Annotated in this window: 35 protein-coding genes (1 of these 35 cut by a window edge); 9 read left to right on the top strand and 26 right to left on the bottom strand. The window is 34.7% G+C overall.

The features are described 5' to 3' along the window. Positions 1 to 1420 precede the first annotated feature (1420 nt). From AC23MC_RS09665 to AC23MC_RS09650, 4 genes are all read right to left on the bottom strand, one after another. Positions 1421 to 2086, bottom strand: a complete 666-nt coding sequence (locus AC23MC_RS09665; RefSeq protein WP_487568075.1) for a response regulator — start codon at positions 2084 to 2086, stop codon at positions 1421 to 1423. Between the two features lie 96 nt (positions 2087 to 2182). Then, positions 2183 to 4213, bottom strand: coding sequence for a tetratricopeptide repeat-containing sensor histidine kinase (locus tag AC23MC_RS09660; RefSeq protein WP_487568076.1), 2031 nt, complete (start codon positions 4211 to 4213; stop codon positions 2183 to 2185). Positions 4214 to 4287: 74 nt separating this feature from the next. Continuing rightward, positions 4288 to 4485: a hypothetical protein gene (locus AC23MC_RS09655; RefSeq protein WP_487568077.1), complete on the bottom strand. Its 198-nt coding sequence runs from the start codon at positions 4483 to 4485 to the stop codon at positions 4288 to 4290. Between the two features lie 226 nt (positions 4486 to 4711). After that, entirely contained in the window at positions 4712 to 5734 is a 1023-nt protein-coding gene (locus AC23MC_RS09650; protein ID WP_487568078.1) for a response regulator transcription factor, read from the bottom strand. Between the two features lie 374 nt (positions 5735 to 6108). On the opposite strand from AC23MC_RS09650, the gene AC23MC_RS09645 reads away from it, so the two are divergent. From AC23MC_RS09645 to AC23MC_RS09630, 4 genes are read left to right on the top strand one after another with little or no spacing between them, the layout of a single operon-like run. Further along, complete coding sequence (locus tag AC23MC_RS09645; protein ID WP_248436093.1) at positions 6109 to 6438, top strand: ArsR/SmtB family transcription factor; 330 nt, start codon at positions 6109 to 6111, stop codon at positions 6436 to 6438. A gap of 14 nt (positions 6439 to 6452) precedes the next feature. Continuing rightward, positions 6453 to 6956: a DUF6428 family protein gene (locus tag AC23MC_RS09640; protein WP_487568079.1), complete on the top strand. Its 504-nt coding sequence runs from the start codon at positions 6453 to 6455 to the stop codon at positions 6954 to 6956. A gap of 10 nt (positions 6957 to 6966) precedes the next feature. Continuing rightward, positions 6967 to 7995, top strand: a complete 1029-nt coding sequence (gene arsB, locus AC23MC_RS09635) for an ACR3 family arsenite efflux transporter (RefSeq protein WP_487568080.1) — start codon at positions 6967 to 6969, stop codon at positions 7993 to 7995. Between the two features lies 1 nt (position 7996). Then, positions 7997 to 8410, top strand: a complete 414-nt coding sequence (locus AC23MC_RS09630) for an arsenate reductase ArsC (RefSeq protein ID WP_248436097.1) — start codon at positions 7997 to 7999, stop codon at positions 8408 to 8410. A gap of 62 nt (positions 8411 to 8472) precedes the next feature. On the opposite strand, the gene AC23MC_RS09625 is transcribed toward AC23MC_RS09630, so the two are convergent. The 4 genes from AC23MC_RS09625 to AC23MC_RS09610 all read right to left on the bottom strand — a co-directional run bounded on the left by AC23MC_RS09625 (position 8473) and on the right by AC23MC_RS09610 (position 13922). Beyond that, entirely contained in the window at positions 8473 to 10746 is a 2274-nt protein-coding gene (locus tag AC23MC_RS09625) for a cation:proton antiporter (RefSeq protein WP_487568081.1), read from the bottom strand. A gap of 109 nt (positions 10747 to 10855) precedes the next feature. Beyond that, positions 10856 to 11572, bottom strand: coding sequence for a LytR/AlgR family response regulator transcription factor (locus tag AC23MC_RS09620; protein ID WP_487568082.1), 717 nt, complete (start codon positions 11570 to 11572; stop codon positions 10856 to 10858). Then, positions 11535 to 12302 carry a sensor histidine kinase gene (locus tag AC23MC_RS09615; protein WP_188361382.1) on the bottom strand — a complete coding sequence of 256 codons (768 nt, stop codon included), beginning with the start codon at positions 12300 to 12302 and terminating at the stop codon, positions 11535 to 11537. The genes AC23MC_RS09620 and AC23MC_RS09615 overlap by 38 nt, the downstream gene beginning before the upstream one ends. Before the next feature lie 78 nt (positions 12303 to 12380). Continuing rightward, positions 12381 to 13922 (bottom strand): glycine--tRNA ligase, encoded by a 1542-nt coding sequence (locus tag AC23MC_RS09610; protein WP_487568083.1) that lies wholly within the window; start codon positions 13920 to 13922, stop codon positions 12381 to 12383. 115 nt (positions 13923 to 14037) lie between these two features. Between AC23MC_RS09610 and AC23MC_RS09605 the strand changes: the two genes are divergently transcribed. Further along, positions 14038 to 14718, top strand: a complete 681-nt coding sequence (locus AC23MC_RS09605; RefSeq protein ID WP_487568084.1) for a ComF family protein — start codon at positions 14038 to 14040, stop codon at positions 14716 to 14718. A gap of 85 nt (positions 14719 to 14803) precedes the next feature. Next, complete coding sequence (locus AC23MC_RS09600) at positions 14804 to 16393, top strand: Ig-like domain-containing domain (protein ID WP_487568085.1); 1590 nt, start codon at positions 14804 to 14806, stop codon at positions 16391 to 16393. Between the two features lie 266 nt (positions 16394 to 16659). Here the strand turns inward: AC23MC_RS09600 and AC23MC_RS09595 are convergent, their stop codons facing one another. Next, entirely contained in the window at positions 16660 to 17433 is a 774-nt protein-coding gene (locus AC23MC_RS09595) for an amidohydrolase (protein WP_487568086.1), read from the bottom strand. A 71-nt stretch (positions 17434 to 17504) separates the two neighbouring features. On the opposite strand from AC23MC_RS09595, the gene AC23MC_RS09590 reads away from it, so the two are divergent. Beyond that, entirely contained in the window at positions 17505 to 18068 is a 564-nt protein-coding gene (locus tag AC23MC_RS09590) for a hypothetical protein (RefSeq protein ID WP_487568087.1), read from the top strand. Positions 18069 to 18147: 79 nt separating this feature from the next. Here the strand turns inward: AC23MC_RS09590 and AC23MC_RS09585 are convergent, their stop codons facing one another. From AC23MC_RS09585 to AC23MC_RS09540, 10 genes are all read right to left on the bottom strand, one after another. After that, the gene (locus AC23MC_RS09585; protein WP_487570643.1) at positions 18148 to 20985 is read right to left on the bottom strand and encodes a GH92 family glycosyl hydrolase; all 2838 of its coding nucleotides are present in this window, start codon (positions 20983 to 20985) and stop codon (positions 18148 to 18150) included. 258 nt (positions 20986 to 21243) lie between these two features. Next, on the bottom strand, positions 21244 to 23181 hold the full coding sequence (locus AC23MC_RS09580; protein WP_487568089.1) for a sialate O-acetylesterase: 1938 nt from the start codon (positions 23179 to 23181) through the stop codon (positions 21244 to 21246). Positions 23182 to 23185: 4 nt separating this feature from the next. Then, the gene (gene bglX, locus AC23MC_RS09575; RefSeq protein WP_487568090.1) at positions 23186 to 25414 is read right to left on the bottom strand and encodes a beta-glucosidase BglX; all 2229 of its coding nucleotides are present in this window, start codon (positions 25412 to 25414) and stop codon (positions 23186 to 23188) included. Positions 25415 to 25520: 106 nt separating this feature from the next. Further along, complete coding sequence (locus tag AC23MC_RS09570) at positions 25521 to 26963, bottom strand: glycoside hydrolase family 30 protein (protein ID WP_487568091.1); 1443 nt, start codon at positions 26961 to 26963, stop codon at positions 25521 to 25523. A gap of 26 nt (positions 26964 to 26989) precedes the next feature. Beyond that, positions 26990 to 28444 carry a glycoside hydrolase family 30 protein gene (locus AC23MC_RS09565; RefSeq protein WP_487568092.1) on the bottom strand — a complete coding sequence of 485 codons (1455 nt, stop codon included), beginning with the start codon at positions 28442 to 28444 and terminating at the stop codon, positions 26990 to 26992. A gap of 141 nt (positions 28445 to 28585) precedes the next feature. Further along, entirely contained in the window at positions 28586 to 29647 is a 1062-nt protein-coding gene (locus AC23MC_RS09560; RefSeq protein ID WP_487568093.1) for a glycoside hydrolase family 16 protein, read from the bottom strand. A 56-nt stretch (positions 29648 to 29703) separates the two neighbouring features. Then, on the bottom strand, positions 29704 to 30624 hold the full coding sequence (locus tag AC23MC_RS09555) for a hypothetical protein (protein ID WP_487568094.1): 921 nt from the start codon (positions 30622 to 30624) through the stop codon (positions 29704 to 29706). An 8-nt stretch (positions 30625 to 30632) separates the two neighbouring features. Next, positions 30633 to 31727, bottom strand: coding sequence for a PKD domain-containing protein (locus tag AC23MC_RS09550; RefSeq protein ID WP_487568095.1), 1095 nt, complete (start codon positions 31725 to 31727; stop codon positions 30633 to 30635). Positions 31728 to 31739: 12 nt separating this feature from the next. Continuing rightward, positions 31740 to 33254, bottom strand: a complete 1515-nt coding sequence (locus AC23MC_RS09545; RefSeq protein ID WP_487568096.1) for a RagB/SusD family nutrient uptake outer membrane protein — start codon at positions 33252 to 33254, stop codon at positions 31740 to 31742. A gap of 11 nt (positions 33255 to 33265) precedes the next feature. Beyond that, positions 33266 to 36388, bottom strand: coding sequence for a SusC/RagA family TonB-linked outer membrane protein (locus AC23MC_RS09540; RefSeq protein ID WP_487568097.1), 3123 nt, complete (start codon positions 36386 to 36388; stop codon positions 33266 to 33268). Positions 36389 to 36735: 347 nt separating this feature from the next. Here AC23MC_RS09540 and AC23MC_RS09535 point away from each other — a divergent pair, with 347 nt between their 5' ends. Further along, a complete protein-coding gene (locus AC23MC_RS09535) occupies positions 36736 to 39675 on the top strand; it encodes a helix-turn-helix and ligand-binding sensor domain-containing protein (protein WP_487568098.1) in 2940 nt (979 codons plus the stop codon). A gap of 40 nt (positions 39676 to 39715) precedes the next feature. Here the strand turns inward: AC23MC_RS09535 and AC23MC_RS09530 are convergent, their stop codons facing one another. The 6 genes from AC23MC_RS09530 to AC23MC_RS09505 all read right to left on the bottom strand — a co-directional run bounded on the left by AC23MC_RS09530 (position 39716) and on the right by AC23MC_RS09505 (position 48142). Beyond that, positions 39716 to 40474, bottom strand: a complete 759-nt coding sequence (locus tag AC23MC_RS09530; RefSeq protein WP_248436140.1) for a succinate dehydrogenase/fumarate reductase iron-sulfur subunit — start codon at positions 40472 to 40474, stop codon at positions 39716 to 39718. A gap of 6 nt (positions 40475 to 40480) precedes the next feature. Beyond that, a complete protein-coding gene (locus tag AC23MC_RS09525) occupies positions 40481 to 42490 on the bottom strand; it encodes a fumarate reductase/succinate dehydrogenase flavoprotein subunit (RefSeq protein WP_487568099.1) in 2010 nt (669 codons plus the stop codon). 19 nt (positions 42491 to 42509) lie between these two features. Further along, positions 42510 to 43406, bottom strand: a complete 897-nt coding sequence (locus AC23MC_RS09520; RefSeq protein ID WP_487568100.1) for a succinate dehydrogenase cytochrome b subunit — start codon at positions 43404 to 43406, stop codon at positions 42510 to 42512. Between the two features lie 165 nt (positions 43407 to 43571). Then, positions 43572 to 44453 carry a hypothetical protein gene (locus tag AC23MC_RS09515; RefSeq protein WP_487568101.1) on the bottom strand — a complete coding sequence of 294 codons (882 nt, stop codon included), beginning with the start codon at positions 44451 to 44453 and terminating at the stop codon, positions 43572 to 43574. Position 44454: 1 nt separating this feature from the next. Further along, positions 44455 to 45339: a ChaN family lipoprotein gene (locus AC23MC_RS09510; RefSeq protein ID WP_487568102.1), complete on the bottom strand. Its 885-nt coding sequence runs from the start codon at positions 45337 to 45339 to the stop codon at positions 44455 to 44457. After that, the gene (locus AC23MC_RS09505) at positions 45317 to 48142 is read right to left on the bottom strand and encodes a WD40/YVTN/BNR-like repeat-containing protein (RefSeq protein WP_487568103.1); all 2826 of its coding nucleotides are present in this window, start codon (positions 48140 to 48142) and stop codon (positions 45317 to 45319) included. The genes AC23MC_RS09510 and AC23MC_RS09505 overlap by 23 nt, the downstream gene beginning before the upstream one ends. 125 nt (positions 48143 to 48267) lie before the next feature. Between AC23MC_RS09505 and AC23MC_RS09500 the strand changes: the two genes are divergently transcribed. Next, positions 48268 to 49560: an aminopeptidase P family protein gene (locus tag AC23MC_RS09500; protein WP_487568104.1), complete on the top strand. Its 1293-nt coding sequence runs from the start codon at positions 48268 to 48270 to the stop codon at positions 49558 to 49560. 290 nt (positions 49561 to 49850) lie between these two features. Here AC23MC_RS09500 and AC23MC_RS09495 read toward each other — a convergent pair whose 3' ends face one another. After that, positions 49851 to 52299, bottom strand: the 3' portion of a protein-coding gene (locus AC23MC_RS09495) for a T9SS type B sorting domain-containing protein (RefSeq protein WP_487568105.1). The gene runs 254 nt beyond the window's last position; 2449 of the gene's 2703 nt are visible here — the last part of the coding sequence; the start codon falls outside the window, past its right edge — the gene reads right to left on this strand; it ends in the stop codon at positions 49851 to 49853.

Raw genomic sequence — 52299 nt, 5'->3', positions numbered from 1 at the left:
AAACACCTTATATCGACATCTATAAATTTGCAAGTTAAATAATTAAACTTTTTGTTGTAATTCATCATAGAATACGCGATTCAGTGCAGGGAAGAGATCTGTTTTCATGAGAAAGTAAATCAAAACAAAATTCATCCAAAACAAACCATAAAATGAGTCAAAAACGTCAACGTTCACGTTATTTACGTCAACGTTGGCATCAACAACGCCAAATTTGACGTCCGTGACGTCAAATTTGTCATCCACTATGTCAACGTTGACGTTCAAGACGCCAACGTTGACGTTTTTTAGTGCTTTTTTTGGGTTTAACAACAAATTCGTAAATTAAATTTTAGGTTTTATTTAATTCATTTCTAGAAAACAAAAAAAGCGATACAATTGGTGTATCGCTTTTTTTGGTTTTAACTTTTTTAAGTAGCTGTTTTTTGGTTGAATCAGATCTTTCGTTGGGGCAAAAGGGTGGTATTTCTTTTTCGATGTTGGCTACTTAGAACGTTCTTGGGTCAATATTTTTAATTATGAATAATTATGTCGTTATTGATGATGTAAAGATATACCGCCCTACTTGATATCTAAATACGGTTTTACTCAGAATGTGTTACGGGTTTCTTCTTTTTTTGATGTGGTTTCCCGTAATTTTTTTTCGCTGATTCACTTCTTTATAGTCAGCTTTGTCAAAGTTTGAAACTTTAACAAAGCTTTACACTCTAAACCCTACAACTCCTATTACATTGGCAACTTACTTAAAACAAAAAAAGCGTTGCATTGGGGTGCATCGCTTTTTCTAGTGTTTAACTTTTTTAAGTAGCTGTTTTTGGTTGAATCAGATCTTTCGTTGGGGCAAAAGGGTGGTATTTCTTTTTCGATGTTGGCTACTTAGAACGTTCTTTGGGCAATATTTTTAATTATGAATAATTATGTCGTTATTGATGATGTAAAGATATATCGGTAACTTTAAAATCTAAATACGGGTTCACTCACAATGTGTTACGGGTTTCTGCTTTTTTTGTTGCGGTTTCCCGTAATTAATTTAGCCGCTGATTCACTGATTAAATTTTTGCTTTTTTTCGATTTCTTTAAATCCTCACATCCGTTGTAAAAATTCGCGAGATTCGTGCAATTCGTGGCAAAAAAACAAACGTGGCAAAAGAGCAAACAAAAAAGCGATAGTTTGGGGCCTATCGCTTTTAAAATTTTTTTTGAGTTCCCGATTAGTAGGTCAAGTCTTGGGGACTTACAAAAGGGTGGTATTTTTCGGTTTACTCTTCTTTCGTTCTTAGGTTGCTCGGAAACTTCAGTATGCTAACTAACTCGATGTAAAAGTAAATTGATTTTCAGATAATTAGTTACGGTTTACCGCAAATCTTGTTGCGGTTTTATGCCAATTTTACTACGGTTTAGTATAATAAAAAAGAGTTGACTAAATCAACCCTTTGCTTTTTGCTTCCGTAATCAGTTCGATATCACTACTTCCTTTGACGTGAAGAATCTCTTTTAAATTGAGCTTTCGCTTCTCAATTGCACTCAAGGAAAGTGGCACATAACTTGGAATATCTTTGGTTTTAATTCCTTTAGACAAATGATATAAAATTTGTTTGTCAAACTCATCTACTTGTAAATTTTCATATTGTGATTGACTTACAAACTTCACAACTGTCTGACTGTAATAATTATCATCATTCAAAATTTTATCAAACGCATGTAATAATTCATCAAAAGTTAAATCGTTTTTGATGATTAATCCGTTTGGATTTATTTCTTTAATGATGGTATTTATTTTAATTAGTTCCGTATGCATCGTGAGTAAAATAATTTTGCAGTCCGGCATGTGTTTTCTGAGTAATTTGGCCAAATCTTCGCCCGACATGATGTTTTTTTCTTCATAAGGCGGCATACTGATGTCTAAAAATGCAATATCAAACGCCTGTGTTGCATTGGTGATGGTTTCATAAGCCATCTTGCAATTGTTTGCTTGTGTGGTAGTATATTCAAATGAATTTGCACTGTAACTCTTTAACGCATTTTTATAGGCCTCGATGATAAAGGGATGATCATCAACAATAACGATTTGGTAATTTTTTGACATGATTTAGTTGTTGGTTGTATTTTTGGTTGAAATTAACATTCAAATATAAAAAAGAAAAAACACTTTTGATAAATTCAAAAGTGTTTGTTTTAAAAATTATTTTTTAAACGGCAAATCAATCGTAATTGTTGTCCCCTTACCGGGTTTTGATTTAATCTCAAAAGTTCCCTTGCACGTTGCTACTCTCGAAGAAATATTTTGCAAGCCAATTCCTTTACTCTTTTTAGAAACTTCAAAACCAATTCCGTCATCAATTATTGATACATGAAGGTTATCCGCATCTTTTAGTAAGTTAACTGAAACATTCTTAGCCTTTGCATATTTATTAATGTTTTGCAATGACTCCTGAATTATTCGATAGATATTAATTTTTAAATCGTTATCCACCTTATCCCATTTTATTGCTTGGTCAATAATGTATTTGAAATCGGTGTTTTCTGACAGATTTTTTTGTTCTTCAAACAGATTGGTTAAAATTGCCACAAAATTATTAATTAGTGCAAATTTTTCACGACTCAATTCGTGCGAGATTTCACGAATATCTTGTTCAATAAACTTGAGTTCAGAGATGTAGTGATCTCTTCCGGCGATTGCCAATTCATCACCTTTTTTGTTTAAACTGTCCAGATTAAGTCGTGCTCCAAACAAACGACCTAGAACACCATCGTGTAATTCTTGGCCGATGCGTTGTTTTTCTTTGATAACAACCTCATCTAACTTTTTCTGCTGACTTAACATCAGGCTATAGATTTCCTCATTGGCTTTTTGCTGTTCTTCTCGCAATCTAAAGTATTTATTTCTGCTTCTCTGGTCACGAATGATATACAACAGCACCACAATAAAAACAGCCAATAATGCAAAAAGAATGATATTGCGGTTTTGAATGGCTAATTGTTCTTTTTGCCTTTTGAACTCATCGGTTTCATATTCTATACGGGCAAATTTCTCGGAAACGTTACGTTCGGCTTGTAATAAACTATCTGTCAAATAGATTTGCTCTCTTGAAAGTTTACTTTCATTACTCGTATCTACTTTACTTAATTGTTGAACCGAAATTAGTTTCAAGTTTAAAATATTTGTTTTTTTTGCTAAATTATAGGCTTCATGAGCATAATATATAGCACTATCTGCAATACCCTTTACTTGATAATATTCAGACAAATTGATATTGCTATTTACAATTTCAGGAGAAAGATTAAAATTTCGTCTAATTTTCAAAGGTTCTAAAAATTCACCGGGTAAATTTGTAAAGTCTCCTAACTTCAATTTAGCTTTTGCTTTATTATCTAGTATAGTAGCATAAAGTTCTGGAAATTCAATACTTAAATTAGGATCTTGATTAGCTTGATTAAAATAGCTTAGAGCCTCTTTATAATTACCTGATTTCAAATTTAAAAACCCCAAATTATTTAATGAAATAGCTTTTGACTGGTATTGACCGAGATTTTCTAAATTTTCCTCTTTCGCAATTGTATATGCTTTTAGGAAATATTCATTTGCTTTTTCATAATCTTTGGTTTCAACACAAGCTAATCCTAAAGTACTATTAGCTTCATATTCCAATAATTTATTATTTGCAAGTCTTATATAAGTCAAAGCCATAATAGCTGACTTTTCACTTCCCAAGTAATCTCTAGCACGAAATTTAGCAGTAGCCATCTTTACATGCATTCTACCGATACCAATGTTGTCTTTAATACCAAAATAAATTTTTTCAGCATTTTGATAATTGATTACAGCACTATCCATTACAACTTTATCAGTATAATAATCTCCAATATAACTATAGGCTCGTGCAAGATAAAAAGAATCCTTAGATTCTATAGCATCATCTACTAATTCAAAGGATATAGTTTTATACTTTTCTTTAATTCCCAAATTATAATAAATAAAGCCAACATAAACCTTATTTTTAAAATACACTGAGTCCTTTGGCAGAGAATTAACAAGACTTTCTGCCTTAACTAAATAATTTAGTGCTTGGGATTTCGATAATTCGTAGTTGTTAGCTTTATCAATTAAAAGGTTTATACTATCTTGTAGACTTTCATTCTTCTCGTTTGTAAAAGAATGATTTTCACAAGAAAATAGCACAATGATAAATAAAAACAACAAAAATCTTTTCAATACTATTGATTTAAACATCAAAAGTATTAAAAAGATTTAAAATATTGTAAAATTTAATATATAGTTTCTAAAAGCTATTGTATAACCAATACTTTTCTTCCTCCACCCAAAGATCCTCCATCTCCATTTTCAGACACTTGGATAACGAGAACTTTTCTTCCGCCCCCTAATGAACCTCCATCTCCATTTTCAGATGATGAATTTACTGATAAGTCAGATGAAGAAACAGAAGCAAACATAAAAAGTCCTAATAATGCGAATAAAGTTTTCATAATGTTGTGATATTAAGTTATAAGTTGAATTTCGTATTTAGTTGAGTGAATGCTTGGCACATATATTTATTAGTTTTTAAATAATCAAATGCATCACGTGGACACAATCATTCACGGTGTAAAAGTATAGTGCATATCGTCTACAACCAACAAAATCAAGGGGTTAATGGTGGATTGTATTCGTTTGGTTGTGGAATAACCTAAAATCTTGGTAGAATAACTTGTTTTAAATGTCTTTGAATTCTAACCCCGCTAATTGGGCTATAATTTGCTCTACATTGTCTTTGTAGCTCTTGGAAAACGGGAGTTGTGTTTTCGAGTTTTTAATGTAGCAAACCGTGTTTCCGGTATGAATTCGTGAAACATAGTTTTTATTCACAATATAACTATTATGTATTCTGAAGAAATAGGAAGGAAGATTTTCTTCAAAATATTTTAAGGTTTTAAAAGCCGTAATTACTTCACCGTTGTTTAAGGTAATATCGGTAGAATTGTTATCGGCTTTCAAAAAAGCAATTTCGTCCAATTCTAAAAATCGATAATCGCCATACGATTTTATGCAAATTAAATTGCGGTGCACTTCATCATTTGCCACAATCGTTTTTGGAGAATCAAATGTGATGTTTTTAATTTCGGTAAGAATAGGTTCTAAATCTATTGTTGTATTTTCCTTTGGAAGAGATTCTTCTATTGTTGCAATTATTTGTGAAGTAATCGATTCAGAATCAAACGCAGGTTTCTGATGATTGGCCATTTCCAAAATAGCCTCTTTCAAACCGGACAGCTCTGTTTTTAAAAGCGTAATCAATTCTTCATTCACCGCATTAACTTGAATAGGTTCCGGCTGTATTGGAATTAACTCTCTCGCTAAATTGTCGTTTTCTTGAACTTCAGGATTTGGTTCAATAATTTTGAATTCCACAATTTTTCGTGGCTCAGGATTTAAACGAATAACAGGAATATCATTATTTTTTTCAAAACGTAACAATGCTTTACGAACATCTGCTTCGGCAAATGGTTTTACCAAAAAATCCAATACATCATACTTAACCGCTTCAAACGCTTTGCTTGTATCGTGCGAAATAGCAATAATTTTGGGAGTCTTCTTTAAAAAACGATGCAATTCATTTATAATCAACAAAGAAAGATTAGAAGAAGAGGAAAGCGGATTGATCTCTAAAAAAACAAAATCAGGTTGATACTCTAAAATGGCATTTAATCCGTCCTCATAATTTGTCGCAGTAGCCATAAGCTGAAAATTTGAAAACCCTTCCATTACGGACTGGATTTTCAAAATGCTTTTGCTATCATCGTCAAGAATGAGGTAAGAGTGCATCATAAACCTACGAAATCTTTTGAATACAAAAATCAGGAAACTACTCCTGGTCTTGCTTTTTTAAAATAAATTTGATTTGTAGGTTCTCTGTGCAAAAAGATTGGGGCGTTTTACACGGTTATATTTCTAAATTACAGGCTTTCAGCATTTCAACCTAAACCCATAACTATCAACAAACTTAAGTTAAAAAACACGGCTAAAAAAGCATATTACAAGGCTTTCGATAACACGCAAAAATTTCCGTTAAAAAACTTGTATTATTTAAAAGCTTATCGTAATATTGCGATATGGGAATAACAAAAACAACAGGCTTCTCTCAAGAGACCAACGAAATGGCCGAAATCCTTAAAGCAATAGGGCATCCGGCTCGCATTGCTATCATAAAATTATTGAGTAACATGCCTTCTTGTGTGTGCGGAGAAATTGTAGAAGTGCTTCCTTTGGCACAATCTACAGTTTCAAGACATCTGGCTGAACTTAAAAAAGTGAATCTAATCAAAGGGAATATTAGCGGAAACAATATCTGTTACTGCTTAGATTTAGAAACTTGGAAAAAAGTGAAAGCATTTATCAAAACAATTAGTAAACCCGATGGTAGCCCATTTGACTGCTGTTAAAAAAACAAATAATTATGAACTGGTCAGAATTTAAAAATCAATTAGTGCAACACCCGAATTTGCATTTGCAATTTCAATTTGGTGAAAATCAATTTGTGCACCCTTCTTTTCATATTACAGAAATCAAACAAAATGCAATCACTTCAGTCGATTGTGGCGGAAAAATGAATGCGTGGACAGAAATTATACTGCAACTTTGGGAACCTTCGCAAAAAGAAAGTCCGCGTTCAATGACAGCTGCTAAAGCTTTACAAATTATTGATGTGGTTGAAAAATCACTGCCTTTAAATCCAAATGTAACCGTTAAAATTGAATTTGGAAACGATACTTTTGACACAAGACAAATGCATCCGCAAGATTTTCAATTTTCTGAAGATGAAATCATTGTCAATTTAATTGCAGATAAAACACAATGCAAAGCAATAGATCGTGGCGAAACCTGTGGCACTCCGAAACAAAAAGTAAAATTAGCCGAAGTTACAGCAGGTTGTTGCACACCGGAATCAGGTTGTTGCTAATTAGTTGACTATGAAAAAACTATCATTTTTAGATTCGTATTTAACGTTGTGGATTTTTATTGCAATGTTTATTGGTGTTGGTTTAGGTTATTATATTCCATCTGTAGCAGAAAACATCAACGGAATGAGTTCCGGCACAACCAACATTCCAATTGCTATTGGGTTAATTTTAATGATGTATCCGCCATTAGCCAAGGTAGATTACAGATTATTACCAAAAGTATTTAAAAACACAAAAATTCTATCTATTTCATTGCTATTAAATTGGATAATTGGTCCGTTTTTGATGTTCTTTCTTTCGATAATTTTCCTAAAAGATCATCCGGACTATATGATTGGACTAATTCTTATAGGATTAGCTCGTTGCATTGCGATGGTTTTGGTTTGGAATGATTTAGCCGAAGGAAGCAAAGAATACGGAGCAGGATTAGTCGCCTTAAACAGTGTTTTTCAAGTGTTTTTCTACAGTTTTTATGCTTGGATATTCATAACGATTCTTCCACCCTATTTTGGTTTTGAAGGAGCGATTGTTGATATTTCAATTGCAACCATTGCCGAAAGTGTAGCGATTTATCTCGGATTACCCTTTTTGTTGGGTTTTTTAAGCCGAATCATTTTAGTAAAACTAAAAGGCGAAGAATGGTATAACACGAAATTCATCCCAACCATATCACCCATCACATTAATCGCTTTGTTAGCCACCATTGTGGTCATGTTTAGTTTAAAAGGCGAATTAATTGTCACAATTCCGCTTGATATTGTATTGATTGCCATTCCGATGCTCATTTATTTTGCAATTATGTTCATCATTGGCTTTTTTGTAACAAAAGCAGTTGGAGCTCCTTATGATCAAAACGCAGCGGTTTCATTTACAGCTGCCGGAAACAATTTTGAATTAGCGATTGCAGTTGCCATTGCCGTTTTCGGATTGAATAGCGGACAAGCCTTTACGGGTGTCATTGGCCCTCTTGTGGAAGTACCTGCATTGATTTTGCTGGTAAGAGTATCTTTTTGGTTAAAACACAAATACTACAAATAAAATGAAAAAAATTCTCGTTCTATGCACCGGAAATTCGTGCAGAAGCCAAATGGCTCATGGTTATTTAAAGCATTTTGCTAACGATAAAGCACAGGTTTACAGTGCCGGTGTGGAAGTACACGGTTTGAATCCGTTTGCAATTGGAATTATGGCCGAAGACGGTATTGATATTTCGAAACATACTTCTAATCACGTGGATGAATATGCCGATATTGAATTTGATTTTGTTATTACCGTTTGTGATAATGCTAAAGAAGCTTGTCCGTTTTTCCCAACCAAAACAAAAACAATTCACCATAGTTTTGAAGATCCGTCAAAAGCATCAGGAACCGCAAAAGAACTAATTGCAGAATTCAGAAGGGTTCGCGATCAAATCAAAGCTTTTTCTGAGGAATTTATTAAAGAAAATGTTTAAAAAGAAAAATCCCAAATTCGAGTGAGTTTGGGATTTTTTACTTTAATAATTTTTGCAATGTTTTATTTCTGAATTATTAACGTTGAAGGTGTGTTGCTCAACCAAATTCCTCTAGTTTCAACCAATTTTTTCCAGCTGTTGAGACTAATCAACATCAAATCCTGTTTAAGCAAGAATTCTTTTTCTATTTTTTGTTCGTTTAGCAGCGTAATGTGATTAGGTGCTTTTTGTTCAATGGAACGAATCATTTCTTTGATTTCAGGATTGTTTTTGATTAATCCTTTAGAATCTAAAATCGTAATCTGAGATTCGTTGTTGTGAATGAGTTTTTGAGCATAATTTATCAAATAAGCATCACTTTTATCAAAAATAGGAACAAAAACAATGTCTGCTTTGGTGAATTTTTTATCCACTAAAATCCCAACCGGAACTTCAGTTTTCATCAAAATCTGACGTGTTCTATCGTCAAAAATTGATTCTTCAAAAATGTTTTCTTTCCCTGAAATTGTATTAAAAATACGATCCGGAGTAATGATTCTGGTAGTAAATCCTAAAATTTTACCTAAAAAACTTCCTTCAAACATTGATTGTCCCAAACCTATTAAAAGCAAATCAAAATCACCTTGATTGGCCGTTTTGGCTATGTCAGAATCAATATCATTCGATGCTTTAAAAAAAGTGGAGACCTTTTGATCTATATTTTGGGCTTCGTTTAAAATGGGTTCAAAACTTTCCTTTTCATAATTTTCAATGTTAATATGATTGATTTCGTTGGTAGGTGTCAAGTGCATGGCGGTAATCAACGCATTTTCACCTTGCTTTTTAGTAAAAAAATGACTTAAACGTAAAAGAGCTTTACCATTTTTAGCATCTCCAAACGAAATCAGCATTTTATATTTTCCTGAATCAATAATTTCTACAGGAATAGTTTCATCTGTGGGTTTTTTGAAGATTCGGTCTATTAAATTCAGTGCCGGACCGGTCATAAAGGTGGTTACCAATGCCATAATTACCATCATTGCAAAAACTTCTGGTGTGAGCACTCCTAAATCAAATCCAATGTTCAAAACGACCAATTCCATTAAACCTCTGGTGTTCATTAACGCACCAATGGTTAAACTGTCACGCCAATTCTGACCCACAAATTTGGCGGCTAAAGCACTTCCGAGAAATTTTCCGATAACTGCAACTAAAATGATTAAACCTGTCACTTTCCATAAATAAGAATCATTTAAAAGTCCGATTTGGGTTCGCAAACCAGTAAAAACAAAAAATAACGGTAAAAGTAAAACGATGGAAACATCTTCTACTTTCTCTATAAAAAGTGTTCTGAAACGCATGTTATCCGGCATAATTGCACCTGCCATAAACGCACCAAACAAGGCGTGAATTCCAATAATTTCCGTAGCATACGAAGAAACAATCAGTGTCACAAAAAAGATGGCTACAACTGGTTTACTCAATTTTTCTTTCGTTGCATATAAATCTCCTACTCTTTTTAAGAAGGGTCGAACCAATTTTAGCATCAACAACACATAAATAGCAGCAAGTGCAATGATATAGAGCGAACTCACAAATGAACCTGCTTTGACAATGGCAATAACCGCTGCAAGCAAACACCATGCAGTAATATCATCTGCTGCGGCACAGGTGATGACCATTGTTCCTAGACGTGTTTTATGTATGCCACGTTCTTGGACGATACGAGCTAAAACCGGAAAAGCTGTAATACTCATCGCAATTCCCAAAAACAATCCAAATGAGGCAAATTGAACTCCTTCGGGAGCAAACGATTCATAAATGTAATACGCCAATCCCATTCCTAAAGCAAACGGAATAATGATACTGGCATGACTTACTACAACTGCGTCATGAGCTTTGTTTTGAAGCACTTTGAGGTCTAACTCCATTCCAATAACAAACATGAATAAAATAAGTCCTATTTGGCTAAGAAATTGTAAATTTCCCAATGACTCAGCAGGAAAAAGATTGGCTGAAAATTCAGGGAAATACATTCCGAATAACGAAGGTCCTAGTACAATTCCGGCAATAATTTCACCAATAACCGAAGGTTGACCGATTTTTTTGCAAATCCAACCAAACATTCTGGCGACTAAAATTATCGTAACAATTTGAGCTAAAAGTATCGCTAACGGATGATGAATGTTGTGCGTAATTGATTCTAAAAACGAATCCCATTGTGATAAATTGGTAGAAACGACTTCAATATTTCTATTGTATTCCAGTCTTTCGCCTTGAACGGAAATCCAATACATCAAAGCAGAAAATCCACCAATAATTAGAATGTAGAAGAATGAGTTTTTAAAGTTTTTCATCGGAAATTCATTTAATTTCCTCAAAATTCTATCATTTCAAAATAGCAAAATCCGCTACTGAAATAGAACATTTCATTTTTGTAATGAAAAGGCAAAAAAATGTAACGACTTATAACGTGAGTTTTGATAAAAAATCCTTTTTGAATGAATTTCCTAACGTAAGCACAAGGTTTTTCTCTTTTAAAGTACAATTTGTAGTAATCAAATCAGCTGAAAAAAACTGAACAATACTAAGTTTGATGATTTCATGTTTATTTATTCGGCAAAAATCTGAAGTTGGCAATAATTCCAGTAATTTTTCGAAAGAAATATTTTTTAAAATAACGGTTGAGCCATCATCCAGCAAAACTTCTTTGTCTCTACTGTCAATGGAAGCAGTTTTGATATAATTGATTTTGTCGAAATATAGTAGTATTTTGCCTTTATCTGCTTGTAGTTGAGTAAATTTTTTGGTTGGAATTTCCTGCTGAATTCTTTTCAATGCCTTTTGAACAGCCATTTGCAGACGCTCTTTTTTGATAGGTTTTTGCAAATAATCCACTGCATCCAATTCAAAAGCATCCAAAGCAAATTCTTTGTAAGCTGTAGCAAAAATGATAAGTTTTCCTTGTAATAGATTTGCCAATTCAATGCCCGAAATCATTGGCATTTCGATGTCTAAAATGCATAAATCAAAATCTAATTCGAGAATTTCACTTAAAAACACATCGGGGTTGTTAAATGCTTTGACTACTTCCAATTCAGGAATTTGTTCGCAAAGCATTTTCAAATAAGTTAATCCGGGCAGCTCATCGTCTAGCAGCAAGCATTTCAGCTTTGTGTTCAAGTAAATTAATTTTTAAGTGAGCAATATAAACGTCTTTTTCAACAAATCGATCCAGTTTAAAATGATCTTTGTAGATGATTTTTAATCTTTGTTCAAGAGTTTGAGTTCCAAAACCTCCTTTTTCTTTCTCTAATTTTGATTTTCGAGAAATTTTGTTGGAAACGGTTAAGCTGAAAACACTTTCTTTAAATTCAAATACAATGGAAATAAAAGCATCTGCACTTTGTAAATCAGCATGTTTGAAGGCATTTTCTATTAAATCAATGGAAATCATCGGAGCAATTAACTTTTGATTATAAAGCAATTCTTCTTCCTTCACCTTCATTTTGACTTTTAATTCAAAAAGCGGACTGACTTTTATTTTATTGATTTCTATTAAGTTACAAGCAAATTCAATTTCATCTTTTGGCGTGACGAATTTTTTTCGACTTTCGTATAAAATATAATCCAACACATTCGCTAGTTTATCTAATGCAAAATAGGTTTGATAAGCATGTGATTGAATAGAATTCAATATGTTTTTAAACAAATGTGGATTCAGTTTTGCCTCCAACGTTTCTAGTTGTAAATTGCTTACTTTATCCTCTAATTGTTGAAATTGCGATTCGATAGCTTCTTTTCTTTTTAAAGATTTAAATAATTTATATCCCAAAAAAAGAGCTATTCCCACCACTAAAACAAGTGCAGCAACTAAAAAATAAAAGTAATTTTGAAAATCATTCGATTCCATACTCTAAAAATGTCTTGCAAATTTAAACAAATAAGGCTTCCCGAATGGAAAGCCTTATTACATATTATTGAATGGTTATTACATTTTCATCAACCAATTTCGCATCGAAACATCATTCGCGATAATATCTCTTAATTCAGAAATTTTCACACGGTCTTGTTGCATTGAATCTCTATGACGGATGGTAACCGTTTCATCTTCTATGGTTTGATGATCAACAGTGATACAAAACGGAGTTCCTAATGCATCTTGTCTTCTGTAACGACGACCTACGGCATCTTTTTCATCATAAGCCACATTGAAATCCCATTTCAATTCTTCTACAATTTTACGGGAAATTTCAGGTAAACCGTCTTTCTTAACCAAAGGTAAAATGGCTGCTTTTGTTGGTGCTAAAACCGATGGCAAACGCAAAACTGTTCGGGTTGAACCGTCTTCTAAGGCTTCTTCTGTTAATGAATTAGCGAAAACAGCCAAGAACATTCTGTCTAAACCAACTGAAGTTTCTACTACATACGGAACATAGTTTTTATTTTCCTCAGTATCAAAATATTGTAATTTCTTTCCTGAATATTGTTCGTGAGCTTTTAAATCAAAGTCAGTTCTGGAGTGAATTCCTTCCAATTCTTTAAATCCGAATGGGAAATTAAATTCAATATCTGCCGCAGCATTGGCATAATGAGCTAATTTTTCATGGTCGTGAAAACGGTAATTTTCTCTACCTAAGCCTAATGATAAATGCCATTTTAAACGGGTTTCTTTCCAATATTCATACCATTTCATCTCTTCGCCCGGTTTCACGAAAAATTGCATTTCCATTTGTTCAAATTCACGCATACGGAAGATGAACTGACGAGCTACAATCTCGTTTCTAAACGCTTTTCCGGTTTGAGCAATTCCGAATGGAATTTTCATACGTCCCGATTTTTGCACGTTTAAGAAATTCACAAAAATTCCTTGAGCAGTTTCCGGACGCAAATATAAATCCATCGCAGAGTCGGCAGAAGCTCCTAATTTGGTTCCGAACATCAAGTTAAATTGACGTACTTCGGTCCAATTTCGTGAACCTGACTCCGGACAAGCGATTTCTAATTCTTCAATTAAAGCCTTTACATCGGCCAAATCTTCATTGCCCAAAGAACGAGCCATTCTTTCCAAAATCTCGCGTTGTTTGGCTTTGTATTCCATCACACGAGGATTGGTTGCAACATATTGACCTTCGTCAAACGCATCACCAAAACGTTCTCTGGCTTTATCAATTTCTTTTTGTGCTTTTTGGTTTAATTTTTCGGCATAATCCTCAATTAAAACGTCGGCACGGTATCTTTTTTTCGAATCTTTGTTGTCAATTAATGGGTCATTGAAAGCATCCACGTGACCGGAAGCTTTCCAAGTAGTTGGATGCATAAAAATCGCAGCGTCAATTCCCACGATGTTTTCATGCATTTGCACCATTGATTTCCACCAATATTCTCGGATGTTTTTCTTTAATTCTGCTCCGTTTTGAGCATAATCGTACACGGCACTCAGACCGTCATAAATTTCACTGGACGGAAAAATGAATCCGTACTCTTTTGCGTGTGAAATTACATTCTTAAAATTATCTTCTTGTTTTGCCATAATGGTGCAAAAATATAAAAAGTGCGTAGATATGTCACATAGTTGTTAAAGTTTTAAAAAAAATCATACTTTTGTTGCTCAACTAAACGCCATTTCGAACCTAATATACGCCAAAATGCTCAAAAGTATACTCCATCTATTCTATCCAGAGGTTTGCTTCGCCTGCAAAAACCCTTTGTTTACCAATGAAATTTATGTTTGTGCACGGTGCAGACATCAATTACCACTCACAAGACACACTGAAATTCCAGACAACGAGGTTTTACGAACATTTTATGGTCGTTTACCGTTAGAACATGCTTCTGCCTTGCTTTATTTTCATAAAAAAGGGATGGTTCAGGAACTTATTCATCATTTAAAATACAGAAACCGTCAACAAGTGGGTGCTTTTTTGGGAGATTGGTATGGTGAAGAGTTGCAAAAAATTCATTCGGAAATAAAATTTGATGCGATTATACCGGTTCCTTTACATAAAAAGAGGATGAAAGAACGAGGATATAATCAATTAACTACATTTGGTCAATCACTTTCAAAATCATTACAAATACCCTTTTATGAGGATATTTTACACCGAAATTCGTATTCTGTAACTCAAACCAAAAAGTCTTTTTTAGAAAGAACAGAAGCCAAAAAAACCATTTTTGAAGTTGAATTCTCCGAAAATCATCACAACAAGCATTTTCTCTTAATCGACGATGTTATTACAACCGGTTCAACATTAGAACAATGCGGAAAAGCCATCCTCAAAATACCGGGAGCACGTTTGAGTATTGTTTGTATGGCCTATACTCACTAATCATAAGTAAAGAAAAACCTAAAACATTTCATTTACACTAAATATAATTGTTATTTTGTGGCAACTTTAAGTGTTTGGTAAAATTATGCGAATTATTTTTCTGCTTCTTATTTCGGTTTTGTTTACGGGCTGTGCCAAGCGAGGTTTTATTACCGGTGGTATGAAAGACACCCTTGCACCTGTTTTGAGGCTAAGTGAACCTAAGAATTTTTCAACAAATTTTAAAGGAAATGTCATTAAACTTCAATTTGACGAGTATGTAAAATTGAAAGATGTTAACAAGCAAATGATTATTTCTCCTCCAATGAAACTTCAGCCGCTGATAACGCCATCGGTTGCTTCAAAAGAAATTACGATCACCATAAAAGACACATTACTTGAAAATACTACGTATAGTTTTAATTTTGGGAAAAGTATTCAAGATAACAACGAAGGAAACCCGTATCAACAATTCAAGTATATTTTTTCTACCGGAACATATATCGATTCGCTTGAAATAAACGGAACCATCAAAGATGCTTTTGATCTTAAAACAGATAATTTCGTTTCGGTCATGTTGTATGAAAAAAACGAAAAATTCTATGATTCTATCATTTATAAAGAAGTTCCCCGATACATCACCAATACGTTAGACAGCAGCAAAACTTTTAAACTGGAAAATTTAAAGGAAGGAAAGTATCTTTTAATTGCTATGAAAGACGAAAGTAGCAACAACAAATTTGATCCAAAATTAGATAAAATTGCATTTTTTAGTGAAACGATAACTGTTCCAAGTGATTTTGCGTATGAATTAGAATTGTTTAAAGAAGAACTTCCGTTTAAACCTTCCAAACCAACTCAAGCTTCCGGAAATAGAATACTAGTTGGGCACGAAGGAAAAGCAGATAATTTAAAAGCAGAATTGAAAAACGGTAGCGAAATTATTCCAACTGTCATCACTCCTTTTGAGGGAAAAGACTCTGTTCAAATTTGGTTTAAACCTATAAAAACCGATTCACTTTCGTTAAAAATTAATCGAAATAATTTTGAAAAGGAATTTACGGTTAAAATGAAAGACCAAAGAAAGGATACACTGAGCATCAAAGCCAAACAAAGTGGCACTTTGCACTTTAGGGATAAATTTACGCTCACGAGTTCTATCCCATTGACAAAAATTGATGATTCAAAAATAAAATTAATCAACAAAGACTCGGTAGCAGTGGCATTTTCTACCAAATATGATGAATTGAAACAAGAAGTTGAAATTGATTTTATAAAAGAGCCGCTTGAAAAGTATAGTTTCACCACTGAAAAAGGTGCTTTTACTGATTTATTAGACCGTGAAAGTGATTCTACCGGCTATCGTGTTTCTACAAGGGATGTAGCCGATTATGGTAACCTACAGCTTAAATTAGAAGGAATTAAATCGTTTCCAATAATCGTTGAACTAACAAACGACAAAGGAAATGTTATAGCCTCCGCTTATTCAGAAGGAGAAACAGTTTTAGATTTTAATCTTATTGAACCCGCAATGTTTACGGTAAGAATCATCTATGATGAAAACAAAAACAAAATTTGGGACACCGGAAGCTATCTGGAAAAACGCCAAACCGAAGAAGTCCGCTACTTCCCCACACCTGTTGAAGTTCGTGCAAATTGGGACGTGAATCAAACGTTGAAGTTTAGTGGCGGTTGATGAAAGTTTCAGGTTTGAAGTTTCAAGTTTTGAATGAGAGTTTCAAGTGAGTAGTTGGAGTTTTCGCTAGAGAAAAATTCTGTGTTTTCCGTGCTTTCTGTGAGAATAAACCTTTGGTTAAGTGTTCAGTCGCAGTTGCAATTTTCAGCAGAAAAATAGTAGTAAACGAAATCCTTTTCAATCCATTTTAAGCAAAGCGAATTCAAAAATCGGCGGAAATCTCTTGAATCCGTCTAATCCGTGTTCCTTTAAAAAAAGTCGCAGTCTCAGTGTTCAATAAGCAACAAAAAATCATCCCTATCACTCAAAAAATTCAATTTTTTTCTAGTTTCAAGCATTTTTTCTTTGTCTAACTCAATATGAAAAACATGTTCATTTAACTTCGGTTCCAAGAGATAATTTCCCAATTCATCAATCACTTGCGAATGACCAATATATTCATGGTTATTATCATCAAACCCAATTCTATTTACACCAATTGCATACGTTAAATTTTCTACCGCTCTGGCTTTCAGTAAAATATCCCAAGCATTTGTTCTCACTTTTGGCCAATTCGCCACATAAATCAGCAAATCATATTCTTCGGTATTTCTGGCAAAAACAGGAAAACGTAAATCATAACACACTTGCAAACAGATTTTCCAGTTATTATATTCAATTATCTTTTTTTCTTTTCCGGGTTGATAGACTTTTTCTTCTCCGGCTAAGGTGAAAAGATGTCTTTTATCATAATATTCAACTTTTCCGGATGGAAAAACAAACACCATTCGATTAAAAAAATTTTCATCTTCTTGAATGACTAAACTCCCGGTTATAGCAGCGTTTTTTGCTTTTGCGAGTTCAATTAACCATAAAATGGTTTCGCCTTGCATTGTTTCTGCAACGTATTTTGGATTCATTGTAAAACCGGAAGTAAACATTTCGGGAAGCACAATTAAATCGGTATGTTGCGAAATTGCCTTTATCTTTTGTTCAAAATAAAGTCGGTTTTCGGGGGGATTTTCCCAAACTAAAGGAGCTTGAATGAGTGAAACAATCATTTTTTCTTTTTTGATAAAGATACAAAATACGAATTTGAGATTTTTTCTTATCTTCACAAAAAAACAATTGTATGAAAAAATGGACTTTTTTATTGGCTTTATTGATTTCCTTTTCAATGAATGCTCAACAGAAATCGGAAACCCAAAAATTCTGGGAAACACTGCAAAAACACTGCGGAAAATCATTTGAAGGCGAAATAATTGAAGCTCCTGCCAACGATGAATTTCGAGGAAAAAAATTAGTCATGCACGTAAAAAGCTGCGGGAAAAATAAAATTCGTATTCCTTTTTTTGTTGGTGATGATAAATCCAGAACTTGGGTATTGACCTATAAAAATGGTAAAATTACACTCAAACACGACCACCGTCATGAAAATGGTAAACCAGACAAAGTAACGCAATACGGAGGAACCTCTACAAATGGCGGCTCACAAAACATGCAATTTTTTCCGGCAGATGAATTTACGAGCGAATTGATTCCGTATGCTTCTATGAATGTTTGGTGGATAACAGTTGATGAAAAAGCTTTTACTTATAATTTACGCAGAATTGGAACGGATCGGGTTTTTTCGGTGTCGTTTGATTTGAGTGAAGTGGTTGAAAATCCTGAGTCGCCTTGGGGTTGGAAGGATTAGTTGCTCACAGAAAACACGGAAAACACGGAAATTTTTGGTCGCAGGTTTTGAAACCTGAAACTTCAAACAAAAAACTTCTCTACTCCACCGTAATCTCATCCACAAAAATAAACGCCTCCCCATCAAAAGGAAAACCTTGGTGCCATTCGGGTAATTTACCGAAGTTGGTGGCTTTTACTTTTACGTAGCGAGCTTTTACAGGTTTTTTGATGCTTTTAAATCCTTTTGTGATGGAATTGTAATCTTTCGGGTCAATGGTGTTGTTTTGCGTGTCGAAAAGCGTAAAATTCACATTATCATCTGAGATATAATACTCCACTTTGGTTGGCATCAAAATCCATGAGCGGGTATCTTGTAGAAAATTGGCGGTAATTTTATTGATTTCACGGGTGGATTGCATATCGATGATTGCTTCAAAATCTTGAGTTTGATACCCTTGCCAATCGCCTTTTCGCCAGTTTTCTGTACCAAAAATACCGTCAATCAAGCCTTCCGGACCACCGGCGTGGTATTGCGGATTGTATTTTGATTTGATATCGATGGTGAAATTGTTTGGTTTTTTGAAGAAAGTGGCGGAGACGGTGTTACTTTGATTTTCTCCTTTTTTAATATAAGCTATAACTTCTGCTGTTTTATCAATTTCAAATGGTTTTGTATATTGAATAAACGTTCTTTTAAAAGTGCTATAATCTACTCCATGTTCATTAATCATGTAATAGATTTTGTTTTTTGATTGATAAGATTGAATTTCAACAGTCATTTTATCTTTAAAAGTCTTACTTTCTGCTTTAATTACTGGAACTATAATAATATCTTCAATTACGTAATCTAAATTCCAATCAATTTCTTCAGAAGAATTTTCTTCCTCTTGTTGAATTGATTTTTCTCTGTTGATTTTTCTTTGCTCTTCCGAATTTATAATTTTTTCTCCATTTTCAAGATTTACTACTATTTTGTCAAAATATAAATCATTTTGGTAAACATCATAAAGTTTTCCTGGACAAACTGGATATTCACCTAAAACACTCCAAACATACCACGCACTCATTTGTCCGCAATCTTCGTTACCAATTAAGCCATCGGGGTCATTTTTATAGAAATTATCTAAAATGAAATGCACTTTTTCTTTCGTTTTTTCAGGTTTGTTGACATAATTGTACAAATACGCCACGTGATGACTCGGTTCGTTTCCGTGAGCATATTGCCCGATTAAACCGGTGATGTCGACTTGATGACGGCCGGATGTTTCACTGACAGAATTAAACATTTCGTCTAATTTGGCTTCAAATTTTTCTTTTCCACCCATTGCTTCTATCATTCCCGGAATGTCCTGTGGAACAAAAAAAGTGTATTGCCAGCCATTAGCTTCGGTGTAATTGTTATTGACTTCTTTTGGGTCGAAGGGTTTATCCCAACCGCCATTTTTCTTAGGTTGAATAAATCCTGTTTCCCAATTGAAAAGGTTTTTCCAATTTTGAGAACGCAACATGAAATATTGATAATCTTCACTTTTACCAAGCAATTGAGCCATTTGAGCGATGCACCAATCGTCATAGGCATATTCTAATGTTTTGGAAACACTTTCGTGTTCGTCATCAATGGAAATAAAACCTTGTTTTTTGTAGGCATCCAACCCTAAATGATCCAACATAGCGGAATGTTTGGCAGCTTGATACGCTTTTTCATAATCAAAACCGTTGATGCCTTTGACCATCGCATCAGCAATCACGGAAACGGAATGATAACCAATCATACAATCGGTTTCGTTGGAAGCCAATTCCCAGACGGGCAAACGACCGCCCTGTTCAAATTGTTTGATAAAGGTATTGATGTAATCGGAAGTTCGTTTTTTATCAATTAATGTATAAAGCGGATGAGCGGCTCGAAACGTATCCCAAAGGGAAAAAACGGTGTAATAATCAAATCCTTCGGCTTGATGAATTTTGTTGTCGCGACCTCGGTATTTTCCGTCTAAATCTTGAGCAATGTTGGGTTGCATCATGGTGTGATACAAAGCTGTGTAGAAAATAGTGAGTTTGTTTTTATCATTAGAAGTGACTTCAATTTTGGATAGTTCTTTGTTCCATAATTCTTCTGCCGCTTTTTTTACTTTTTCAAAATTCCAATGTGTGATTTCGGTGCTGTTGAGTTGTGCACCATCATATCCTGTGGGTGAAAGGGCTACTTTGACGAGTATTTTTTCGCCTTTTTTGACTTTTTTGGAGAAACTAAGAGCAAGTTCAGTTCCTTGGTATTCCCCTTTAATTCCTTTGAAATTCGTTTTTTCTTTATTGATTTTTAAAGGAACATTGAACTCAATTCTGGCATAAACATATTGATTTTGAGCCCAAGCTTCACTTCTTCGCAATAATTCGATGGTTTTATCGTCAATAACTCGAACATAGCCTTCCAACAATATATCACGATGATTCAAGTCTAAAATAATATTTGCTAAACCACTTTCATTGAAGGTATATTCGTGAAAACCAACTCTTGTGGATGTTGTCAATCGGACATCGATGTTGTGTTTATCTAATTTAACGGAATAAAATCCGGCGGATGCTTTTTCGTTGGCATGTGAAAAAGTGGAAGAATAGATTTTGTTATCAAACGAAGGTTCGCCCATGCTTGGCATTAACAAAATATCGCCATAATCGGAAACGCCGGTTCCATTGAGATGGGTGTGCGAGAAACCATAAATTCGGTTGTCGGAATAATGATAGCCGGAACAGCCTTCCCAACTGCCGTCGATGCGGGTGTCTGGAGAAAGTTGAACCATTCCGAATGGTACGGTTGCTCCGGGAAATGTGTGTCCGGTTCCGCCTGTTCCGATGAATGGATTGACGTATTGTTGGTAATTTTGACTAAAATTTAGTCCGGATATGAATAAAAAAACGGAGAGAAGTAGAAATCGCATAATTGTTTGTATGTTCTTCAAATATACTAAATTTTCTTTTTGAGCAGGATTTGCGTTAGGGATTGCAGTGAAAAGCCCGGAGCCAAAAAATGCAAATTTTCTTAGGCACAAAAAGCGACCAAAGGAAGCTCTTTTGTGACTTTAGAAAATTGCATTTTTGGCGAGGACTTGTAACGGAAAGCCCGTAAACGCCCACAAAAAAAGCACTCAACAAATGCTGAATGCCTTTTAAGAAAACAAATATGAAGTTGAAAAAAATTAGTGGGTTGAAATGGTATATTTGACGGCTTCTGTGCTTATTTTCCAATCGTCTGAACGAAATGGAACGGCAGGAAATCCTTCTATATTGAACAAATTGCAATGCGATGCATCGCCAATCCAACCGAAACGAACGGCAACAGGGTTTGGCACTTTATCGCTACTTACGATTATTTTATTGTTTTTGATATAGGCTTTGGCGGTGTGAAAATGCTGATCTTGTCCGGCTATTTCAAACCCATTTACAAATCCGTAATCGTTGGTGGTTGTCAATCCTTTTCCTGTGTTTTGAAAAGTAATGATTAATTGGTTTTCATTTTTTTGAAAAGACTGAAACGTTGGACCTTCATGTATTTTGTTTTTTTGGTGTAAATTGTGTAAGGCAATGGTTGACATTCGCTTACCAATTGTTTGTTTGTTTTTGGGATGAATGTCGGTTGGATCACCAATGTCGGTCGTTACAACCATTCCGGTGTTTTTTAGGGCTAATGTTTGAGTTTGAGCTTCTCGCAATTCTGCCCAATCACAGCCTTGGTTGCTGTTTCCCGCAGTTGTAAAGGTTGCCAATTGAACAAAATAGAACGGGAAATCTGTTTGCCATTTTTGTCGCCAATCGTGGATTAATAACGGAAAAGCTTTTCGATATTGATAGGCTCTGGCTGCATTGCTCTCGCCTTGATACCAAAGTACTCCTTTGAATGCAAACGGAATGAGCGGATGAATCATGGCATTGTAGCAAAGCGAAGGAAAATCATTTTCGTTGATGCTGTTTTTAATTGATTCTACTTGAAATTTCCATTTTCCTGCGAGCGGAATTTCTTTGTTTTGGAAGGTCAATTTCAATTCGTTTTCGTCGCCATGAATTCCGCCTCCGCCGCCATTATCTTCTATGCGAATAGCGATTGTATTTTGTCCGGTTTTGAGAATTTCTGCCGGAATTTGATAGGTTCTTTTTTTATCCCAGCCGTTTGTTTGACCAATTTTAATTCCGTTCACGTAGGTAATATCGTTATCATCAATTGCCGGAATTTCTAGGATAATTGCGTTGGTTGCCTTTTCTAAATGAAACTGCTTTCGCAACCAAACAACACCGTCAAAATTTCCTAATTGTTGTGTTTCCCAAATGCCGGGTTGTTGCATTTCGGGCCAAGTTGAATCGTTTACATCAACTAAGTTGAATGATGCTGCTTTTTTTGAATCTAGTTTGGCATTTTGTATACTTTCGATTTGTTTTTCTGCTGATTCTATTTTTAGTTTTAAAAGTGAATCTAAGTTAATTTTTGGCATGGTTTGAATCATTTCTCGAAACTCGGCCTCCAATTCAAAACCTTGTTTACTAATCCATGTTTCAATATTTGTTCCGCCCCAAGAAGCATTGATTAGACCAATTGGAATGGCCACTTCTTGAGTCAATTCTTTAGCAAAAAAATAGCCAACAGCAGTAAAATTTTCAACGGTTTGTGGTGAACAAACTTCCCATGGCGTAGTTTTAAAATCGCTATTGGGCTGACTATTAACTTCTTTAGGGATTTTTATGTGTCGAATGGTTGAAAAATTGGCTGATGCAATTTCTTCGGTTGCATTTTCAGCTTGTCCGACTGTCCATTCCATGTTTGATTGTCCGGAGCAAATCCAAACTTCGCCAACTAAAATATTTTTAATTTGGATAGTGTTTTTGCCTTTGACAGTTAAAACAAATGGTCCGCCGGCATTTTCTTTGTCTAAATAAACAATCCATTTTCCGTTATGATCGGCTTTGGTGGATTTTGATTGGTTGTGAAATTGAACTGTAATATGTTCATTAACCGCTGCCCAACCCCAAATTGGTATTTTAACGTCACGTTGCAACACCATATTGTCTGCAAAAATTGATGCTAGTTTAACCTCTGCATAAATTTCATTGCTAAAGAACAACACTACTAAAATGAAAATTTTCATCTTTTTAATTTATTAATTCAAACAGTTGATTTAAACGAATATCAGCAGAAGAAGTTCCGATCATGACTTCAAACTCGCCCGGTTCGGTTATCCAATCTAATTTTTGGTTGTAGAATGAGAGTTTTTCTTTGTCGATTATAAACGTAATTGTTTTTGTTTCGTTAGGTTGAAGTTTTATTTTTTGAAAGTCTTTCAACTCTTTAACAGGACGAACTACCGAGGCAAATTTGTCTTGAATATACAGTTGAACAACTTCTTCTCCTGCAACTTTTCCCGTATTTTTTAGTTGAAATGAAAGTGTGATTTTTTCTGATTCTTTTATTTTTGAAGATGAAAGTTGAAGGTTAGAATACTCAAATGTGGTATAACTCAATCCATATCCGAAGGGAAATTTAGGTGAGTTTTTTAAATCGATATACGCCGAAACATAGTTGGTATGATTTTCTTCTTTTGAAGGTCTTCCGGTGTTGAAATAATTGTAGTAAATGGGAATTTGTCCTTCACTTCTCGGGAAAGTCATTGGTAATTTGGCAGACGGATTATAATCGCCAAAAAGCACATCGGCAATGGCATTTCCGGCTTCGCTACCCAACCACCACGTATACAGAATGGCGGGAACGTTATCGGCTGTCCAATCAAAAACAAGTGGTCTTCCGGCATTAATGAGCACGACCATTGGTTTTCCGGTGGCGTGAATGGCTTTTACTAAATCTTCTTGCACGCCGGGTAATTGAATGTTGCTTCGGCTTTTGGCTTCGCCACTCATATCCCAACGTTCGCCAATGCTTAGAACAACTACATCGGCTTGTTTGGCTACGGCAATGGCTTCGTCAAACCCGGCTTTACTGGTATCTTCGAAACCGCAACCTTTGGCATAAAGTAGTTTGGTGTTTTTGCCGACTTTATTTTCTAATCCTTTCCGTTGTGAAATGATGTAGGTGGAATCGACTTCTTTTACATCAATTGACCAAAACCCGTGGTTTCCTCGAGCAGGTTTTACGGCAGGACCAATAAAAGCAATCGTTTTGATTTGTTTGGAAAGCGGAAGTAAATTGTTTTCGTTTTTGAGTAAAACAATACTTTTTGCGGCAATTTCACGAGCAAATTTGGTGTGTTCAGGATTGTTCAATGCCTTTTTTTGTCTTTCTGCATTGGAAAAGCGGTACGGATCATCAAACAAACCTAATTCGAATTTTTTGTATAAAATGCGTCGAACGGCATCGTCTACAAGAGAAATATCTACTTTTCCTTCATTGACTAAAGCGGCTAAATTATAGCGATAGGCATTACTTTCCATATCCATATCGCTACCTGCGGTGATGGCTGAAAAAGCTGCTTCTTTACCGTTTTTTGTATAGCCATGTTCTATCATTTCGCCGATTGAACCCCAATCGGAAACCACAAAACCTTTGAAATTCCATTTGCCTTTTAAAATGTCTCGTTGTAAATAGGAATTTCCTGTTGCTGGAATTCCGTTTAAATCGTTAAAAGAGTTCATAAACGTGGCAACACCGGCTTCAACAGTGGCTTTGAAAGGTGGCAAATAAGTTTCCCAAAGCATTCGTTCGCTCATATCAACGGAATTATAATCTCTTCCTCCCACAGCAGCTCCGTAGGCTGCAAAATGTTTGGAACAAGCCATAACGGCGTCTAAATCGCCTAATTTTTTTCCTTGAAAGCCTTTTACACGGGCAAATGCAATTTTGGAACCTAAGTAGGTATCTTCTCCTGCTCCTTCCATCACTCTGCCCCAACGTGGATCACGGCCGATATCGACCATGGGAGCAAACGTCCAGTGAATTCCGTTTGCAGAAGCTTCGATTGCTGCAATTCTTGCTGATTTTTCGATGGCTTCTATATCCCAACTGGCTGCTTCGGCCAGAGGAAGCGGAAAGGTAGTTTTGTATCCGTGTACCACATCTAAACCAAAAAGCAAAGGAATTTTTAATCGGGATTGCATGGCTAATTCTTGGTATTGACGAGTATGTTGAACCCCCATCACATTGAGCATGGAACCGATTAAACCTTGTTTGATTTCTGCTTGTTTGTTTGGGTTTATGGTAATTGGCCCGGTCGCACCACCATCGCCGGTATATTGATTAAGTTGTCCGATTTTTTCTTCCAACGTCATTTGTTTCAAAAGATTCTCCACCTTTTGTTCAATCAATTTGTCTTGCGAAAAAGAACTAATTGAAAGAAAAATAATCAAAACTAAAATTGTCTTTTTACTCATACTTGTATGTTCAAAAATGTAGACCTGACAAATTTTAAAACCTGTCAGGTCTATGGAAAGATACTCTTTTATTTTATTTCTTGGTGTATCTAATTGTGTAAAAGAATTAGTAAACCAATGTCTGTATCGCTTTTGCCGGAATTTTCAGTTCGCTTACTTGATTGTTATTGCTTAATAAATAGGTCAATTCTTTGTCAGATTCGTTCATTACAACGGTTACTAATTCTCCATTTGGATTTTGAAAAGTAGTGGCAATTAACTGACTTCGGCTAACCGAATTACTAATGTTTTTTGCTCCCGGTTTGATAAATTTTGAAAAATGTCCAATGAAATAATACGATGGTGTATAAATCAATTCTCCGGTTGATGTGTCGCCATGAATGGGTGAAAAACAAAAGTTACCTACGTGATTTGGTCCACCGTTTTGGTCTAATAAAATATTCCAATCGGTCCAACCTACGGTTCCGTTATTAAAATCGTGTATCATTGAACGACCGTAACGTTGACCGTTTGCCCAAAATTGGTATTTTTCGGCAGAGAATTTTTCTACACAACCTTCGGTGAACAATAAATTTTTATCCGGATACATTTGGTGTACTTTTCCAACATTTTCAAACATCGGGTTTCCGCCACTCCAGTTTTCATACCAATGAAAACCAATTCCCCACACATATTTGGCCGCTTCAGGATCATCTAACACGGTGCTGGCTCTTTGCGTAAGTAAATCTCTGTTATGATCCCAAACGGTGATTTTTAGGTCTTTTAATCCATTTTTATGCAATGTTGGCCCTAAGTATTTTTTTAAGAAATCGCGTTCTTCTTCGGCAGTATAAATGCACGATTCCCAAATTTGAGTTGCCATTGGTTCATTTTGAATGGTTAAACCCCAAACCGGAATACCTTCTTTTTCATAAGCTTGTACAAACTTTACATAGTAATTTGCCCATGATTGATAGAATTCTGGTAATAATTTACCGCCTTTAAGCATATTTTTAGAATCTTTCATAAAAGCCGGTGGACTCCACGGACTAGCATAAAACGTGGTTTTACCTGCTTTTGCCATTGCTTTTTTGATTAATGGAATCTTAAAAGCTCTGTCATGTTCTATAGAAAAGGTTTTTAATTCTTTATCACCTTCTTCTACATAGGTGTAACTTTCGGAACTAAAATCGCAGCTATGGATGTTGGTTCTAATGATGGTATAGCCGATACCTTTTTCCTTATCAAAATAAGCATTCAAAAATTCTTCTTGTTTTTCTTTGGATAGTTTAGCAAAAACTTCGGCACTGGCATCAGTTATTGCTCCTCCAATTCCTAAGAAAGTTTGATTTTTTTTGTTTGGATGAACAAAAATGCACAATTGTGTTTCCAAAGGTTGGCTGTAGTGCTTAAAAGTTTCCTGACCGGTTTTGGTCATTTTTAAGTTGGAGTCAGGAGCCGTTGTATAAATTGTAACCGGTTTTGGCAGTAGATTATCTGAATTGGTTTTATTCTTTGTTTGTCCTAGAACAACTGCGGAAACCAATAATAAGGCGATAGAAAATTTCATTTTGTGTTTTTTTACTGATTATTATTTTACCAAACATACGTTCCAACTGCACCTGCATCGAGTGAAGAAGTTACCCATTTTTGGTTGAATTTAATGTTAAATGACTGGGCAATATTTCCTTCATTTAGAACAATTAATACTTTTTTCCCTTGTGGAGTTCTAAAGGCAACACTATGAATATCTCCACTTGAATTACTGTCAATTCTAACTGAACCATCCGGAACAAATTTGGAAGCATGAGCAATAATATAATAAGCAACATTTCTTGTAAAACTGCTTGAACTGTTGATGGTAATTGCTCCTTTGCAAGTTGTGCATCCTCCGGGTGTGTGTGGACCGAATGAAGCATTGTTTGCCAAATTCCATTCTAATGCATTTTTACTCCAATTTTTCATGGTTCCGATGATTACATTTTTAACATGCCATTTTAAATCACCATCAAATGAACCTGTGTTAGAAGTATATTGTTCTGTAAAATATAAATCTTTGTCAGGATGCGCAGTTTTTACTTGCGACATCGCATTAACATCACCTCCATAAAGATGAAAAGCAGAACCGGTAATATAACTTTTTGCTGCAGGATCATTTAAAACAGCAATCGGATAACCCGGCTGATCACAATTGTGGTCATAAATAATAATTTTTGTGTTAATATTTGCTGCAGCAAAAGCAGGTCCGAGGTGATTTTTAATAAAATCTGCTTGTTGATTTGCCGTCATATACATACTCGGGTTATTTCCGGGATGTAATGGTTCGTTTTGTGGTGTGATGGCATCGATTCTGATACCTTCTTCTTGCATTTTTTGAATAAATTTTACAAAATACTGTGCATAAACACCATAATATTGTGGTTGAAGACTACCTCCAATGCTACTGCCGTTATCTTTCATCCAAACTGGTGGCGACCATGGGCTTCCCATGATTTTAATGTTTGGATTAATGAGTAAAATATCTTTTAAAACCGGAATTAAATGCGTCATATCCGGTGCTAAACTAAATTGTTCAAGATTCATATCGGTTTGTCCGGTTGGCAAATCGTTATATGAAAAAACAGTGCTGTTTAAATCAGAAGCTCCGATACTGATTCGTAGATAGCTTACGGCAATATCATTTTCGCCAGATCCAAAAAGTTCCTGAAGTAACTCTTGTTTTTTTGTTGCATTTAATTGATTAATCACTTCAGCACTCCCTCCGGTTAATGAATAGCCAAACCCTTCTATTTCTTGGTAAGTAATGTTGGGTTTTACTTCAATTACAGGATTTATATTTGGTTGTGTTCCGAAAATTAATAATCCATTTTGCTTTTGTAGTTTAACGGATTGGTTTCCTTTGGTAAGCCAAAAATCAACTTCGTTGGTTCCAACCGGAGTATCATCATCCGTTGGTTGAGAATCTTCTGAAGACTGACTACATTGAGACAGCGACAATACGAATGCCAAAATTGCGATTGCTTTCATTGAGGTAAAAATTATTTTTTTCATATTGGATTTTTTTCTTTCTCTTTTTAGAAGAAGGATAGTTATGATTTTATTTTTGAAGATAAAATTTCTCCTTAAAATGCTTCCGTATTGCTGCAGAAGCATTTTTTTCAAGGAAAAATAACTAACTCAAAACAAACTGTATTATTGATAAATTCTGATATAATCGACTTCAAAAACGGATTGTGTAAAATTTGGATCGATTGCTCCTCCAAAATTTCCACCCATGGCACAATTTATAATCAGAAAGAAGTTTTGATTGAATGGTAAATTACTATTATTAGAAAAAGTATAAAACAATTGATTATCAACATAAAATTTAATGGATGATGCTCTCCAGTCTACTGTGTAAAGATGAAATTCTGAAGAAACATTTGGAACTGTAACACTTCCACTGTCGCCATTTCCACCAGAATGACCCGGGTGGTGTAGCGTTCCGTGAATAAGGTTTTGACTATTCCCAACGTGTTCCATTATGTCAATTTCACCACAGCCAGGCCAACCCGCAGTTGAGATGTTGTCTCCAAGCATCCATAAAGCAGGCCAAGTTCCACCGCCAGAAGGCAATTTTGCCTTGATTTCTACTTTCCCGTATCGAAACGAAAATTTATTTTGTGTTTTAATTCGTGCAGAAGTATATTGGCTTCCGCTATAATTTTCTTTGATTAGTTTAATTTTTAGATGACCGTCTTCCACAATTACATTTTCCGGTCTGTTGGTATAATATTGCGATTCGTTGTTTCCCCATCCATTGCCGCCTGTTCCTAAATCGTAGCCCCAATATGCACTGTTAGGAGCACCGTTAACGTTGAATTCTTCTGACCAAATCATCGAAGAAGCTACAAAAACGGTTACTGTTATTGATTTTGATATAAAATCTGTTCCGTTATAGGCAGAAACAAAAACTTCGTAGGTAGAAATTCCACTACCTGTATACGTATGTGTATGTGTATATGTATTTGATTGCGATTCAATAACTTGACCGTTACCCAAATTCAATTTATAATTTGTTGCATTTTCGGCAGAAAAGCTAAACACTACCTTTCCGGAACCATCTCCGTTGGGATTGTTTGCATCGGCACCTACAACATTAGCTGTAAGTTGCAAATTTTTAGGCATATTACTGTTCTCAGACGAACTACTATCGCTGCTACAGGCAAAAAATGCACTTGTAATAATGAGGATAAAGGAAAGAAATTGTTTCATAGTAAATTTTATTAAAAAAACGCCCAACCCATTAATGATTGGGCATTTTGAGTTTATTAAAGAGCTGGCTTCAATTTAAGATACCAAGCATTTCCTGTTTCTGTTCCTTGCACTCTTAGGTACATGTAGTTTTCTGTTAATTCAATGATTTCGTAGCCTTTTTGTAAAGCTCCGTAGCCGATGAAACTGGTAGATCCTCCTAAAAGTATGACAGTTTGAGTTGAATCAGCAATTCCTGAAGTGGCCCCTGTAAATGTAAAAGGAGTAACTGCTCCTCCATAACTGTAACATCCTTCATCTCCAGAAGCTGGAATACCAGGAATAGAAGAAAGAGCACCGGTTTTTGTGAAAGCTCCATCTGGTGTTGCAACATTAATTTGGTAAGAATTTGAGCCTGCCAAATAGCTAAATGTAAATGTTGATGTGTAAAAACAATTGCAACACGCTACTTTTTCATCAATTGCAGAAGACCACCATTCCGGAGTAGAAGAACCTTCCCAAGGACCAACGCCTAAATGACCCGGAACATCTTTATCTACTACCCATGTTTTTGATGAATTGTTGGTTAAATAGGTTACAATTTCTGGTTCAACGTCAAAATCACTTCTAACGCTAATTTCCTTTGTAGCAGTGGTAGATGAACCACCACTTCCATAGGCTACTACTGTGATTAAATAGGTTCCCGTTGCAGAATATCTTTTAGTTATCGTTGTAGGATATAAATTGACAAGCTCTGTTTGATCAGACGTGCCGTAATGAATTTTATAACCAATGGCTCCATCGGCAGTTACACTAATGATCACATCTCCAGAACCATCACCATCCGGATTTTCTGCATTTTGACCAACAACTTCTGTGTTTATAACCAGATTTGTTGGTGCGTTTAAATCACCGAGAGAATACTCTTCTTCGGCACAATTTGTGAATCCAATTCCAACCGTGAGGAAAGAAATCAAATATAAAATTTTTGTTTTCATAGCTTTCATTAATTTGTTAATCTGATATTATCTAAGTATATAACTTCTCCTGCACCATTATCTGCATCGTTGTAACGCAAAACAAGTTGAGTAAATTGAGCATCGGCAGGAATTCCGGCAATTGTGCTAAAATCGAATGTTAGTTCTTCCCATTGGTTGGCTACAGTGTTGGCTACTTTTACAACAGCTACTCCGTTTGCAGGATTTCCTCCCACAGCCCATTCTAATTCAACATTGAGCATTTTACCCACTTCAGAAGCGTGAACTAAAACTTTTATTTTATTTCCGTTAGCAAAATCAATCGGATTATCAAGAGGGCTATAAGTTCCGCTCCAATTAGGAACATTCATTGGTTTGGTATATTGACCAACTTTTGCACTTGTGTTTAACCCTGATGGATTTGGATTATCAACTTTTGCAAAAGTTACATCGCCAAAGGTTCCAAAAAAGTAATTTACAAAATCACTTTCAAAAGTTATTGGTAATTCAAATGGATCAAAAATAATAACTTCTTCTATTAATTCAGAAGTTGCTACACCTCCACTTAAGGCTACTACTTTAAGCTGATAACTTCCCGCAGCCGGATAGGTGTGTGGAGGAAGTGTTTGTCCAACCGCCATTGGTGTTCCGGTTTCATTTGCAACATCACCATAGTAAACCAAAAAACCGTTAGCAAAATCGGCAGTAGCAGATACGGTAAGGTTGTAGCCTTCTATGATTTTTGTAGTTTCTATATTTTCAGGAGCTCTGTAGATAATTTGAAACGGAATTAAACTTTCTGTTTCAAAACCTGTAATGCTTGTTGCATTTATTTTTACAGTATAACTTCCTTCCGGATAAACGTGCGTTACGTTTTCACCTGCAGAAAGTGTTACCGGTTCTGAAGTTCCATCACCAAAATCGACAGTAAAGAATGTTGCATCGTTTCCGGTTGGTGTAATTTTAACTTCTCCTGAATTATCATTACTGATTTGGAGAGTAGAGTTAATATTATTCGGTTGAGATGAATCTACGGATGATAAATCGTCACTAATACTGTCTTCTGAACAACTTGTTGCAAATACAGCAACTAACAACAATAATATGCTTTTTATATTTTTCATGGTCTGTATATGTTAGTTATATTGTGGATTTTGAATAATTGCTGTATTTTCTAATTCTTGATAAGGAATCGGGAAAATTTCGTTTTTACCGGCTACAAATCCTCTTGAGGATAATTTTGCGGCCGCATCTCCCCATCGTACTAAGTCAAAGAAACGATGTCCTTCTCCGGCAAGTTCTTTTCTTCTTTCATCTTTAATTGCATTTAAAGAAACCGGTACAGAAGGCAATCCAACGCGTGCTCTAACAGCATCTAACAATGCTTGAGCTCTTGCTCCTGTTGCTCCTAACGCTTCTGCTTCAAGCAAATAAGTATCTGCTAGACGAATCATGTAAGTATTTTGTCTGTAATTTAAAACGGCATCACCGGCTCCGGTATGCACATCTGCTTGTCTAGGAACAAATTTGTTTAGGAAATAACCTGTGTCTTGAAATCCGGCAATATAATCTACTTCTCCGTTTTCTTTTAATGTTTTTAAATCAAGAACAGTAGCTTCAAAACGAGGATCACCCACCATAAAGTCATAAAAATCTTGTGTAAATACATTAAAACTCCATCCCGAAGGTAAGTCTGGTGCTGAAACACCTATTTTAGTATACCCTCTTGGACCAACCATAACATTCAATGAATTTCCTTCGTCGGTACCACTTCCCCAGTTACCCCAACCGGAAAGACCAACATTGGTGTGGGCTACTTCCAAAATAGATTCTTCGTTATACTTATTGGCCACTAACCATAAATCACCAAAGTTGTCTAACAATTTGTTTCCGTATTGGTTTGTTAAACCAGGTGTTCCATTTACTTGTGCTAATTGTTCTGCTGCCAAAGCATTTTTAGATTGAAATAAAAATACTTTGCCTAACATAGCCTGAGCAGCACCTTTGGTTAATCTTCCGGCTTCAGTACCCATATTTGAAATTGTTGAGGGTAAATAATCAATTGAGAATAATAAATCTTCTTCAATTTGAGCATAAACAGCTGAAGGATCAGCTTGTGGTACTGTTAAAAACTCACTTGGGTCTAGTGGAGTTGTTATTAAAGGAATATTTTTGAACATTCTAACCAATTCAAAATAATAGATTCCACGTAGAGCTCTTGCTTCCGCAATGTATTGGTTTCTTAAGTTGTCATCCATATCAGCTGCTGGGATTCTAAGGAGCAAGACATTTGCTCTGAAAATACCTTGATAATAATCACTCCAAAAACTACGCGGAATTGTATTTGTATTGATTGTAAAATTTGAAAAGGACTGAATTCCAACCCCATCTGTAGAACTACCTCCACCGGCATAATTGTCATCTGAACCAGCATTCATCATGGCAATCATATTTTCAAATCCACCGGATTGCTTTCTCAAAATATCATAAACAGATACTAAACCGCTAAAAGCCTCTTCCTCATTAGAATAATAATTCTCAGATGAAAACACACCTTGAGGTTCTATTTCAACAAAGTCGTCTGAACAACTCATTACTGCACTAAAAAATAAGATTCCCAGTACACCTTTTTTTAAATTAAATCTTTTCATAATCATTTTTATTAAAATTGAAGATTAACACCAAGCATAAATGATCTTGCTTGGGGATAGTAACCTCTGTCTATACCCATAATATTCCCTCCAATTTCAGGGTCATATCCGGTATATTTTGTTAGCGTTAATAAGTTTTCTGCTGTCATAAATAATCGAACCCTTTCTGCTCCAATTCTATTAGACAATTGACTTGGAATTGTATATCCAAGCTGTACAACTTTTAATCGTAAATAATCACCATCTTCCAAATAGAAATCCGAAGGGTTTGTGAAGTTTCCATTCGCATCATTGTTTGTCAATCTAGGGTAACTATTTGAAGTTCCTTCACCATGCCATCTTGACAAAGCATCTGTTTGGTAATTTGCGTTTTGAATATCAAGTCTTCTTAATGCTTTAAATATTTTATTTCCTCCTGCACCTTGGAAAAAAGTCATTAAGTCAAATCCTTTGTAGTCAAAATTAAGGGTTAGACCATAGGTATATTTTGGAAGAGGGCTTCCTAAGAACACTTTATCATCCTCAGTAATTGTTCCATCACCATTAGCATCAGTCCATCTAAAATCTCCCGGCTGAGCATTCGGTTGAATTAATCCGCCATCTGAATTAGTATACGCATTTACTTCGTCCATATTTTGGAAAATTCCGGCTGTTTGATATCCGAAAAATGAATTATAGGCTTCTCCTACTTGTGTCCTTGTGATTGCCCCCATTGATTGAAAACCTGCTTGACCAGTAGTAATAAATTCTTTACCAAAGCCCAAATAGGTAACTTCATTCTTGAGTGCTGAAAAAACTGCAGTGGCAGAAACGTTCAATTCTCCAATTTTTTTTCTGTAGCCTAATTCAAATTCTAAACCGCTGTTTTCCATATCAGCTACGTTTCCAAGTGGATCACCTGTTGCTCCAACATACCCAGGAATCGTAACATATTGAAGGATTCCACTAGTTTTTTTAAGATAATACTCAATACTTAATGTAAAATCGTTTGCTAATTTAGAATCAAAGCCAATGTTTAATTGCGAGGTTTCTTCCCATTTTAAATCTGGATTGTCTGGTGCACTTGGGCTATATCCTGTCCAAATAACGATTCCATCTGCTCCAAAGGTATAATTTCTACCTCCATTAATTAATGCCGCATATCCAAAATCCGGAATACCGTCATTACCTGTAATACCATAACCTACTCTTAGTTTAAAGGTATTAACAAATTTATTTTCTTTCCAAAATTCTTCGTTAGAAATATTCCATCCAACAGAGAAAGATGGAAAATTTCCATATTTATTGTTTTTACCAAATCGGGTTGAACCATCTCTCCTTATAATTCCGGAAAAAATATACTTTTCATCGTAGTTATAATTTAATCGAGCAAAAATTGAAGAAAGTCTGTGTTCATTACTATCATATGTAGTTCCCACTTTATTATCTGCAGGTAAGTCAAAATTGAAAGATGCGTCTTGATAGTTATTAATTGGCAAATCAAAATAAGTTGTGCTACTACCACTGGTTATGTTATCAACATAAGCACCTTGTCCAAATAATACTTCGAAATTATGTTTATCAAAAGTTTTTGTGTAGGAAATTGTGTTTTCAATATTCCAACCAAAAGTTTTGTGCATGTTTCTACTGTAATTATTTTGTAATGTTAATACAGAAGCATTCAAATAATATTCCGGTGTAAAACCTTGACCGCCCCAATATGCCATTTTACCACCTAGTGAACTTCTTATTTTTAAACCCTCTATTGGTGTTGTGATTTCAAGGAAAGCATTTCCAACAAAATCATCAGACCATCCAAAATGTCCTAATCTAGTTTGAGCATACGCTAATGGGTTTGTCATTTCCTGACCCACAAAATTTGAAATTCCATAAGGATTTCCAAATCCATCTCTAATAACAGGATTAGAAGAATAAGGTGTTTGATTAATTAGAACTGGATCAGTTTCAATTACTGGTGTAATTGGATCTAAGTTGATAGCAGAACTCAAAGGTCCACCAAACTCACTATTTGTATTTCCGATACCAACAGATTTTTGATGAGAATAACCTAATGTTTGACCTACAGTGAAATATTCTGATATTTTGTGTGTAGAGTTAATACGAATATTTTTCTTGTTGAAATTTGAAATTTCCGGTAACACAATCCCTTCTTGGTCTATTAATCCAAAAGATAAATAGAAAGTTGATTTATCGTTACCGCCACTTACACTCACTTCATGTGAAGAACGCTTTGCAGAATCATCAAATATTTGAGATTGCCAATCGGTCCCTCTTCCTAATGAGGATAAATCCGTAAAAATAAGATTACCACCACTAGCAACAGATCGTTCATTCATTAAAGCACCATATTCAGTAGCATTAAGCATTTCTAATTTTTTTGATGCGGAAGAGGTACCTGCAAATCCAGTATAATTTACACTAATCTTACCTGATTTTCCTTTTTTTGTTGTAATTAAAATTACACCGGAAGCAGCTCTAGAACCATAAATTGCTAATGAAGCGGCATCTTTTAGAACTTCAATTGACTCAATATCGTTTTGGTTAATATAACCAATTCCGGAGGATTCAACAATTACTCCATCAATTACCCAAAGCGGATTGTTACCTCCGTAGGTATCAAACGTTGTTATACCGCGTACACGAACGGTTGCGGCAGTACCAGGCTGACCAGAATTGCTTGCAATTATAACACCTGAAGTTCTTCCTTGTAAAGTTTGTTCAACACGACCACTGTTAGGAATCTTCTCAATATCCTTTGCTTTTAGGCTTGATATTGCACCTGTTACAACACTTTTCTTTTGTGTACCGTAACCCACAACGACCACTTCGTCAAGAGATTTATTTTCTTCATTTAAAGTTACGTTGATTGTTTTGTTTTCAGAAACGGCTATCTCTTGAGACTCATAGCCGACAAAAGAAAACACTAAAATTTCATTTGGATTGACTTTGATCATGTAATTACCATCAAAGTCGGTTGTAGTTCCCCTTGTTGTGTTCTTCACTACAACGTTAACGCCTGGCAAAGGGAGATTACCCGCACCATCCGTTACCTTCCCTTTAATTTCAATGTTTTGAGCAGTAATCATTGAAAAAGCAAAGAGAAAAAGCATGCTTAAATACTTGCTGAATTTCATAAATTTTGGTTGTTTAAATAATTTGTTAGTTTTTGCTTTTGCTATTTCTCAAAAAAGTAAAGAATTCTAAAAAAACATACCTTATAATTATGAGTAATACAATTTTAAAATCTACTCCAACGTTTTCGTTTTAATAGCAGCTTAAAATTATTGGATATTAACACCACATTAACAATGCTTTATACACTTGTATCTCATCAAACTCAAATTTATATACACTTTTCCTTCACTTAATTTTGTAATAAATTAAAATTCAATTGTTTAAATTATAAAAATATTACACTAAATTTTAAATTTTTTACTATTTTTGATGAAATTTTTAGAATTTTTCTTTCATAATTTAATTAATGACACACTTGAAAACCATTTTTCAACTTTTAGCCGGTTTTTTATTGCTAGTAAATTGTGCTGTTTTTTCTCAAAATGCAAATTATAATGAGTTAAAAATTAATCCTATAGCAAAAGTGACCAATTTTAATCGGTCAAATTTTAATGCTGATCCGCAATTTTGGGCAGCGTGTGAAGACAATGATGGAGTAATGATTTTTGGCAATAACGATGGAGCTGTTTTTTTTGATGGAAACCGTTGGAATAAAATTAACTTGCCTAACAATTCTTCTGTTAGAAGCTTATTAAAATCGAAATCAGGAAAAATTTTCGCTGGTGGTTATAACGAATTTGGTACTTTACAAAAAGATAAAAAAGGACAATATTATTATCATTCGTTAATGAATGAACTACATCTTTCAAATAAACACATAGAAAACATTTGGCAAATTCACGAACTTGGTGAATATATTATTTGCAGAACGTTTAACGGATTAATTCTCATTAAAGGAAAAACCGCTTTGTTTATACCTGCAAATGCATCCTTTATAAACTCTGCCGTTCTTAATGGCAATTTTTATGTTCAGGATGCTAAATTTGGTATTTATCAATACAATCTTAAAAATAAAGAATTAAATCTCTTGTTTGAAACAAACAAATTTAATGATGAAGAAATAGCTTCTATGCTTGAATCAAATAAGTCAGACGAAATTATTTTGTTTTCAAAGTCAGGTAACATCTACAAAAGCAATGTAAAAACCTTTTCTGTTGAAAAGTGGTTTAGTTTGTTTGAATCCAGTAGTCCGGATCAAATTTCAAAAGCTATTCGAAAAGACAGCAAGACCATTATGGTAGGAACGTTAGCTTCTAAAATTATTGAGTTTAATATTTCTACAGGAATTATTCACAAAAGTAATCCATCCTACAGAAGCTTAAAAAACGTTGCTATTCATAATCTCTTTAAATCCAAAAGCAATTATTGGGTTATTACAAATAATGGATTGTCTTATATGGATTTTAATCCGCCTTTTATCAATTTGTTTGACAAAGCTTCTGTGTATGATGTTTTAATTCATGATTCGAAAATCTATTTGGCTACAAATTCAGGAGTTTTTTATGCCGATACTACTTTTGAATCAAATTCTGAGACATATTATTCTTTTTCTAAAATTAATGAATTACAAGGTCAAACGTGGTCAATTCAGTTGGTAAATGATGACATAATTATTTCTCACAACGATGGTTTATTTGTATTGAAGGATTTAGTTCCAAAAAGAATTGGAACAGAAAGCGGTTTTTGGAAAGTTACGCCAATTGAAGGAAATCCAAATAAATACCTAGCCTCATGCTATACCGGATTATATCTTTTAGAAAAAAACAATTCAGAATGGAAACTTTTACATAAGATTTCAGGATTTGAAGAATCGGCGAGAGACATTATTTTATCTGATGAAAAGAACACATATTGGATTTGTCATGGCTATCAGGGTGTTTTTAAAGTGCATTTAAATACTGATTACACAAAAGCCATAGCCGTGGAGCATTTTACTGATAAAAATGGCTTAAAATCATTTTATAACGTTAATGTGGTTCGGTGGGAAAATGAAATTGTTTTTACAACCAATAATGGAATTTTTCAATACAACCACGAACAAAACAAGTTTCTTCCTTATGATAAGTTGAATAAAATTCTTGACCCAACTAAAAACACTCGAAAATTAATTACACGTGGCTCAAAAACATGGTTTGTTCTAAATGATGAAGCTGGCTATTTTTTTACTAAAAGCAAAAATAAATCGCTAAATAAAGATTTATTTTTAAACCTCAAAGGCTATTTTAATCGTGGTATGGAGTGCATTATTCCGCTGTCTGAAAATCAAGTGTTATTTGGTTCAAATCTTGGTTTGTTTTTTTATAATCTAAAAAATAATACCACCAACGCTGTTGTGCCTACTCATTTAACTGCGGTAAAGTACAACACCAATCAAAAACCTTTTTTAGCAACAATAAAAAGCAATTCGTCAATTGAATTACCTAATAAAACAGCCTTATTGCGTTTTGAATTTGCAGCTCCTGAAATGACAAAAGGTACACAAATTCAATTTAGCTACAAGCTAGAACCTATTGATAAAAATTGGTCGGGTTGGCAAAATTCGTCCTACAAAGAATTTACCCATTTAAACCCTGGCGATTATATTTTTAAAATTAAAAGTAGAAATTTATCCGGAATTTTAGGAAAAGAAACGAGTTATAAATTTACCATTGTTCCTAAATGGTATCAAACAAATTTTGCGTTTTTTCTTTACATTGCCTCTTTTATTTTATTTATTTATATAGTTTGGATTTTGGTTAAGAAAAAAATTGAACGAGAAAGAATCAAAGCAAGAATTGAAGCTGAAAAAACCAAAAAACTCTTAGAACTAGAATTAGAACAGCTTAAATTATTACGCGAAAAAGAAAAAATAAACGCCGCAAAAATTCACCTTGAAGAAGATGTTATCGAGAAAAGTAAACAACTTGCCAATTACACCCTTCTATTAAGTCAGAAGAAGGAATTGTTTAGTGATCTTCAATTGGATTTAAAAAGTTTGCGTGAAATCAATAAAAATGATGACTTTAGAAAAAGAATTGGTAATATGTTTCAAAAACTTCATCAAAACAAAATTGGCGAAGAATTTATGGAAATTTTTGATGTGAATTTTGAGAAAGTAAACCACAATTTCTTTGAAAAACTGAAAGAACTAAATCCATCCTTAACCAAAAGAGAATTGCGTTTGTGTGCTTTTGTGAAAATGGATTTGAGTAATAAAGAAATAGCCCCATTACTAAGTATTTCAATCCGTGGAGTAGAAAATGCTCGGTATCGAGTGCGAAAAAAATTAAACGTTCAACACGAAGAAAATTTTGCTTCTTACTTAGAAAGTTTGGTTAGCGAAGAAAAGAAAACGCATCTCGAATAAGATGCGTTTTTTCTATGCTAATTACTATTTTTTACTAAAATTATAAACTCGCTTTCAAATATTCGCGGTTCATTCTAGCTATATTTTCTAGTGAAATTCCCTTTGGACATTCAATCTCACAAGCACCAGTATTGGTACAGTTTCCAAATCCTTCTTCGTCCATTTGGCGAACCATATTTAAAACTCGTTCAGTAGCTTCTACTTTACCTTGTGGTAAAAGTGCATATTGTGAAACTTTTGCTCCAACAAATAACATGGCAGATCCATTTTTGCAAGTTGCAACGCATGCTCCACAACCAATACAAGCTGCTGCCATAAAAGCATTATCAGCATCGTGCTTTGGAACCGGAATTGTATTTGCGTCAATGGTGTTTCCTGAAGTGTTTACAGATACAAAACCACCAGCTTGTTGAATTCGGTCAAAAGCGGTTCTGTCCACCACTAAATCTTTAATTACCGGGAAAGCTTTACTTCTCCATGGTTCTACAAAAATAGTATCGCCATCATTAAACATTCGCATGTGTAACTGACAGGTGGTGATACCGGTATCTGGTCCGTGAGCACGTCCGTTGATGTACAGCGAACAGCTTCCGCAGATTCCTTCGCGACAATCGTGATCAAAGGCAACTGGTTCTTTTCTATCGTTTACTAATTGCTCATTTAACTGGTCTAACATTTCCAAAAACGAACTGGCTGTTGAAACATTATCTAGTTTATATGTTTCGATTCCACCTTTAGTTTTAGCATTTTTTTGACGCCAAATTTTAAGGGTAATATTTATATTTTTTGCTGCACTCATAGTATCTTATTTATAATTTCTAGCTGCAATTTTGATTTCTTCGTATTTCAATTCTTCTTTGTGTAGCTCTGATTTTGAAATGTCTGAACCTTTGTATTCCCAAGCACCCACAAATTTGAAGTTTTCATCGTCACGTAATGTTTCGCCTTCGGCATCTTGATATTCTTCTCGGAAGTGACCTCCGCAAGATTCGTTTCGTTGCAATGCATCCATTGCCATTAATTGTCCGAGTTCGATAAAATCGGCTACACGTAGAGCTTTTTCTAATTCTGGATTTAATTCGTCTGAAGTTCCCGGAACAAAAACATCGCTGTAGAATTCTTCTTTAAGTTGAGCAATTTCAGAAATGGCTTGTTTTAAACCTTGTTCGTTTCTTCCCATACCAACTTTATTCCACATAATTAAACCTAAACGTTTGTGGAAATGGTCAACTGTTTTGGAACCGTTATTGTTTAAAAATTTATCAATTAATTTTTTAACGTTGTTTTCTGCTTCAGCGAACTCAGGTAAATCAGTCGAAATTTTTCCGGTTCTGATTTCATCGGCTAAATAATTGGAAACTGTATAAGGTAAAACAAAATACCCATCGGCTAAACCTTGCATTAAAGCGGAAGCACCTAGTCTGTTTGCTCCGTGATCAGAGAAATTTGCCTCTCCTGCCACAAAACAACCCGGAATGGTTGACATCAAATTATAATCTACCCAAACACCTCCCATTGTGTAGTGAACCGCCGGATAAATCTTCATTGGTGTTTCATACGGATTTTCGTCGGTAATTTTTTGGTACATTGTGAATAAGTTACCGTACTTTTCTTCCAACCATTTTTTACCTAACTTGATTATTTCTTCTTCGGAAGGGTTGTGATTTCCTTGAGCATAAGCGGCTTGTTTTCCTTTGTTTTTAATTTCTGTAGAGAAATCAAGGTAAACTCCTTCGTTTGTATCATTGGCTTCAATTCCGAAACCGGCATCGCAACGTTCTTTGGCGGCTCTGGAAGCTACGTCACGAGGAACTAAGTTTCCAAAAGCAGGATATCTTCTTTCTAAGAAATAATCTCTATTTTCTTCTGCAATTTGCGTTGGTTTTAAATTTCCTGAACGAATTGCTTCTGCATCTTCTTTCTTTTTTGGAACCCAAATTCGACCGGAATTACGCAATGATTCTGACATCAACGTTAATTTTGACTGATTGGTGCCGTGAACCGGAATACACGTTGGGTGAATTTGCACATAACAAGGATTTGCGAATAACGCTCCTTGTTTATGGATTTTCCAACCCGCAGTTACGTTACTTCCCATTGCATTGGTTGAAAGGAAATATACGTTTCCGTAACCTCCTGATGCTATGATTACAGCGTGAGCTGAATGTCTTTCTAATTCTCCGGTGATTAAGTTTCTAGCAATAATTCCTCGAGCTTTTCCGTCAACTTTTACCAATTCTAACATTTCATGGCGGTTGTACATTTTTACACGACCTAATCCGATTTGTCTTGATAAAGCTGAATAAGCTCCTAATAATAATTGTTGTCCTGTTTGACCTGCTGCATAAAACGTACGTTGTACTTGAGTTCCTCCGAAGGAACGGTTGTCTAACATTCCGCCATATTCACGAGCAAAAGGAACACCTTGAGCCACACATTGGTCGATGATGCTTCCTGAAACTTCGGCTAAACGATGCACGTTTGCTTCACGAGCACGGTAATCGCCACCTTTTATCGTATCATAAAAAAGTCGGTAAACACTATCCCCATCGTTTTGATAATTTTTAGCAGCGTTAATTCCACCTTGAGCAGCAATAGAGTGAGCTCTTCGAGGTGAATCTTGAAAACAAAAAGCACTTACATTATAACCCATTTCTCCAAAAGAAGCGGCTGCAGAAGCTCCGGCTAAACCGGTTCCAACTACAATAATATCAATTTTTGGACGGTTATTTGGTGCAACTAATTTTAAATGATTTTTGTGGTTTGTCCACTTTTGAGCAACTGGACCTTCCGGTATTTTTGAATCTAACTTCATAATATATTTCTGATGTTGATTATTTACTAAAATGAATATACAGCGGGATAATTGCAAACAACAATGGTACAATTACCGCAAAAGCTTTTCCTGCAAATTTGATGATTGGTGTCCATTTTGGACTATTTAATCCTAACGATTGAAATGCACTTTGGAATCCGTGCCATAAGTGAAAAGCTAAGACTATCATCGAAAAAACATAAAATAATGTAAAAAATAAACCTTCGTTCGGAATTACTCCAAACAATTTGTTTTTGCTTTTGAAGAAGTCGAATGTAATTTTATGTAAATCTTTATAAAGTTCACCAACTTTAACATTTGCATTAATACTGTATACATCTGTACCGTTTCTCACTTCAAGTTGCTTAGGTATTACACCGTCGGGTGGAGCAGGCTCGCCAGGCAATTTTACTTGATCTAAAGGATAAAACTGACCTACACTTCTACCTACAAAATAATCAGCCTTGGTTCCAGGAGCCGTTTGAACTGGTTGAGTCATCAAAGGCATGTTTTCATCAAAATGCATTTTTGCCCAAAAATTAATCATGTGTGTGGCGATAAAAACTAAAACCAATGTTCCTAGAATAGCCATGTTTCGTGAAGCAAAACTACTATTTGCAGATGGATTAGATTTTGCATAACCCACCGGTCGAGCTTTTTTGTTTTGAATTGCCAAAAGAATTCCATCAATAGCATGGAATAAAATTGAAATGTAAGTGAGATAAGAAAGAATTTTTACTGCCGGATTAGAAGTCATAAACAATGCATACTGATTGAACTGCAATTGACTATTTGGCATCAATAATTGTAAATTACCCGCCAAATGACCTACTAAAAACAAGCATAAAAATAAACCCGTAAGAGCCATCCAGTATTTTTTTCCGATGGATGACTTTAAAAGTGCAGATTTTGCCATAATGTTGTGTAAATAAATTTTTAAAAATTTCACACAAATTTACAGCTATTTGACAATAACTACAACCTTTTCGTTCTAATTTAAAGTGATTTTAAAGAAGGATTAACAAGTGTTTAGAAATTATAGCAACAAAGGGATGCTATTTCATTAAATCATTAAACGATTTTATCTAATATAACTTGGAATCATGCCTCTTAAACCCATATCCACAACATTTTCGCCAGCTGAAGGCTCATATTTTCCGTCATTGTTTACTTCTGTCCATTCAAAACTATTGTTTATCGAAAGAGATAATGTTACCACAACATCAGAGGTTTCATTACCAACTAAGGTTAAATTATTTTCAAATTTTCCGGTTACCACACAAGAACCTTGAGGAACCGGAGATGTTTGAAACAATGGATTTGGCACAGTCGTTGCACCAGGAGGAGCTTGTCCGGAAGTCATATACGGAAACGAATCTAAAGCAAAAGCCCAATAACCTTGCAATCTATTTGCATTTACTGGAAAAACATTATTGCCAATACTATGAGAACCTATGTAAGTATTATAGCCTAAAAAACTATCTAAAGTTCCAGTATAAGTTGTTCCTTGACTAAAAACCTGAATTTTTCCACTTTGATATGATAATGAAAGTCGAACCCATTCATATGATCCTGCCATTTGTGCTGTGATGGGAATGGTTAGAAAAACCTCATTTTGACCCACAATTTTTGCTTGACTGAAATCAATCGCCATCGCTCCGCCTAAATCAGTTTCAGGAGCATGATAAAGCACTTTTCCTTGTCCTAATAATGTAGTTGCCGAAGGTGCTAGTTCTAAATAATGAGCACTAATGCTTTTCATATCAGGTGTTTGAGCTGCATTTCCATTGGGAATAACCGAAGGTTGTCCTAAATTATTCAACCTCATTTGATTTGGATCAAACTTAATTTTGATGATTAAATTAGCCGGTTCAGCAGGTCCGTCTTCGGAACTACAAGAGAAAAATCCGTAACTTATCGCTAAGAGAAAAAGTACAGAAGTCAATTTAATCAGTTTGGTCATCTTAGTAGGTTTTGGTCACATCTTCGTCTATAACGAGAATAAAGTCGGCTTTATTGTAATGTTCTTGTTCTAATTTACTTAACTCTTTTTGTTCAACCGTAGCAATTGTAATAATTTTGGTGTTTTTACGGTATTGATCTACATACCAATTGATTCCTTCAAAAAAATCACTGTGATACGTTCCATTATAATGCACAAAAATAGTGCCGTTTTTTAGGTTTTGAACGATAAAATGAGCCATCGTTGCATCTTTGATTGCTTGGGCTTTTGGCATTTTTTCTCCGGCATGACCACCCATCATTTCCAACATTTTTTGATATCCGGGCAAATTAATATCAAACGGAATTGGTAATGGAGCAATCCAACTTTTTTCTTCATCGGATAAATCGTCTAAACCTGCAAAATCTTTTTTAAAAACGACACTCGCATATCGTCTTGGCACATTTGTGGCGATAAAAGGGAATTTTTTTGCTTTCGCAAAATCAACTAGTGGTTTGTAATCAGTTTTGTGATTGTTCCATAGTCGAGCGGTTGTGTCGAATTTTTTTTGATCTATTTCGTCATTCAAATATTGATTAAGCTGCTTTTGATTATCGGCTTCAATCATTTCTGCTCCTAAAACTAAAGGCTTTTTTTCGGCTAAATCTTTTGTCAATTCTAGTTGCAACCAGTGTACGATTGAATTATCATGGTGTTCACCAAACAAAACAAGTTCTGATTTTTCAGCAGCTTTTAGGATTTTTTCATAGGATGATTTTTTGCCGTTTTTATCGAAAACTTGGTAAGGTGATTTGTTTTGGGCGAATGAAGATGCTGATATTAACAACAATAAAAACCTCACTAACAGATATTTACTTAAAAAATTATTCTTTATTATTTCTTTCATTTTTTATGATTTCAAAAGGAGTGGATTGATAAATTTTTCCTTGTGTGATTTTGATTTGATATTTTCCGGGAATTAAATACGTTTTTCCGTTTTTTGATTCGGTTAAAATAATTTTCTTATCTTTTTTCTTCCATTTTTCGATTCCGGTTTTTGAAATTTCAACGTCGTAGTTCCATTGATTTATTCCGGTTGATGCAGTTTGTTTTTCTTCGAAAACAACAATTCCGTTTTCGTGAATTACTTGAATTGTCACTTCGCCTTGATTTTTTAAGTAATAATCTACATCTATTTTTGGCTCATTGGCAGGCAGCCATTTACTCCAAGTGCTTCCCCAGAAATCAGAATGAGCAAGATTATCAACTGAAAATATTTTTAGATCTGAAGCTAACGTTTCTTCATTCAATTGCTGAATTGACTTCAAATTCACTTTATAAATCGATCTTCCGTGCGTTCCAACCACCAAATCATGAGCTTCGGTTTGAATAACCATGTCATGAACGGCAACCGGAGGCATTCCGTTGTTGAAGGTTTGCCAGTTTTTCCCTTGATCGAATGAAATATATACACCATTATCAGAACCCAAATACAAAATATTCGGATTTACATTATCTTCCACTAACACATTTACAGAAAGCGTTTCAAATTTTGGAGCAATAGAATTCCACGTTTGCCCGAAATCATCGGAAAAATAAACATACGGTTTAAAATCATCCCAACGATAACCATTCAAAGTGACATAAACTCGTTCGTTTTTGTGAGTCGAAGCCACGACTCTGGAAACCCATAAATCTTTTGGAAAAGTAGTTGAAATATTCTGCCAATTCACACCGCCGTCTTTCGAAATATGCACTAAACCATCATCACTTCCCGCATAAATCACTCCAAATTGTTGTTTGCTTTCGCTAATGGTGGTGAGCGTTCCATAAGCAACATTTCCTTCTTTTCCACCTTGTGTTAAATCCGAAGAAATTTGTGTCCACGTTTCCCCTTGATCAAAAGAACGGTGAAGATATTGGGAACCCATATACAAAATATCTTGGTTATGCGAAGACAACAAAATCGGTGTTTGCCAATTGAAACGTAACGGTTTTTCGTCTTTTTTTGCTTTAGGTGAAATGTATTTGGTTTCCTTTTTGCTTCGGTCAATTCTATAATAATTTCCAAACTGAAAACCGGTAAAAACGATGTCAGGATTTCTTCGGTCAATTTGTGTTTGCATGCCATCGCCTCCCATTAAACTTTCATAGGCATATTTTCCTTCTTGATGCCATTCTACGTTGTACTTATAATTACTCGGGCCAACCCAAACACCGTTATCCTGCATTCCACCATAAATGTTATATGGTTTTTGATAATCTACGCTCACTGAATAAAACTGACTCACTCCGTGCGGATTGCATTTTATCCAATTGGCTCCGTCATCATACGAAATATTCAATCCTCCATCATTTCCGTTAACTAAATGACCTGGTTTTTTTGGATTTACCCATACAATATGATGATCCAAATGTACATTTTCCCGATTGATGGAAACAAAGGTTTTTCCGCCATCGTCCGACTTAATCAAAGGTACTCCTGAGATATAAAGTTTATCAGAATTGGAAGGATCTACAGAAATTCTTCCAAAATAATATCCGTAAGTATAAAAGAAATCATCAATAAAATCGGTATGTGTTTTTTTCCATGTTTTTCCGCCATCGATTGATTTATAGATTTCTGCACCAATTACTTCAGTTTCAAACAAGGCTTTATTAGCATCAGAAATAATGTTTTTTACTTCCTCCGGCAACATCTCGCCTTTACTAACCATGTTTTTAAGGTTTTGTGCACGATATTTCTCGGTAAGTCCGTGCTTTTTTAAAACGGTGTTGATTTCTTTATCAGAAATTTGCATAAAAACATCGCCCGGAACGCTAAACATGGTTGGCAAATTGTTTTTCTTTTCTTCATTTTTGGGTCGATTAAATTGATTATCTAAAACCGCATAAACAATTTGGTTATCAAAAGCAGCCAGACCAATTCTGCCCACACCTTCTCCGGTTGGAAAACCACTTTCTGAAGTAGAAATCAGCTTCCACGAATTTCCACCATCTTCACTTTTATAAATTCCGGAAGAAGATCCGTTTCCTAAAAAATTCCATGCTTTTCGGTCTTTCTTCCAAGCTGCAGCATATTGAATATTGAAATTTTTTGGCGAAACAGAAATATCAATTATTCCGGTTTCATCATCAATAAAAAGTGTTTGCTTCCATGAATTTCCGCCATCGGTTGATTTGTAAATTCCTCTTTCAGTATTTTTTGAATACAAATGTCCGGTCACGCCAACTACAATTTCATTGGAATTATTCGGATTAATTTCGATTTTTCCGATGTGATGACTGTCGGTCAAACCCATATTTTTCCAAGATTTTCCTTTATCAGAAGATTTTAAAATTCCGATTCCTGCATACGAAGAACGAGAGGCATTGTGTTCGCCGGTTCCTACCCAAATGGTTCCGGTTTTCCAATCTACGGCAATTTCTCCAATGTTTTGAGTAGGCGAAGAATCCATTACAGTTTCAAAACTCATTCCGTTGTTGTTGGAATACCAAAGTCCGCCCGATGCATAAGCCACATAAAATTCGATTGGATTATTGGGATTTACATCTACATCCACCACTCTTCCGCTCATGATGGTTGGTCCAACACTTTGAAAAGCAATGTTTTTTACAAAAGAATTTTCATTTGAAACAGTGGCATTTTGAGCCCATGAAAAGGAAACAAAAAAGAGAAGCCAAACAAAACCGACGCGTTTATTCCTCATTTGATTAATTTTAGTACGGAAAATTAGTCATAACTAAGCTGTTGACAAAATTTTATCGTTGAATTAACAGCAAATCGTTGTATTCTTGTTATTTTTGAAATTATTTAATTTACAATTTTCCTGATATGAAATACCATCCGATTGATCGAAATTTATACATAAAAAACCGAGCAAAATTTATCGCTCAGATGAAGCCAAACAGTGTGGCGATTTTTAATTCTAATGATAATTATCCGGTTAGTGCCGATACGACTTTGCCGTTTGCACAACACCGTGACATTTTATATTTGTCCGGCGTAGATCAAGAAGAAAGTATTTTGCTTTTGTTTCCCGATGCACCGTATGCTCACTTAAAAGAGATTTTATTTTTGAGAGAAACCAACAAACACATAGCCGTTTGGGAAGGCGAAAAACTCACTAAAGACCGTGCTTTTGAAGTTTCGGGTATTAAATCGGTGTATTGGTTGAGTGATTTTCATAAGATTTTGAAAGAAGTGATGGCTTATTCGGATACGATGTACATCAACACGAACGAACATTATCGTGCTTCGATTGAAACGGAAACCCGTGAGGCTCGTTTTACTAAATGGTGGAAAGAAAATTATCCGGCTCATAAAGTAGAAAAAAGCAATCCGATTTTGCAACGTTTGCGTTCGGTGAAAGAAAGTGAAGAAATTGACTTGTTGCAAAAAGCGTGTGATTTGACTGAAAAAGGTTTCCGCAGAGTGCTATCTTTTGTGAAGCCGAATGTGATGGAATATGAAATTGAAGCGGAATTTGCTCACGAATTCATCCGAAATCGTTCGAAAGGATTTGCCTATACACCGATTATTGCTTCTGGCAATAATGCGAATGTTTTACATTATATTGAAAACAATCAGCAATGTAAAGCTGGTGATTTGATTTTGTTGGATGTAGGTGCGGAGTATGCCAATTATTCAAGCGATATGACTAGAACGATTCCAGTCTCAGGCAAATTTAACGACCGTCAAAAGGCCGTTTATAATGCGGTTTTGAATGTAAAAAATGAAGCTACAAAATTATTAATTCCCGGAACTTTGTGGAAAGAGTATCATTTGGAAGTTGGTAAAATAATGACTTCCGAATTATTAAATTTAGGTCTGTTGGACAAAGCTGATGTGCAAAATGAAAACCCGGAATGGCCTGCTTATAAAAAATATTTTATGCACGGAACTTCTCATCATTTAGGATTGGACACGCACGATTACGGATTGTTGCACGAACCAATGCAAGCCAATATGGTTTTTACAGTTGAACCCGGTATTTATATTCCAAAAGAAGGTTTTGGTATTCGTTTGGAAGATGATGTGGTGATTCAAAAAAGTGGTGAGCCGTTTAATTTGATGCGGAATATTCCTATTGAGGTTGAGGAGATTGAATCTTTAATGAATGCTTAGTTTGGTTTAAAAGTTTAAAGGTTTAAGAGTTTAAAAGGCGACTTGCAGGAATGTGGGTCGTTTTTTTGTCTGCAAAGTTGTCATTCCGACGAAGGAGGAATCTCAAAATCTGAATAACTTTATGTGATTTCTCCTTCGTCGAAATGACACAAAATCTATTACAATTAATATATTCATATCAAAATTCCTTTTCTTAAAAATAGGATTTTTATTCCGTAATAATTTACTTTAATTTGATTAAGCCAAATTTTTTTTATGAGAACTATTGCTCTTGATGTGGAAAATAAAAATTACCTTTTCAATGAAAAATGTCCTCGGTAAATTATTTCACTATCAGATATGCGGATTATTTTAAACCAATAATCACTTGTTGGAAGATTAATTCCATTGTATTTTCCATCCCAACCGAAACTGTTTTTATCAAATGATTTAATGAATTTTCCGTATCGGTCATAAATTTCTACTTGAAATAGTTCTTGAAATTCAGAAAACTTAACTCGCCAATTATCATTAACTCCATCGCCATTTGGGGTGAAAAACTTTGGATAATTAAGTAAGTAAATTTTTTCTGCTATACCAACGCAGTTTGATTCATTTTTGATATAAATATTGTATTCTCCGGCTAGTACATTTTCAAAATAATTACTATTTTGGTATGTTATACCGTCTAAAGAATACCAGAAATTTTCATCGTTTGGCAAAACGGTAATCGTGTTATTGCTGTCTGTCCAATCTTCTGTTATAATATTTTCGATGGTTGGAGGTGTTGAAAATTGTATGACTAATTCCGTTATTTTATAACAAGAATTTTGTTCAGAATATATTCTGATAAAAATAGTTTGATTTGTTACTTGATAGTTTTGATAATTGATAATTGGGTTCAAATTTCCATTGGCATCCTCAAAAGAATTATGATAACTAAAATCAAAATCAGACTCTAATGCACCTGAAGGAAGGAAGAAATTGTTGTAATCAGAAAGATTGATAACTTCAAAAATATCCTCTTCATCCTCTATACAAAAAACAATTTTATGTTGATTGAGACTTGACCCCAAAAGATCTGAAATAATGATTGGAATGCGTTCACTTTCACATTCATTAATGGTTTGGCTCACATAATAAGTGTTTTCAGGAATAATTGCTGTGGAAGAAGTAATTGCATTTCCGCCTATCGAATCATAAAAGGTTATATTTTGTCCCGATATAGCTAAATCTGAAAGCATTAAATTTTCAACATAACAAGGTTGTAAAACATTAAAAATTGGAGGTGGGGGAACGAAAATGGTCATTATAACCGGTAATCTTTCTACATTAGGACAATTTTCAACAATGTTTTCATAATAATAAGTCTGCCCATCAACTACTTCAAAATCATCACTTAAAGGCGTTGAAGATACCATCGAACTATACCATTTTACATTTAATGCTTTTGGTTTGATGTCTGCAATTACAGGATTTGGTGTTGTACCGGAACAAAATTCGTAGGTGTCTTCAAACAAAGGTTCAATATCACAATTGGTGAGTTTTAAAACATATGCTCTTGTTTCATCAAAAAACCATCCGGTATCCGCTATTTCAAAAATATCTGTTGATAAAATATAATTAATAAATGGATGGGGGTCAAAATCGGTTTCTCTGCTAAAATAACCTCCTAACAGTATATTGTCTTCTGAATCAATATTTATTGCATTAAAACTTACACCATCTTCAATCGTGTTTTCAAATAATCGTTTATAATCAATCAATTCTCCACTTGAGTTTGCTTTCAATAATAATGCAGACGCATTTTCTACCTCTACAGTTGTGTCTACATTCTCGTAGAATAATTGATTATACTCTGACTTTATTGGCATAATCAATTCACCAATACTATTAAAATCAAAATCTAAAAGGCTTTGATCTCCAGGACCAAATAAAGGAATATCCCAAATGTGGTTTCTATTTGAGTCTACTTTAAACAAGACCGAATTATAACTTATGTCTGTGCTAGCAGGTAGATCACTTATAATTATATTGTTAAACGAAATAGAAAAAGCTTCAGTGTAATTGACTGAGAAGAAAATATTATCTGATGTATCGATTTTCATCTGAGAAACAGTATAATCCAACAAATCCATAATCCAATTTTCATCAAGATTAGGAAGCAACTTGAATATGAACTTTGATGTAGAATCTGCTTCTGATTGAACTTGGTCCAGGACTGTACTTCCATACCTAAAGCTATTTCGATAAAAACCTGTACAATAGATATTATTTTGGCTATCTACTTCAATTCCTGAAAAACCATTAAAAGAGCTACTATTTTGATTATCAAATTTCTTTTCCCAAATTGGTGTTAAGCTGTTGTCTAATTTGGTTATGTAACCCCATTCGACTAAATAAGCAATAAAAATATTATCACTATATAAAATAGTATGTCCAACCGCTATTATATTATTATTGTTGTCTAATTCAATATCATAGATTAAAGTATCTTCAAATAGGATAGTATCTATATAATTGCCTTGAGCATCTAATTTCAATACAAACCCATAATATTGATCTCTTGATAAACCTTCGTGGGTTGGTGAAAATATATTTTGAAAAACTGGATTTGGAGGATTTGGATCAAAATACAATGTTGAAACGGCGGGCATAACATATCCACTTATGAAAATATTTTCATTCTCATCTAACTTTATTGAATAAAACAAGTAAGTCCCCCCTACTCTCCAATTCTTCGCCCATACAACATTTTTA

This window comes from Flavobacterium sp. T50_26, from assembly GCF_057652995.1.
The sequence above is the reverse complement of the archived record's forward strand: the minus strand, read 5'-3'. Positions and strand labels throughout refer to the sequence as shown.

Coding starts and splice junctions, on each gene's coding strand:
- AC23MC_RS09665 (WP_487568075.1), bottom strand. CDS start 2,086: ATGTCAAAAAATTACCAAATCGTTATTGTTGATGATCATCCCTTTATC.
- AC23MC_RS09655 (WP_487568077.1), bottom strand. CDS start 4,485: ATGAAAACTTTATTCGCATTATTAGGACTTTTTATGTTTGCTTCTGTT.
- AC23MC_RS09650 (WP_487568078.1), bottom strand. CDS start 5,734: ATGGCTACTGCGACAAATTATGAGGACGGATTAAATGCCATTTTAGAG.
- AC23MC_RS09645 (WP_248436093.1), top strand. CDS start 6,109: ATGGGAATAACAAAAACAACAGGCTTCTCTCAAGAGACCAACGAAATG.
- AC23MC_RS09640 (WP_487568079.1), top strand. CDS start 6,453: ATGAACTGGTCAGAATTTAAAAATCAATTAGTGCAACACCCGAATTTG.
- arsB (WP_487568080.1), top strand. CDS start 6,967: ATGAAAAAACTATCATTTTTAGATTCGTATTTAACGTTGTGGATTTTT.
- AC23MC_RS09630 (WP_248436097.1), top strand. CDS start 7,997: ATGAAAAAAATTCTCGTTCTATGCACCGGAAATTCGTGCAGAAGCCAA.
- AC23MC_RS09625 (WP_487568081.1), bottom strand. CDS start 10,746: ATGAAAAACTTTAAAAACTCATTCTTCTACATTCTAATTATTGGTGGA.
- AC23MC_RS09615 (WP_188361382.1), bottom strand. CDS start 12,302: ATGGAATCGAATGATTTTCAAAATTACTTTTATTTTTTAGTTGCTGCA.
- AC23MC_RS09610 (WP_487568083.1), bottom strand. CDS start 13,922: ATGGCAAAACAAGAAGATAATTTTAAGAATGTAATTTCACACGCAAAA.
- AC23MC_RS09605 (WP_487568084.1), top strand. CDS start 14,038: ATGCTCAAAAGTATACTCCATCTATTCTATCCAGAGGTTTGCTTCGCC.
- AC23MC_RS09600 (WP_487568085.1), top strand. CDS start 14,804: ATGCGAATTATTTTTCTGCTTCTTATTTCGGTTTTGTTTACGGGCTGT.
- AC23MC_RS09595 (WP_487568086.1), bottom strand. CDS start 17,433: ATGATTGTTTCACTCATTCAAGCTCCTTTAGTTTGGGAAAATCCCCCC.
- AC23MC_RS09590 (WP_487568087.1), top strand. CDS start 17,505: ATGAAAAAATGGACTTTTTTATTGGCTTTATTGATTTCCTTTTCAATG.
- AC23MC_RS09585 (WP_487570643.1), bottom strand. CDS start 20,985: ATGCGATTTCTACTTCTCTCCGTTTTTTTATTCATATCCGGACTAAAT.
- AC23MC_RS09580 (WP_487568089.1), bottom strand. CDS start 23,181: ATGAAAATTTTCATTTTAGTAGTGTTGTTCTTTAGCAATGAAATTTAT.
- bglX (WP_487568090.1), bottom strand. CDS start 25,414: ATGAGTAAAAAGACAATTTTAGTTTTGATTATTTTTCTTTCAATTAGT.
- AC23MC_RS09570 (WP_487568091.1), bottom strand. CDS start 26,963: ATGAAATTTTCTATCGCCTTATTATTGGTTTCCGCAGTTGTTCTAGGA.
- AC23MC_RS09565 (WP_487568092.1), bottom strand. CDS start 28,444: ATGAAAAAAATAATTTTTACCTCAATGAAAGCAATCGCAATTTTGGCA.
- AC23MC_RS09560 (WP_487568093.1), bottom strand. CDS start 29,647: ATGAAACAATTTCTTTCCTTTATCCTCATTATTACAAGTGCATTTTTT.
- AC23MC_RS09555 (WP_487568094.1), bottom strand. CDS start 30,624: ATGAAAACAAAAATTTTATATTTGATTTCTTTCCTCACGGTTGGAATT.
- AC23MC_RS09550 (WP_487568095.1), bottom strand. CDS start 31,727: ATGAAAAATATAAAAAGCATATTATTGTTGTTAGTTGCTGTATTTGCA.
- AC23MC_RS09545 (WP_487568096.1), bottom strand. CDS start 33,254: ATGAAAAGATTTAATTTAAAAAAAGGTGTACTGGGAATCTTATTTTTT.
- AC23MC_RS09540 (WP_487568097.1), bottom strand. CDS start 36,388: ATGAAATTCAGCAAGTATTTAAGCATGCTTTTTCTCTTTGCTTTTTCA.
- AC23MC_RS09535 (WP_487568098.1), top strand. CDS start 36,736: ATGACACACTTGAAAACCATTTTTCAACTTTTAGCCGGTTTTTTATTG.
- AC23MC_RS09530 (WP_248436140.1), bottom strand. CDS start 40,474: ATGAGTGCAGCAAAAAATATAAATATTACCCTTAAAATTTGGCGTCAA.
- AC23MC_RS09525 (WP_487568099.1), bottom strand. CDS start 42,490: ATGAAGTTAGATTCAAAAATACCGGAAGGTCCAGTTGCTCAAAAGTGG.
- AC23MC_RS09520 (WP_487568100.1), bottom strand. CDS start 43,406: ATGGCAAAATCTGCACTTTTAAAGTCATCCATCGGAAAAAAATACTGG.
- AC23MC_RS09515 (WP_487568101.1), bottom strand. CDS start 44,453: ATGACCAAACTGATTAAATTGACTTCTGTACTTTTTCTCTTAGCGATA.
- AC23MC_RS09510 (WP_487568102.1), bottom strand. CDS start 45,339: ATGAAAGAAATAATAAAGAATAATTTTTTAAGTAAATATCTGTTAGTG.
- AC23MC_RS09505 (WP_487568103.1), bottom strand. CDS start 48,142: ATGAGGAATAAACGCGTCGGTTTTGTTTGGCTTCTCTTTTTTGTTTCC.
- AC23MC_RS09500 (WP_487568104.1), top strand. CDS start 48,268: ATGAAATACCATCCGATTGATCGAAATTTATACATAAAAAACCGAGCA.